This window comes from Extensimonas perlucida, from assembly GCF_007655255.1.
Lineage (GTDB): Bacteria > Pseudomonadota > Gammaproteobacteria > Burkholderiales > Burkholderiaceae_C > Extensimonas > Extensimonas perlucida.
In genome coordinates this window covers 163,145-218,981 of sequence record NZ_VMYE01000001.1, presented here as the reverse complement: position 1 = coordinate 218,981, position 55,837 = coordinate 163,145, and the positions used below count along the sequence as shown (strand labels likewise).

Genomic DNA, 55,837 nt, shown 5'->3' with positions numbered 1-55,837 from the left:
CGGCAACGATTTGCTGCCGCGCATCGAGCAGGCCCTGCAAGGCCATGCGCCCGGCGCCCAGCTTTCGCTGCACCTCGAGCCCGAGGACGCATTTGGCGACTTTGACGAAAAACGATTGTTTCTCGAACCCCGCGCGTGCTTTCCCGCAGAAATCGAAGAAGGCATGTGCTTCGAGGGCAGCGCTTTGCCGCAGGCTTGCAGCAAAGACATTCCGCGCGACGGGCTTTACACCGTGGCGCAGCTCTATCCGGATCACGTGGTGCTGGACGGCAACCACCCTTTGGCTGGGATCGCCTTGCGTCTGCAACTCACGGTGCATGCCGTGCGCGAGGCCACGGAAGAAGAGGTGGGGAGAGGAACGGCTGGCGCCGGCTTCTTTCGCGTCCAAACATAAGCCCGGATACAGCGCGAAGATGGCAGCAAGCCCAGCCACCCCGAGGTCAAGCCCTCACTGCTGCCCTGTCGTCGCCGCAGGTGCCAGAACCCTGCGCGCACCGTCGAAGCGGCGCTGCCAATAAGCCATCTGCATGTCTTCCACGCGCACCTCGGCGCCGCTGCGTGGTGCGTGGATGAACTTGCCGTCACCCACGTAAATCCCGACATGGCTGAATGCGCGACGCATGGTGTTGAAAAACACCAGGTCGCCCGGCTGCAGCTCTTTCTTATCGATGACCTGGGTATTGGCCGCCTGCTGGTTGGCACTGCGCGGCAAGACCAGGCCGACAGTCTGCTGGTAGATGGCGCGCACGAAACCGCTGCAATCAAAGCCCGTTTCAGCGCTGCTGCCGCCGCGGCGATAGGGCACACCCAGAAAGCCCATGGCGTTGACCACCAGGTCGGATGCCCGGTCTGCCACGGAATGCGCCTTTTCGGCGACGGAACTACGCATCTCGTTCCATTGCCCGAGCAGGCCATTGTCCGTCGGGAATTTATCCATTTCGTCTGCAGAGCCTGTCGCAGGAGCCGCGTGCGCCCCCACGGCGCAGGCGAAAAGCAAAAGACAGAGGGATTTGCGCATGGGGGCGGAGGTTAACACAGCACGCCAGCCTGCCGGGAGTTCCTTTCGCACACGCGCTCCGCCCAGTTTGGTCTGCTAGTCCTCCCCGGGCGCCACGCAAAAGCGCCTACACAGCACTCCCAAAAAACGAGCTACCTAGGGCAAACCCCGAAGAAACTAACAAGCGTTCGGCACTAACATTGCGCCTTCTTTTTTACGGTGGCCCGCCCATACGGTTCGCACGTCGGCGTTCGATGTCGCGGCGGAAGTTGGCGCGGCATCGGTCGTTTTTCAACTTCTACAACAAGCGGATACCACTACATGCATGCTGAACAGCAGAAAGCGGTTCCTGTCCTCGAATGTCGGGGCGTGGAGCGCCGCTTCGGTGGACTGGTTGCCCTCACAGGGGTGAACATGCACATCGAGCGCGGCGAAATTTTTGGCCTGGTCGGGCCCAATGGCAGCGGCAAGACGACGATGACCAACGCCATCACGGGATTTTTCCCGCCCCAGGTCGGCAGCATCTGGCTCAATGGACGCGAGATCACCGGCATGGCACCCCACAAAGTGGCCGCGCTGGGTGTGGCGCGCACGTTTCAGAACCTTGCGCTTTTCAACGGCATGAGCGTGCTCGACAACATCCTGCTCGGGCGTCACATCCACATGAAACCCGGCGTGCTCAAGACCGCTCTGTATTGGTGGCTGAGCCGCGACGAGGAGATCGCCCACCGCCGCAAGGTTGAAGAAGTGATCGACTTCATGCAGTTGCAAAGCGTGCGCGACGAACTCGTGGACAGCATTCCCATCGGACTCAAAAAACGCGTCGAACTGGCGCGTGCACTGGTCGCGGAGCCCAGCTTTCTCGTGCTCGACGAACCCATGGCCGGCATGAACCAGGAGGAAAAAGAATACATGGCCCGCTTCATTCTCGACGCGCGCGACGAACGCGGTGTCACCGTGCTGCTGATCGAGCACCACATGGACGTGATCACCGGCATTTGCGACCGCATGATGGTGCTGAGCTACGGCGAAACGATAGGCACCGGCATTCCCAGCGAAGTCATCAAAGACGAGCGCGTGATCAAAGCCTATCTGGGGGGTGCGCATGCAACGCGCTGAAAACCGCTCCGCTACCTGGGACCTCGGGGCCGACACCACCCTGGTGCGCCTTCTGGCGCGCAACGCCGAAGTGCTTGGCGACCACGTTGCCATGCGCGAAAAGCACCTGGGCATCTGGCAAGAAACCACCTGGGCGCAAATGCTCGACGCCACCCTGGCCTTTGCAGCAAGCCTGCAAAGTATGGGCTTTGGCAAGGAAGACGCCTTGCTCGTGCTGGGCGACAACCGCCCCAATCTCTACATGGGCATGCTCGCTGCGGGCGCGCTCGGCGGCTATGCCATGCCCGCGTACCCTGACGCCACGCCCGACGAAATCCGCCATTTCATGCATGAGGCGAACGCGCGCTTCGTCCTCGCAGAAGACCAGGAGCAGGTGGACAAGGCGCTGGACCTGGGCGAAGTCAGTTCCTCCATCGAGCACATCATCTACGACGAGCCTCGCGGTCTTGCAAGTTACCAGCACCCCGGGCTCGTCTCCTGGGACAAGCTGCAAACGCGGGGCATCGAACGCCTGCGCGCCGAACCCTCCCTGCGCAAGACCTTGATCGAAAGTGCCAAGCCCGAGGGCCCGGCCGTATTCGTCCACTCCTCGGGCACTACGGGCAAACCCAAAGGCGTGGTGCTGAGCCACAAGAACATTCTCACCGGCGTGGGCAACGCCTTTCGTGGCGGTGCTTTCGACTTTGGCGAAAGCGTGCTGGCCTACCTGCCCATGGCCTGGGTGGGCGACTTTGCCATCACCATGGGCGCGGGCGTGGCCTTGCACTTCGTCATCAACATCCCCGAACGCCAGGAAACCGTCTTGCACGACCTGCGTGAAGTGGCGCCCTCTTTCTATCTGGCAGCGCCGCGCAGCTGGGACAACATGCTGACCACCATCCAGGTGCGCATGGAGGATTCCACGCCACTGAAAAAGTGGCTCTACGACGTGTTCATGAATTCGGCCCTGACCGCAGAACGCCAGAAACTCGAGGGCAAACCCGTTTCCCTCAAGAATCGCCTGCTGCGCCCCCTGGGCGAATTGCTGATTTTTGGCCCCATCAAAGATCAATTCGGCCTGACCCGTCTGAGGCACGCCTTCACTGGCGGCGAAGCCATCGGGGAAGACACCTTTGTCTTTTACCGTGCGCTGGGCGTCAAGCTGCGCCAGTTTTACGGCCAGACCGAAAGCAGCGCCTTCAATGCCCTGCAAGACCCCCAGGAAGTACGCCTGCATACGGTGGGCAAGCCCCTGCCCGGCGTGGAAGTCAAAATTGCCGACAACGGCGAAATCATGCTGCGCTCGGGCAGCGTGTTTTCCGGTTACTACAAGCTCGAAAAAGCCACGCAGGAAGCCCTGGAAAACGGCTGGCTGCACACGGGCGACGCGGGCTACCTGGAGCCGGACGGCCACATCGTGGTGCTCGGGCGCCTGTCCGAAGTGGTTTACACCGCCAAGGGCGAACGCTTCATCCCGAACTACATCGAAAACCGCCTCAAGTTCAGCCCCTACATCAAGGATGCCGCGGTGCTTGGCAAGGACAGGGACAGCCTTGCCGTCATGGTCTGCATCGACAAGGAAACCGTGGGGCACTGGGCCGAAGTGCGCGGGATTTCTTATATGTCCTACGCCGACTTGTCGCAAAACCCCGAGGTCATCAAGCTCATCACGGAAGCGGTGCAGCGCGTCAACGGCATCCTGCCCGACGCACTCAAGCTGCGCCACTTCGTCTCGCTGCACAAGGAGTTCGATCCGGACGACGGCGAGGTCACGCGCACGCGCAAGCTGCGCCGCAACGTGATTGAGCAGCGTTACGCACCCATCATCGACGCCATTTACAGCGGCAAGAAGTCCGTCACGATGAAGGCGCAGATCACATACGAGACCGGAGAAGTCGGCTCCATTGAGCGCGAACTCACGGTACAGGAGGTTTGAGGCATGGATTTTTCATTGTTTGCGGAACTGGCCATCAACGGCGCACTTTCCGGGCTCATGTATGCGCTGGTCGCGCTGGGCATCGTGCTTATTTACAAGTCTTCCTCCGTGCCCAACCTGGCGCAAGGGGCCATGACCATGCTGGGCGCCTATGTGGTGCTGGCCATTGCGCGTGGCCTCGGCGTTTCGCTGTGGCTGGCCATTCCATTGGCCATGGTGGTGATGTTTTTCGTGGGCATGGGGATAGAGCGCGTAGCCCTGCGGCGCCTTGCCGGGCGGCCCGTCATCATGATTCTGATGATGACGCTGGGCATAGACATCTTCACGCGCGCGGCCGCCATGTCGATCTGGGGCAGCACGGGCGCACCCATGAACATCGGCATCAGTGACGAGCCGCTGTTTCTCGGCCCGCTGCTGATCAATCGCGCCTACGTCGTAGGGGCCGTGGTGGCTGTGGCGCTGTTCCTTGTCTTTCTGTTTTTCTTCCACACCCGCCGCGGCATCGTGCTGCGCGCCATCTCGGACGACTACATCGCGTCCTGGTCGGTCGGCATCTCGGTGGAACGAGGCATCGCCACGTCCTGGGCCATGGCCTCGGTGCTGGCCACCACGGCGGGCGTGCTCTGGGGCTCGGTGCAGGGCGTGAACCAGGGGCTGGCCTTGCTGCTGCTCAAGGGCCTGACCGTTGCCGTGCTGGGCGGGCTGGACAGCATTGGCGGCGCCATTCTCGCCAGCCTGCTGCTGGGTCTGCTCGAAGGCGTGGCCGCCGGCTACCTCGATCCGCTCGTGGGCGGCGGAAGCCGCGAACTGGTGGTTGCTGCCACCCTGATTTTGACCATCATGATTCGGCCCCATGGTTTGTTTGGCCGTCATGACATCGAAAGGATTTAAGCGCCATGATTTTTCGCCAAGCAGGTATTTTTCATACGAGTTACGCGCATGCACGGGCGGTATTTCCGCTGCCCGCAGACCGCTGGATGGTGGGATTTTTGCTCCTAGTGGCACTGCTCGCGCCCTTTACGCTGAGCTCTCTGACCCTCAACACCCACATGCTGCCCTGGCTGGTGTGGACCTCCGCAGTGCTGGGGCTCAATCTCATCCTGGGATGGGCGGGGCAATTCCACTTCGGCTACGCCGCCATCATGGGGATCGGCGCCTACACCGCCATCCATGCGGCGCGCAACAGCGTTCCGTGGGAGATCGCCATGATCCTGGGCGGGCTGATGGCCGCCGCCATTGGCATCGTGTTCGCCTTCGCGGCCTTGCGGGTCAAAGGGCTATACCTGGCACTCAGCACGCTGGCGCTGCAGTTCGTGATGGACTGGGTCATCTCGCACGTACCTGCAATCAGCGGGGGCACGCAGGCGACGTTGCAGGCACCTGCGCTCAAACTGCTGGGCCAGGCCATCACCTCTGAAGCGGGCTTGTATTACGTGGCGCTGGGGTGGTGTTTGCTGGTCACCCTTTTCATGCTCAACCTGCGTCGCACCGGCCTCGGCCGCGCCCTGGTCGCCGTGCGTGAAAAAGACTATGCCGCGGCGGTGATCGGGGTGCACAGCCTTTATTACAAGCTGGTCGCCTTCGCCACCTCTTCGTTCATCGGTGGCGTCAGCGGAGCCTTGCTCGTCTTCACCTTCTACCGTGCAGCGACTCCCGAACAGTTCGCCTTCAATATCTCCATCGAACTGCTTGCCATGGTCATCGTGGGCGGCTTGGGGAGCATCATCGGCAGCTTTTTCGGCACGGCGTTCATCCTGTTGATGCCCGGCTTCATGAACAGCCTGATCAACGGCGCGGCCAAGCTGGCCGGCGTGTCTCTCAGCGTCGAAAGCCTGGCGCATATCCCCAACGCTGTCTATGGCGCCCTGATCATCATCTTCCTGCTCGTTGAACCCATGGGATTGGGTAAGTTGTACGGCAACGTGCGCAATTACCTGCTGGTTTGGCCCTTTGGCTATGTGCGCAAATAAACAGAAAGAAAACCCATGCAAGTGACTTCCAGCCCCACTGCTGCAGGCCAGGCTGCCCCCGGAAACACCTCCGCCCCGCTGCTTTCGCTGAACAACGTCGAGGTCATCTACGACAGCGTATCGCTCGCGATCAAAGGGGTTTCGCTCGAAGTGCCGCAAGGCGGCATGGTCGCCCTGCTCGGCGCCAACGGCGCCGGTAAGAGCACGACGCTCAAGTCCATCAGCGGCCTGCTGCGCCCGGAGCGCGGCCAGGTGTCGCGCGGCGAGGTGCGCTTCCAGGGACAGAACATCGACGCCCTGGCACCCCAGGAGCGCGTCAAGCTCGGCATCGTGCACGTGCTCGAAGGGCGGCGCGTTTTCGAGCACATGACGCCTGACGAGAATCTGATCGCCGCCTCGGCCGTGCGCGGCAACCGCCAGGACATGCTGCGCAACAAAGACATGGTGTATTCCTACTTCAAGCGCCTCCACCAGCGTCGCAACGCGCAATCTGGCTACCTCTCGGGCGGCGAGCAGCAAATGTTGGCCATTGGCAGAGCCCTGATGACCCAGCCCAAACTGCTGATGCTCGACGAACCCAGCCTCGGGCTGGCGCCTTTTCTCGTGGCCGAGATTTTCGAGATCGTGCAAAACATCAACAAGAAAGAGGGCCTGTCGGTGCTTCTGGTCGAGCAAAACGCCATTGCCGCGCTCGAAGTGGTTTCCCATGGCTACCTGATAGAAAACGGCCGCATCGTGATGCACGACAGCGCCGAAGCCATGAAGAAAAACCCCGACATTCAAGAGTTTTATCTCGGCGGCGCCGAAGGCCGGAATTTCCACGAAATCAAGCACTACCGCCGTCGCAAGCGCTGGCTCACATAAAGCTGGAGAGTGCGCGCAATTTCCCGCTCATTTCAACCACCCCAAGGAGCATTGCCATGAAGTCCAGGTTTCTCACACTCGCTGCCGGTTTGGGCATGGCTATTGCAGCCATGCATTCGGCGCAGGCCGCCCCGGAAACGATCAAGTTTGCCGGCTGCTATGACCTGACCAAGTCCTATGGCTTCGTTTCTCCGCAAATTGCGCAGGCTGCGCGTGATTACGTGAAGCTCTTCAATTTGCAGGGTGGCATTGAAGGGCATCCGGTCGAAATGCTGATCCAGGACCATGGCAATGAGCCACAGCGCGGCATCGAATGCTATGAAAAAATGAAACGCGAAGGCGCCATCACGTTCGAGTTCCTGTCCACCCCGGTCTCGCGCGCCATGGTGCCGCGGGCCATGGCTGACGGCAACGTGATGATCCAGCCCTACGCCGGCCGTGGCGACGCCGTGGACGGCGAGGTTTTCAGCTGGATTTTCCCCATGGGGCCTACTTACTGGGCGCAAGTGGCCAACGACATCCAATACATCAAAAACCAATCCAAGGGCAGCCTCAAGGGGGTAAAAGTCGCCTTCATTTACCCTGACTATCCTTTCGGTCAGGAACCCATCGGCGTGCTGAAAACCCTGGCGGAGCGTGAAGGCTACGAATTGATGCTGGCGCCCCACCCCATGCCCGGAAACGACCAGGCAGCCGCGTGGACGCAAATTCGCCGCTTCAATCCCGACTGGATCATCGGCTGGAATCTGTCGAACATGCACGTGGTGGCATCGCGCGAAATGAAGCGCAATGGTATCCCTATCAGCAAATATATCGCCGTAAATTGGTTCAATGAAGTCGACATCAACAACCTCGGGCCTGAAAATGCCAAAGGCATCAAACGTGCGACCAATGTCGTGGGCGGTCAGGATCACCCACTGATTCAAAAAATCATCAAGGAACTGTACGACAAGGGCCAGGGTAGCGGCGACCGGAAAACCATGAACGACGTCTACTACAACTCGGGCCTGGCAAGCTATGTGATCGTCGTCGAAGGCGCGCGTTTGGCCATCAAACAATATGGCTGGCCGCTCACGCCCGAAAAAATGAAAAAAGGCCTCGAAAGTATCAAAAATTTCGATGCCGGCGGCTTCATTGCCCCCATCACCATCACGGCCAAAGACCACGGTGGCGGCGGCAAGACCCGTGTCGATATGTGGGACGGCAGCAAGTGGGTTCCGCAAACCGACTGGCTCTCCGCCTACAGTGATGTCGTGCAATCCATCGTCAAAAAGGAATCCGCAGAATTCGCCAAAACAAAATGACTTTTTTCATTCCAAAAAGCACCACACTCTCTTAAGTTCAATCTATATTTTTTGTTTTTATGAAACCAAAACTTCTCTCGATCGTCGCCGGCATTGGCCTCGCATTTTCCAGCATGCAATCTGCACATGCCCAATCCGCGCCCATCAAATTTGCCGGCTGCTATGACTTGACAAAGGCATATGGCTTCGTCACGCCCCAAATCGCCCAAGCAGCAAAAGATTACGCCAAAATTCTGAACCAGAAAGGAGGCATTGAAGGCCATCCTGTGGAATTTTTGGTGCAAGACCACGGCAATGAGCCGCAGCGCGGCATAGAGTGCTACGAAAAAATGAAGCGTGAAGGCGCCATTACTTTCGACTTCCTCTCTACCCCGGTTTCTCGTGCGGTACTGCCACGCGCCATGGCAGACGGGCAGGTGATGCTGCAATCCCTCGTCGGTCGTGGCGATGCGATCAATGGCGATGTGTTCAAGTGGGTGTTCCCGATCGGCCCGACTTACTGGGGCCAGGTGGCAAACGATATTCAATACGCCAAAAACCAGGCGGGTGGAAATCTGAAGGGCAAAAAGATTGCTTTCATTTACCCGGACTACCCCTTCGGCCAGGAGCCGATAGGCACGCTCAAAACCTTGGCCGAGAAGGAAGGCTTTGAATTGCTGCTGGCCCCGCACCCTATGCCCGGCAATGACCAGGCCGCGGCGTGGACGCAAATTCGGCGCTTCAACCCGGATTGGGTGATCAGTTGGAACCTCTCCAACATGCACGTCGTGGCTTCACGCGAAATGAAGCGCAACGGCATTCCCATGGACAAATACATTGCTGTCAACTGGTTCAATGAGGTCGATATCAACAACATCGGCCCAGAGAACGCAAAAGGCATCAAACGTGGGACCAACGTCGTAGGTGGTCAAGACCACCCCTTGATCCAGCAGATCATCAAAGACCTGTATGACAAAGGGCAAGGCAGCGGTGACCGCAAACACCTGAACGATGTTTACTACAACACCGGCCTGGCCATTTACGCGTCAGTGTTCGAGGGCGCACGCCTGGCCATCAAGCAATACGGCTGGCCTCTGACCCCTGAGAAAATGAAGAAGGGTCTTGAAAGTATCAAGAACTTCGACGCCGGCGGTCTGATTGCTCCGGTTACGGTGACCGCTAAAGACCACGGCGGCGGTGGCAAAACCCGCATCGATATGTGGGATGGAAAAAAATGGGTCTCTCAAACAGACTGGATATCTTCTTACCCGGACGTGATCAAGCAGATTGTGGATAAAGAATCTGCCGAATTCGCAAAAGGCAGCAAATAAGAAATGCCACGCCGGTGTGTCAGCGCCGGCGCAAAAACAAGGGGCCCGTGCGGCCCCTTATTTTTATCTTGCCTCCACAAAACCATCAAGAGGAATGATGGTGCAGCAAAATACCGTCAAACACGACCGCCGTGATCTGCTGCGCAAAATCATGGAATGAACCGCGCTTGGGGTTGTACCATTCGACCGTCCAGTTCAATGCGCCAATGACGAAAAGGCGAATGATGGTCGTCGAAGCATCGGCACGCAGCTCGCCCGCCGCCAGCGCAGACTGAAGGAGCTGATCCCAATAATCGGCGTATTCGCGACGTACCACGCGGTGTTTGGCTTTTGCACTTTCGGGAATTTGGCCATAAATGCGCATGTTCGCCGAGGTGAAATCTCCGTGGTGCAGCATGCCCCACAAGTGGCCTTCGATACCTGCGGCGATGCGGTCGCGCCAGGGCGCGTCCTTGGGCAAGGCATCGATGCGCGCGCGCACCGTCTCATAGACGATTTTGATGCCCTTGTCGAGCACCTCGCCCAGGATTTGCTCTTTCGACTCGAAGTGGTAGTAAATGCTGCCGGCCTTCACGCCTGCGGCGTCGGCCACTTCACGCAAGGTGGTGGCGGCGTAGCCATGCTGGCGAAACAAGCGCGCCGCTTCGAGCAGGATGCGCTCGCGCGTGGCATTGCCGTCCAGATCATGGCCGGCGGATTTCGAGGCGGATTTGTCGTTCATGAAAATGTCCATCGCGTGGAAAACGGATCGCGTGTTCAGACCCACCTCAAAATCATAGCGCCTATGGCAGACCCCACGCGGGAATCTGCCACATTTTCTCAGTAGTCTCTGAGGGCGCTCACTGGACCCACTTGCGGAAGTCGGGCTTGCGCTTTTCAAGGAACGCGCGCACGCCTTCTTTCGACTCGTCGGTGTTGTAGTAAAGGCTCAGCGCCTGCATGCCCAGGCTGCCGATGCCGCGAATATGCTCGGTGGAGGCATTGAACGAACGCTTGGCGATCGCGATCGCCGTGGGGCTCTTTTCGACCAGCTCGCGCCCCCACTTGGCCACTTCGGCGTCAAGTTGGTCGTGCGGCACGACGACGTTGCACAGGCCCATCGCGAGCGCTTCCTGCGCGTTGTAGCGGCGGCACATGTACCAGATTTCGCGCGCCTTTTTCTCGCCCACGACGTGCGCGAGGTAGGCCGTGCCCCAGCCCGGATCGACCGAGCCGACCTTGGGGCCGACCTGGCCGAACACGGCTTTTTCGGAGGCGATGGTCATGTCGCACAAGGTGGCGATCACGTTGCCGCCGCCGATGGCGTAGCCCTGCACGCGCGCGATCACGGGCTTGGGCACGTCGCGGATGGCGCTGTGCAGCTCTTCGATGGGCAGGCCCGCGGTGCCGCGGCCGTCGTACTGGCCCGAGTGCGCCGACTGGTCGCCGCCCGTGCAGAACGCACGGTCGCCCGTGCCCGTGAGCACGATCGCGGCGATTTTCTTGTCCCAGCCGGCCTTCATCATGGCCTGGATCATCTCTTCCACGGTCTGGCCGCGAAAGGCGTTCATGACTTCAGGGCGGTTGATGGCGATGTAGGCGATTTGCTCGCGCTCTTCGTAAACGATATCGGTATAGCTCATGTCTGTGCTTTCCAAAAATCAATACCTCAACCGATCATGCTGTAGCCGCCCGATACCGACAGCACCTGGCCGGTGACGTGGCCTGCTGCCTTGTTCGACGCCATGAAGACGACGGCGTTGGCGATGTCCTGCGGGCGCCCCACTTTGCGCAAGGGCAGAGCCTTGGCGACTTTTTCGAGCTGTTCGGGCGTGAACATGCTCTCGGCATGCGTCCACATGCTGCTACCGCCCACTTCCTCGGCCGTCGCCGGGATGGTCACACCGGGACAGACCACGTTGCAGCGGATGCCGTAACGACCGTTTTCTTTCGCGATGGTCTTCATGAAGCTGTTGATCGCGGCCTTCACGCCGCCATACACGGCTTCGCGCGGCTCGCCCTGGCGGCTGGCATCGGAGCTGATCGAGACGATGGCACCGCTGTTTTGCTTGATCATGATGTCGAGTGCATGCTTGGTGCAGTTGAGCACGCCGACGTAGTTGATGTCGATCACCTTACGCCAGAATTCAGGCGTGGTCTGGGTGAAGAACATCAGGTTGTCCCAGCCCACGTTGTTGACCAGCACATCAACGCGGCCATGCTTGTCCATCGCGGCCTTGAACAGCGCGCCGACCTGGTCGAACTGCGTCACGTCGGTTTTGACCACCTGTGCCGAAGCTGCGCCCAGCGTGCGCGCAAACTCTGCCGTCTTTTCTGCCTGGGCGGTGTCGATATCGCCAATGGTGATGTGCGCGCCTTCGCCCGCGAAAGCGAGCACGATGGCGCGGCCGATGTTGGAGCCGCCGCCGGTGACGATGACTGATTTTCCTTTGAGCTCGAGATCCATAATTGACTCCTGGCGCACGCGGCGCATGGTTGATGAAAGGCTCGGGCATTATATAGAGCTGCCAAACGATAGTTAGGTATGTTGTTAGGCCACCACCTGGTCAAGGTTTGGGCTCGCACACCGATTTATTTTTCACATTTAAGGAGACGACACACATGGAGACGACCATCGACTGGGCTGCGCTCGCGGCTGAACTCGAGCGGCTTTTGAAGCTGCGCGCCGCGCCTTTCGGCATGAAGCTGTTTCGCGAGCGCGCGCAGATGGAGGCGATTCCGAAAATCCGCCGCCCCCAGGCCATCCACACCATGGACCAGATCGTCGCGCAGGCCGCGCGTCTGGGCTGGACGGTGGGTGTGTGCGCCGAAGACCTCGTGGGCGCGCAGTGCCGCGCCGTGGTGGGCCTGGGGCGCGCCAAGGATGCGCAATGGCAGTCGGGCGAGCAAATGGTGGGCGTCTGGTACAAGACCCTCGAAGACGCCACACGCCACCAGCAGGCCATGCACTGCGTGCCCGACGGCCTCTACGAGGCGCTCGCCGTGTCGCCGCTGGCTTCGGGCAGGCTGGGAACGCCCGACATCGCGCTGTTTTACGCCACGCCGGGTGCGATGATGTATTTCATCAACGGCCTGCAGTGGTCGGGCTACCAAAAGTTCGACTGGAGCGTGGTGGGTGAATCGGCCTGCGCCGACTCCTGGGGCCGGGCGCTCGCACAGCGCACGCCAAGCCTGTCCATCCCCTGCTTTGCCGAGCGGCGCTACGGCGGCGTGCTCGATGATGAAATGCTCATGGCCCTGCCGCCAGAATATCTGCCGCGCGCGATCGCGGGCATGCACGCGCTCGCAAAAAACGGCCTGCGCTACCCCTTCCCGCAGTATTCGATCCAGCAGGACGCACGCGCGGGCCTGGCGGTGAGCTACCCCGGCGCATCTGGGGCCTAAGCATGCGCCTGCAACCGCTACTTTTTGAGTAGCTTTTAGCGCTCGCCCATAAAGCACCAGAGGCCTTTTTGACCCTAAATCTCAGCGCACTGATCGACTTTGCCGACCCGCACGACGCGGCGGCACCGCGCCTGCGCCATGCCTTTGCCGCGCCGCGCGCGCTGTGGGTGGCCCGCACCCCCGACGAGGTGCGCCCGGTGCTTACAGCCGTTGAGGCGGCGGCGCAGCAGGGCGCCTGGTGCGTGGGCTTCGTTCGCTACGAGGCGGCGCCCGCCTTCGATGCCGCGCTGGCCACGCACGCCGCCGACGGCCCGCTGGCCTGGTTTGCCGTGCACGACGCACCGCTGCCCTGGCCGGCGCAGGTGGGGTCTCCCGCAACAGTGCCGCTTCCATCCGCGCTGCACTGGCAGAGCCTGCCCGAGCGTGCCGCCTTCGAGCGCGCTTTTGCCGCCATCGCGCAGGCCATCGCGCGCGGTGAAAGCTACCAGGTCAACCTCACGGCGCAATTGCGCGGCCGCTGGCATGGGGCGGCGGGTCCGGGCACATCGTCCACGGCGTCGTCCACGGCACCATCCACCGCCACGCGCCGCGCCGCACGCGCGCTGTTTGCCACGCTGCAGCGCGCCCAGCCCGGTGGCTACGCGGCCTGGCTGGACGCGGGCGAGGAACAAGTCCTTTCTGTCTCACCCGAGCTGTTTTTCGACTGGCAGGGCGCGCACATCCTGACCCGCCCCATGAAGGGCACGGCCGCGCGCGGCGCCACGCTAACGGAAGATGCCGCACGGGCCGCGGCGCTGCGCGCATCGCCCAAGGAGCGCGCCGAGAACGTGATGATCGTGGACTTGCTGCGCAACGACCTCTCGCGCATCGCCGCGCCGCACAGCGTGCAGGTGCCGGCGCTGTTTCGCACCGAGGCGCTGCCCAGCGTGTGGCAAATGACCTCGGACGTGCAAGCGCGCGTCCGGCCCGGCACCCGCCTGGCCGACGTGTTTGCCGCGCTGTTTCCGTGCGGCTCGGTCACCGGGGCGCCCAAGGTGCGCGCGATGCAGATCATCCGCGCGCTCGAGCCCGGCCCGCGCGGCATCTACTGCGGCGCGATCGGCGTGGTGCGTCCCTCAATCATGGCGGGTGGCGGCATCCATGCCACCTTCAACGTCGCCATCCGCACCGTGGTGCTGCGCGCCGGCGAGGCCCGCTGCGGCATAGGCAGCGGCATCACGGCCGACGCCACCGCAGAGGGCGAATGGCAGGAATGGCAGCACAAACGCGGCTTTCTGGCTGGCTGCAGCCTGGCCGCCGACGGGCTTACTGCCGACAGCCCTGCCGGCGTGCATCCCGTGCCCGAACCCGAAAACGCCCGATGACCGTGAACCCCACGCCAGAAATCACCCCCCAAAAGGGCCACCCCACCGGCCCGGCTTCCAGCACCGGCCCGCAGGAGCCCTTGGCCCTGCTCGAAACCCTGGCCTTGCACGCGGGCACGCTGCGCCACGCAGAGCAGCACCTCGCGCGCATGGCCGAAGCGGCGGCGCATTTCGGCTACCCCTGGCGCGCCGCAGAGGTCGAGCGATGCCTGCAGGCGCTCGCGCAGCGCCACCCGCAGGGCCTGTGGCGCGTGCGCCTGCTGCTGGACGCCGCGGGCCAGCCGAGCGCGCTGGCGTACCCGCTCGCGCCCACCGCGCAGCCCGTGCGCCTGCAACTGGCCGCGCAGCCCTTGGTCGAGGCGCTCAGCCCCACGCAAGGCGCCTTCGTGCGCTACAAGACCACGCGCCGCGCCCATTACGAGGCGCACGCCCCCACACAGCCGGACGTTTTCGACACCGTGCTGTGGAACACGGCGGATGAGCTCACCGAGTGCACGCGCGGCAACGTCGCCGTGCGCATCGCGGGGCGCTGGCTCACACCCGCAGCCGACTGCGGGCTGTTGCCCGGCGTTGCGCGCGCGCTCGCCCTGCAGTCGGGCCAGCTGCAGGAAGCCGTGCTGCGCCGGCAAGACCTGGCACGCGTCGAGGCCTGGGCGTTCTTGAACAGCCTGCGCGGCTGGCTCGACGCCACGCTGGTGCCGGCTCGCCCCGCGTGAGGTCCCTGCGCCGCCGCTCTCGTCGCCGCATCAATACCGCCGCCGGCTCAGCTCGGCAAACAGGTCTTTATAGATTTTGTAGCGGCTTGCGCTGATTCCATCCTGTCCAGGCTGCCCTACGGCTTGTAAAACGCCGCAACCAGGCTCGTGCAAATGGGTGCAGTTGTAGAACTTGCAGGCACCGGCGTGCGCGGCGATGTCGGGCATGCAGGCCGCGAGCTGCATGGGCGCGATGTGCTGCAGGCCGAATTCCTGAAAACCCGGCGAATCGATCAAGGCCGTGCGCCGCTCACCATCACCGCAGCCATCCCCATCGACCCAGTACCAGGTGGTGCTCGTGGTGGTGTGCTTGCCTGAATTCAACGCCTGCGAAATCTCACCCGTGAGCGCGCGCGCGCCGGGCACGAGCAGGTTCACAAGCGTGCTCTTGCCCGCGCCCGAGGGGCCGAGCACGAGCGTGGTGCGGCCCTGCAGATACGGCATCAGCAAGGCGCGCACAACCTCGGGCGATTGCGTGGCGAGCGACAGCGGCAGCACGGGGTAGCGCGGCGCGTTCCCCTGCGGCGCATCCGGGTCTTTCATCGTGCGATACGGCAGCAACCGCTCCCAGGCGCGCGCAAAAGGCTCGGCCAGGTCGCTCTTGTTGAGCACGATCAGGGGCCGGATCTGCGCCGCCTCGGCGGCGATCAGCGCGCGCGCGAGCTGGCTCTCGGAAAACACCGGCTCGGCGGCGATCAGGATCAGCACCTGGTCGAGGTTGGCAGCGAACGACTTGCTGCGCAATTCGTCCTGCCGGTACAGCAGGTTGCGCCGCGGCAGCACCTCTTCGATGCTGCCCTCCTGCCCCTGGCCCGGCGCGGGCTGCCAGAGCACGCGGTCGCCCACCACCGCGAGGTTTTTCTTGCCGCGCGGGTGGCACAGGCGGCGCACGCCGTGCGCGTCCTCGACCCAGCAATGCCTGCCGTGGCCCGCGACGACCAGCCCCTGCTGCAAGGCCCGGGATTCAGCCATGGCAGGCCCACCCCGGCGCATCCAATTCAATAGCTGCTAGCGCTTGATACATCTGCGTAAAGTGGCATTTTTGCTTATAAATTAGCAGCCGGCGCCGGCAGCCGCGCGAGGCGCTCCAGCGCCGGCGGGTGCGAGTAGTTAAAACGCACATAGAGCGGGTCGGGCGTGAGCGTGGAGGCGTTGTCCTCGTGCAGCTTGAGCAGCGCCGAAGCCAGCGCCGCACCGCTGGCCTGGGCTGCGGCGTAGGCGTCGGCCTGAAACTCGTGCCGGCGCGAAAGCGCGGCCCACAGCGGCGCGAAAAAGTAGCCGAACACCGGCACCACCAAGGCAAACAGAAGCAGCGCCAGCGCGTCGTTGGGCACCTGGCTACCCGGCGCGAGCAGGAAGTTCGGGCGCACGCCCAGCCCCGTGTAAAACCACGGCTGCGTCGCCAGCCAGCCGAGCAGCGCAAAGCCCGCCAGGCTCATGGCAAACAGGGCCGCCATGCGCTTGCCGATATGGTGGTGCTTGAAGTGCCCGAGCTCGTGCGCGAGCACGGCCTCGATCTCGTCGGGCGTGAGCCGCTGCAGCAAGGTGTCGAAAAACACCACGCGCTTGGCTGCGCCCAGGCCGGTGAAGTAGGCGTTCGCGTGCGCGCTGCGGCGGCTGCCGTCCATCACGAACAAGCCCTTGGCGGCAAAACCGCAGCGCGCAAGCAAGGCCGTGATGCGCTGCCTGAGCGCCTCGTCCGCGAGCGGCGTGAACTTGTTGAAAAGCGGCGCGATCACCGTCGGGTACAGCACCATGAGCAGCAGATTGAAACCCATCCACAGCGCCCAGGCCCAAAGCCACCACAGCGTGCCCGCAGCGCCCATGAGCCACAGCACCGCTGCCGCGAGCGGCAGGCCCAGCAGCACGCCCACGAGCGTGGACTTGAGCATATCGGCCAGCCACAGGGAGAGCGTCATGCGGTTGAAGCCGAAGCGCTGCTCGACCACGAAAGTCTGGTACAGCGTGAGCGGCAAGTCGATCACGCCGTTGATGAGCGCAAACGCCGCGAGCAAAGCCAACTGCTGCAGCAGCCCGCCGCCGCGCTCGCCCACGAGCGCGAGCAGCGCCTGGTTGAGCGCATCCAGCCCGCCCAGCAGCGTCCAGCCCAGCACCACGGCCGCGCCCAGTGCAATCTCGAGCAGGCCCAGCCGCCCCTTGGCCAGCGTGTAGCCGGCCGCCTTCTGGTGCGCGGCCAATGGAATGCGCCCCGCGAAGGGCGGCGGCACCTCTGCGCTGTGGCGCGCCACATGGCGCATCTGGCGTGTGGCCAGCCAGAACTTGAGCAAAAGCTGCGCACACAGCGCCAGTGCAAACACCAGCGTGAACGCGAGCGAAGGGGAAAATGTATCGTGGTCTGCCATGCGCTGGGAGTTTACGGGCAGTTTGCAGGGAAAATCGGCTCCATGTCCCAAGCCCCCGATGTTGCCCACCCCGCGCCCGACGCTGCGGCGCATGCCACGGCCTCGCCTGCCGCCCCTGCCGCGCTGCCCAAGTCCGACCAGAACCTGATTTGGCTCGACTGCGAAATGACCGGGCTCGAGCCCGACACCGACCGTCTGATCGAGATCGCCGTGGTCGTCACCGGCCCCAGCCTTACGCCACGTGTCGAAGGCCCTGTGTTCGCAATCCACCAGGAAGACGCCGTGCTCGAGCGCATGGACAAGTGGAACAAGGGCACGCACGGCAAAAGCGGCCTGATCGCGCGCGTGCGCGCCTCCACGATCACCGAGGCCGAGGCCGAACGCCAGCTGCTGGCCTTTTTGAGCCACTACGCGCCCAAGGGCAAGGTACCCCTATGCGGCAACAGCATCGGCCAGGACAGACGCTTTCTGGTGCGCTACATGCCCAAGCTCGAGCGCTTTTTCCACTACCGCAACGTGGACGTGAGCACCCTCAAGGAACTCGCCAAACGCTGGAAGCCCGAAGCTTACGAGAGCTTCAAAAAGGCGCAAAAACACACCGCGCTCGCCGACGTGCACGAATCGATCGACGAGCTCGCGCACTACCGCGCGCATTTCTTGCGGCTGTGAATCCGCGCACGGCCTTGGGGGCGTGCAAAATTTTTCTGCAGCAAAAAACCAGTCGTGCCATAATCGCGCCCCTGCCAAGGTACAGCACCTGGGCAGTTTTGTTGCATCTCCCCTCACACTCCCGGGCCGGTACGTGCCGTGCTGCTGCCAAGGCGCCCACTGCATTCATTGCACTGCAAGGCGACACGCAGCCCCACCGCACTTGCGAATGTGCCCACCCGCGCGCCACCTAGCCGGCGCTAACCCGGCTTCCCGATTGCGCGCAGGCTTCGTTTGAAGGTGGATGTTTTTAACCACCCGTGAAGCCGTAGCAAGCCACGCTTGCTATTGTTTTTTATAAAAATCCGTCCATGACCGACACTTCGCAAGTGCGGGGCGAACGCGCCCCCGTTTCCGCCATTTCTTCCATTTCCAGCCCCGTTGCGCCCGCAGCCACAGCCTTGGCAAGCGAGTCCGCGCCCGAAAACGGCTTTGCCGCGCTGGGCCTCGCGCCCGAACTGCTGCAAGCCGTGGCCGAGCTCGGCTACACCGCGCCCACCGCCGTGCAGCAAAAAACCGTTCCGCTCGCCATGGGCAATGGCGCTGCCGCCTCGGGTTTCATCGACCTGATGGTGTCGAGCCAGACGGGCAGCGGCAAGACCGCCGCCTTCCTGCTGCCCGTGCTGCACACGCTGCTGCGCCAGCAGGCCGAAGCCCGCGCTGCACAAAACCGCGAGGCCACCGACACCGCCACACCCGGTGAAGCCGCCCCGCGGCGCGCCAAGCGCAAGAACCCCACCGACCCGCGCAACTTCAAGGCCGCCACGCCCGGTGCGCTCGTGCTGTGCCCCACGCGCGAGCTGGCCCAGCAGGTCGCCAATGACGCCATAGACCTCGTCAAGCACTGCCGCGGCCTGCGCGTGGCCAGCGTGGTGGGCGGCATGCCCTACCAGCTGCAGATCGCCAAGCTGCAAAACGCCAACCTCGTGGTCGCCACGCCCGGGCGCCTGCTCGACTTGCAGCGCTCGCAACAGCTCAAGCTCGATCAGGTGCAGTTCCTCGTCGTCGATGAGGCCGACCGCATGCTCGACCTCGGCTTCGCCGACGACCTCGCCGAAATCCACCAGCTCACCGCGCAGCGCCGGCAAACCATGATGTTCAGCGCCACCTTTGCGCCGCGCATCCAGCACCTCGCCCTGCGCGTGATGCACGACGGCGGCGCCTCGATGCAAAAGGTACAGATCGACACGCCGCAGGAAAAGCACGCCAACATCGAGCAAAAGCTCTACTGGGCCGACAACGCCCAGCACAAACGCCAGCTGCTCGACCACTGGCTGCGCAACCCGGCGATCGAGCAGGCCATCGTGTTCGCGAGCACCCAGATCGAGTGCGACGGCCTTGCCAGCGATCTGCAGCAAGAGGGCTTTTCTGCCGTGGCCTTGCACGGCGCGCTGAGCCAGGGCCTGCGCAACCGTCGCCTGATGGCGCTGCGCAAAGGCCAGGTGCAGATCCTCGTGGCCACCGACGTGGCCGCGCGCGGCATCGACGTGCCCAGCATCACGCACGTGTTCAACTTTGGCCTGCCCATGAAAGCCGAGGACTACACGCACCGCATCGGCCGCACGGGCCGCGCCGGGCGTGACGGCCTGGCCGTGACCTTTGCCGAATTCCGCGACCGGCGCAAGATTTTCGACATCGAAAACTACAGCCGCCAGCCCATCCAGGCCGCCGTGATCCCCGGCCTGGAGCCCACGCAGCGCGCCCCGCAACCGAGCCGACCCTACGGCAGTGGACGCGATGGGCGCGACGGACGCCATGGCCGCGACGGCCAGGAGCGCAACGGTTTCGCGGGCCGCGGCCAACGCGGCGGCCCCGCGCGCGGCCAGGCGGCGCGCAATGACTTCGAGCCACGCTCCCACGGCCCACGCCGCGACGGCGAAGGCTACGGCCACAAGTCCGGCTTCGGCGATTTCAGCGGTCACGGCCGGGGCGATTTTGCGGGCCGTGGTGCCGGCAAAGGCCCTGCGCGCGCCGATTTTTCGGGCCGCAAGTCGGCTGCCCCCACCGCCAGCCGTGGCAAAAGCTTCGTACCCCACATGGCCCAAGAAGCCCGCAAGCGCCCCGCACGCTGAGCGTTTGCGGCGCCGGCGCCACCCCGACCCGCCGCGCCCGTCGCGCCGGGCCTCTGGCGGGTGCGACCATGCCCCCTGCGAAGTCAGGGACGTCGGTCTCACCCCGCCTCACCCCGCCCATTCGGCCGGATAGCCGCAAGCGCCGTGCCGCCCACAGAAAATCTGCCACTACCGCGCATTGCAGCGGAAAATACCCTCATCGCTCCACGCTGCCCGCACCTGTTCCGCTATGCGCCGCCATTACGCCGTTACTTTGCAGCAAGCCAGCGAAGAAGCTCCCAAGTTGGCCCAATTGATGGAACTTGCGCGCGATTCGAGCGCACGGCTCGGCGCCATCAGGACATTGGTCCCTGCAGCATTGCACGGCAGCCTGCAGGCCGGCCCCATCGACGGCGCCAACTGGTGCCTGATCGTGCCCAACAATGCCGCTGCAGCGAAACTGCGCCAGCTCATTCCGGCCTTGCTTGCGCACTTGCGCAGCCAGGGCTGGGACGTGAACACGATCCGCATCAGGATCAAAGAGCGTTGATGCACCAAAGGAAAAGGCCGCTAAGAACAAACACTTAGCGGCCTTTTTTGCTTGGATGGTGCCGATTGTCGGATTCGAACTGACGACCTACCGCTTACAAGGCGGGTGCTCTACCAGCTGAGCTAAATCGGCGAAGGCATGATTTTACTTGCAAATAGCGCCCCAACTGGTCAAAAAAGGGGCGCGTTGGCTCTCACTTGATGCGCTTGAGCGCAGGACGCGCCGCACCGCCCGGCGGACGGGGTGGATCGGGGGAATCGTCACCGTCTTCTGCATCATCGCCTGTCGAAGCTTGCAGCGGCACGAGTTGCACCACGCGCTCCTGCGTGTTTCCATCGGTGCCCAGGGGTGCAGCGCTTGCGCTGCGCGCGGGCTTGGGCGCAGGCGCTGCTTGCGTCGCCTCGGCGGGGCTTTGCATGGGCGGCGGAAATGCCATGCCCTGCCCGTTTTCGCGCGCATAAATAGCGACGACGCGCTCCACGGGCACCATGATGTCGCGCGGGCGGCCACCGAAACGGGCTTTGAACGTGATCAGGTCGTTGCCGAGCTGCAAACTCCCTGTCGCGTCATAGCTGACGTTGAGCACGATTTCGCCGTCTTTGACGTATTCACGCGGCACATCGACCGTGGCATCGACACTCACCGCAAGGTAGGGCGTGAAACCGCTGTCCGTGCACCATTCATGGATGGCACGGATCAGGTACGGGCGCGTGGAGTGGGATTCCTGGGAAATCATGCAGAGCACCTGTCGAAAGGACGGGTTCGATGGAGTGGCCGGGTTTTACTTGCGCATCACCTTCTCGGACGGAGTCAGTGCCTCGATATAGGCCGGACGCGAAAAGATGCGTTCGGCATACTTGAGCAAAGGAGCAGCATTTTTGCTCAGCTCTATGCCGTAATAGTCCAGGCGCCACAGCAGCGGCGCAATGGCGACGTCGAGCATGGAAAAATGCTCTCCCAGCATGTATTTGTTCTTGAGGAACACCGGCGCAAGTTGCGTCAGACGGTCGCGGATATGCGCGCGCGCTTTTTCCAGGTTTTTCTCATTGCCCTTGGTGGCGCGCGACTCGAGCGCGTGTACGTGCACGAAGAGCTCTTTTTCGAAATTCAGCAAAAACAAGCGCACGCGCGCACGATCGACCGGATCGCCAGGCATCAGCTGCGGATGCGGAAAGCGCTCGTCGATGTATTCGTTGATGATGTTCGACTCGTACAAAATCAGGTCGCGCTCGACCAGGATGGGCACCTGGCCATACGGATTCATGACGCTGATGTCTTCGGGCTTGTTATAGAGATCCACATCGCGGATCTCGAAATCCATGCCTTTTTCGAACAATACGAAACGGCAGCGATGCGAAAAGGGGCAGGTCGTACCTGAATAAAGCACCATCATGATGTAGCGGCTCCTGAAAATCAAAAGAGTGGGACACCCGCAAAGCGCCCACTCTGTAAAAACTGGTACACCCCGCGCGGGGTGCAGCCACTGTATTTGAGGCTTACTTCACGTTTTTCCAATAGGCGGCATTGAGCCTCCAGGCCAAGACCGTGAAAAACGCCAGGTACAGCAGCACCCAAACGCCCACGCGCGTGCGGGTTTTTTGCGCAGGCTCGCCCATCCATTGCAGGTAGTTCACAAGGTCGGCCACGGTCTGGTCGAATTGTGCTTCGGTCATCGTTCCAGGAGTTAATTGTTCCCAACCCTTGAAGACTTCCGTGGTGTGGCCATGGCTTTCGACCTCTTCGTAGATCGGCTTGCGCTGACCCTGCAATTGCCACAAAGCGTGGGGCATGCCGACGTTCGGGAAGGCCAGATTGTTCCAGCCCGTGGCCTTGGTGTCGTCGCGGTAGAAGGTGCGCAGGAAAGTGTAGAGGTAATCGGCCCCGCTGCCGCCGGCGCCAGCGCGTGAACGGGCGATCAGGGTCAAGTCGGGCGGATTGGCGCCGAACCATTCCTTGGCCTGGCGCGGGTCGATCGCGGCCTTCATGGTCTCGCCCACCTTGTCGGTGGTGAACATGAGGTTGTCCTTGATCTGCTGCTCGGTCAGACCGATGCCGCGCAAGCGGTTGTAGCGCATGAACGCGGCGGAGTGGCAGCCTACGCAGTAGTTGGCGAAAATCTTGGCGCCGTTTTGCAACGCACCGAGGTCGGTGGTTTTGTCAGGAGCCTTATCCCAGGCCATGGCGTTTTCACTCGCCTGGGCGGTACCTGCCGCCAAGCCAAGGGCGGCGATGAGCGTGAGAAGGATTTTTTTCATGGTGTTCGTCTCCGGCTCAGTGGGCGGCGAAGGTCACGCGCTCGGGCACGGGCTTGGGTTCGCCCAAGCGGCTCCACCAGGGCATGAGCAGGAAGAAACCGAAATAAAACAACGTACCGACTTGCGACACGCGCTCGCCAATCGGCGAAGGCGGCTGCACACCGAGGTAGCCGAGGATCAGGAAGTTGATCACGAACAGGCCGTAGAGGTATTTGTGCCAGCTCGGACGGTAGCGGATCGACTTGACCGGGCTGTTGTCGAGCCAGGGCAGGAAGAACAGGATGATCACGGCGCCGCCCATGGCCACCACGCCCCAGAACTTGGCGTCGATCGAGAGCATCATCGCGACCACGGCAATCGACGCCACGGCGATGATGCCCTTGAGAAAGCCCGCGAGCTTTGTTTTCACGATACCGAACAGGGCACCAAGCACCACGCAAGCGATGAGCGCATACACCATTTCGCTGGTGATGGCGCGCAGCATCGAGTAAAACGGCGTGAAGTACCACACCGGAGCGATGTGCAAGGGCGTCTGGAGCGGGTCGGCCGGAATGAAGTTGTTGTATTCGAGGAAATAACCGCCGGCTTCGGGCGCAAAGAAAATCACGGCCGCAAACACCATCAGGAACACGCCCACGCCGAACACGTCGTGCACGGTGTAGTACGGATGGAAGGGCACGCCGTCGAGCGGATGGCCTTTATCGTCCTTGGGCGCCTTAGGGCCTTTGATCTCGATGCCGTCGGGGTTGTTCGAGCCCACGTCGTGCAATGCAAGCAAGTGCGCCACGACCAGACCCAGCAGCACCAGCGGCACGGCGATCACATGAAAGCTGAAGAAGCGGTTCAGCGTGGCGTCGCTCACCACGTAGTCGCCGCGGATCAGCAGCGAAAGGTCGGGGCCTATGAAGGGAATCGCGGAAAACAGGTTCACGATCACCTGCGCACCCCAGTACGACATCTGGCCCCAGGGCAGCAGGTAGCCCATGAAGGCCTCGGCCATCAGGCACAGGAAGATCAGGCAGCCGAAGACCCACACGAGTTCGCGCGGCTTTTGGTAGCTGCCGTAGATCAGGCCGCGGTACATGTGCAGATACACCACGATGAAGAAGGCCGAGGCGCCCGTGGAGTGCATGTAGCGGATCAGCCAGCCCCAGGGCACGTCGCGCATGATGTATTCGACCGAGGCGAAGGCAAGGTTCGCATCGGGCTTGTAGTGCATCACGAGAAAGATACCCGTGACGATCTGGATCACCAGCACCAGCAGCGCGAGCGAGCCGAAGATGTACCAGAAGTTGAAGTTCTTGGGCGCGTAGTACTCCGACATGTGCACGCGGTAAGCGTCGAACAAGGTCGGAAAGCGGTTTTGCATCCAGTTGCCAAACTTGGCCCCCGCGGAAGCGTTGGGAGAGATTTCCTTGAATTCAGCCATGGGGTGCTCCTTCAGGCCTTCTTGTCTTCACCGACCAGCAGGCGCGTATCGGAGAGGTACATGTGCGGCGGGATTTCGAGGTTGTCGGGCGCGGGCTTGTTCTTGAAAACGCGCCCGGCCAAGTCGAAAGTGGAGCCATGACAGGGGCAGAGCCAGCCGCCGAGCCAATCATTGGGCAGCGAGGGTTGCGGCCCCGGCGTGAACTTGTCCGAAGGCGAGCAGCCCAGGTGCGTGCAAATGCCGATGGCGACGAAGACCTCGGGCTTGATCGAGCGCCACTCGTTGCGCGCGTAGGGCGGCGTGAATTGGTCTGGATTGCGCTCGGACTTGGGGTCTGCGAGTTCGGGGTCAAGCTTGGGCAGCGCCGCCAGTTGCTCGGGCGTGCGACGCACGATCCACACGGGCTTGCCGCGCCATTCCACGGTGATCTTTTCGCCCGGCTTGAGCGTGGAGATGTCCACCTCGACGGCGGCGCCGGCGGCCTTGGCGCGCTCCGAAGGCTGAAAGGTGCTCACAAAAGGTACGGCGGTTGCCACGCCGCCCACCACGCCGGCGCAGCTGGTCGCGATCAGCCACGTCCGTTTTTCGGAGTCGATGGGAGTGTCACTCATGGGATCCTCGATGAACATCGCTAGTTGGGGTCAGCCGGCAATTGTAGCGGAGCGCCTGGGGGTATTTGTCCGCATCCCCGGACGCACGATTTCGGTGATACTGGCGCCGCTTGGCACTATCGCAAAAGGAGTTCCCATGGGCATGATGCAAGAATTCAAGGAGTTTGCTGTTAAGGGCAACGTGATCGACCTCGCGGTGGGGGTGATCATCGGCGCAGCATTCGGCAAGATCGTCGATTCGGTGGTGGCCGACCTGATCATGCCCGTCGTCGGGATGGTGTTTGGCAAGCTCGACTTTTCCAACCTGTTCGTCGTGCTCGGCGAAGCGCCCGCGGGCACGGCGCACACGCTCGATGCGCTGCGCAAGGCGGGCGTGCCCGTGTTTGCGTATGGCAACTTCGTCACGGTGGCGGTGAATTTCATCATCCTCGCGTTCATCATTTTCATGATGGTCAAGCAGATCAACCGCTTCAAGCGCGAGACCCCGGCTGCAGCCCCGGCGTCTGCCGAGCCGCCGCCCACGCCCGAGGAAGTCGTGCTGCTGCGCGAGATCCGCGACAGCCTGCGTGGCGCTTCTAAATAAGTAGCTGGTAGCGCTCGTCCATAAAGCGCTACCGCCATTTTCAGCCTGATAACTGGCGCGCCATGCGCACCGCCGCGATCAGGCTCGCGGCGTTTGCCACGCCTTGGCCGGCGATATCGAAGGCCGTGCCATGGTCGGGGCTGGTGCGCACGAGCGGCAGGCCCAACGTCACGTTGACGCCCTGCTCCACGCCCAAGTATTTGACGGGGATCAGGCCCTGGTCGTGGTACATGGCGACGACCACGTCGAACTCGCCCACATGCGCGGGCGGCGCATGGCGCGCGCGCATGAACACCGTGTCCGGCGCAAACGGGCCCATCGCGTCGATTCCCTGCGCGCGCGCCTGCGCGATCGCCGGCGCGATGGCCTCGATCTCCTCGCGCCCGAACAGGCCCCCCTCGCCCGCATGCGGATTGAGCCCCGCCACCGCGATGCGCGCCGGGCGCCCCAAGCTGCGCTGCAAGGCGGCATGCGTGATCTGCAAGGTCTGCAGCACGTTTGCGGCCGTGACCGCGTCTATGGCCGCGCGCAGCGGCACGTGGATGCTCACGAGCACCGTGCGCAGCTCCTCATTGGCGAGCATCATGCGCACGGGCAGCTCCTGCGGCGCCACGCCTAGCAGCCTGTCGGACTTTGGAATCGTCGGCTGCGAATGCGCCGCAGCGGTCCATTTTTTACCGTCTTCTTGCCCCATAGCACCACTATGGGGCGGCGAATCCGGCAAAAACTGGCCTCGCTGGGGCCCATTCTCGCTATCGACGCCCAAAGTCCGACAGGCTGCTAGGTGCGCCGCGGCCTCGGCCTGCAGCAACTCGGTGTGGCCCGGGTAGGGGATGCCTGCGGCGGCCAGCGCCTCTTTGTGCAGCGGTGCGGTCACGAGGGCGGCGACTTCGCCGCGCAAGGCGGCGCGCGCGGCCCACAGCACGCAATCGGCCGCCGCGCGCCCGGCCGCGGCGCTCACCTGCCCCCAAGGCTGCGGCCCCGGCAAGCTCGGCAGCTGCAGCACGGGCAGGCAGCGCGGCGGCATCTGCAGCGCCTCGCCCGGTGTTTGCAGCAGGGCCACGGGCAACTCGGGCTGCCCTGGGCGCAAGAGGCACTGGGCGGCGCGGCGCAAGGTGGCCAGATCGCCGACGACGAAGCAGCCCTGCAGCACCTCGGGCGCGTCGCGGAAGGCTTTGGCGACGATTTCCGGGCCTATGCCTGCGGAGTCGCCCTGGGTGATGGCGATGGGTTTCATCGTGGTTTCGAAAGAAATATGGCCTTGGCGCAGATGCAGCAAGCGCAATCAGCTACTCTTTATGAAGCACCTGTCAGGCCGGATTGTCGATATCGATGAAGCGGTGCGCGAGCCCCCACTGCCGGGCGACATGCGCGGCCACGGCCGGCGCGCCGTAGCGCTCGGTCGCGTGGTGGCCCGCGGCGAGGTAGGCCACGCCGAGTTCGCGCGCCAGGTGCGCCTGCGGCTCGGAGATTTCGCCCGTCACGAAAGCCTGCGCGCCGGCGGCGACGGCGGCCTCGAAATAGCTCTGCGCGCCGCCCGTGCACCAGGCCACGCGCGTGATCGGCTGCGCTGCCGCTGCGCCAATCTCGGGCTGCACCAGCGTCACGAGGTGGCGCAGCACCTGCGCGACATGGTCGGCCAGCGCCCGCGCATCGGCATAGTGCACGGCGGCGACGCAGCCGAGGTCTTGCTCGCCAAAGCGCGCCAGGGGCCTCCAGCCGAGCTCGCACCCCAGGCGCACGTTGTTGCCCAGCTCGGCGTGCGCGTCCAGCGGCAGGTGGTAGGCGAACAGGTTGATGTCGTGCGCGAGCAGCAATTGCAGGCGCTGCTTCATCCAGCCCGTGACGCGCCCGTCCTGCCCGCGCCAGAACAGGCCGTGGTGCACGAAGAGCGCATCGGCGCGCGCGGCGATCGCGGCCTCGATCAGCGCCCGGCTCGCGGTGACACCGCTCACGATGCGGCAAATCTGCGCCTTGCCTTCGACCTGCAAGCCGTTCGGGCCGTAGTCCTTGAATCGCTCGGGCTGCAGCAGGCCGTCGAAGGCTTGCAACAGCTGCGTGCGGGAGATGCCGTGTATGCGGGTGTCCATGGCGGGCATTGTCTCGCAGTGTGCTTTGGCCCGCGGCCGACGCCGGAATGCTCAGCCGCGCCAGCCGCGCAGCAGCAGCCACTGGCTGCTCGCGCAGGCCAGCACCAGTGCGCCGTAGGTGAGCATCTTGCCGTCGCGCCCGAGCAGCACCAGCCCGGCCACGAGCACGGCCGCGCCTACTGCGAAAAAAATAGCTGCCTGAGCACGCCACGAGAGCGCTGGTGGCCTTTTTCGCATCAAAACCCGCGTGCCCGCGACGAGCAGCAGCGCCACGCCCGCGGCGGGCGCAAGGAAGTTCAGCAAATGGTCGAGGGCGGCGAGCAGGGGCATAGAGCCCAGATTGTCCATTAGGCGGTGCTTCGCACCTACGCGGGCGTTGGCGGACGTCTGACGGTCATTTTGGCCGCTGCAAAGAAACCCGTCATTGCGAGCCCCGCAGGGGCGCGGCAATCCAGTCCTGTCCATTGCGGTGTGCGCAGGCGCTGTTGCGAAGGCCCCATGGATTGCCGCCGGCCTTCGGCCCTCGCAATGACGGGAACGATCAGCCCGCGTCTTCATGAACAATCTGGGTTGAAAATTGATCGACATCAAGCCTTGTGCACATAGCGGGCCTTGCGTGCGCGCAGGCAAGGCATGGCGGGGTGCGGGCAAGGGGGGCGCAAATTTTATAATCCGCCTCCATGGCAGTCTGGGCCCTGGGCATCAACCACACCACTGCGCCGCTCGATCTGCGCGGCCGCTTTGCCTTTGCGCTCGACCAGATCGCGCCCACGTTGCAAAGCCTGCGCCAGACGCTCGCGGGCAAGGGGCCCCATCCGCAGGTCGAAACCGCGCTGCTCTCCACCTGCAACCGCACCGAGATTTACTGCGCGGGCGAGCAGCCCGCGCTCGAGCACACGCTGGACTGGCTTGCGCACAGCGGCGGCGTGCGCCCCGAGTTGCTGCGCGCGCACATCTACACCTTCAAGGACGCCTTGGCCGCGCGCCACGCCTTTCGCGTCGCAAGCGGGCTCGACTCCATGGTGCTGGGCGAGGCGCAGATCCTCGGCCAGATGAAGGACGCCGTGCGCGCCGCCGAGGCTGCGGGCGCGCTGGGCAGCACGCTGAACCAACTCTTTCAGCGCAGCTTTGCCGTCGCCAAGGAAGTGCGCAGTTCCACCGAAATCGGCGCGCACAGCATCAGCATGGCCGCGGCGGCGGTGCGCCTGGCGGGGCAATTGTTCGAAGACCTGGAAAAAATCCGCGTGCTGTTCGTCGGCGCGGGCGAGATGATCACGCTCGCGGCGACGCACTTTGCCGCGAAAAACCCGCGCGCCATCGCCATCGCGAATCGCACGCTCGAGCGCGGCGAGCAGCTTGCCACGCGCTTTGGCGGCGAGGCGCTGCGCCTGGCCGACCTGCCCGAGCGCCTGCACGAGTTCGACGCCATCGTGAGCTGCACCGCGAGCAGCCTGCCCATCATCGGCCTGGGCGCGGTCGAGCGCGCGCTCAAAAAACGCCGCCACCGTCCCATGTTCATGGTCGATCTGGCCGTGCCGCGCGACATCGAGCCCGAGGTCAAACAGCTCGGTGACGTGTACCTCTACACCGTCGATGACCTCGCTGGCGTGGTGCAGACCGGCCAGGCGCAGCGCCAAGCCGCGGTCGCACAGGCCGAGGCCATCATCGATGCGGGCGTGCAGAGCTTTCAGCGCTGGCTCGAGCAGCGCAACCCCACACGCGGCGTGGTGCCGCTGATCCAGCAGCTCAACACCCAGGCCGAAGAGTGGCGCGCCGTCGAACTTGCGCGCGCCAAAAAGCGTCTGGCCAAGGGCGAAGACCTGGACGCCGTGCTCGAGGGCCTGGCGCGCGGCCTCACGCAAAAAATGCTGCACGGCGCGCTCGCCGAGCTGCACGCGGGCGACGCCGCCACGCGCGCGCAGACGGCGCAGACCGTGGCGCGCCTGTTCTTGCGCTCGCAAAGCAAGAACAGCCTGTAGCGGCCCTGCCCGCTGCGGCGGCCCCGCGCCCGCCCTCTTTCCCTGTTTTCAAGCCAAAATGACACAAAACGCTTGTGTAGAAAGCGCAAGCAGCTATCACAAAAATAGCAAAAGAATGTTCCCTGCATGAAACCCTTTCTCCGCCACCAGCTCGAACGCTACGCCCAGCGCCTGGCCGAGCTCGACTTTCTGCTCTCGCGCGAAGACATCATGGCCGACATGGCGCAGTACCGCCTGCTCTCGCGCGAGCATGCCGAAGTCACGCAGATCGCGGGCCGCTACGCACGCTTGCGCCAGCGTGAGGCCGACCTGGCCGAGGCGCGCGCGCTGCTCGCCGACCCCGCGCAAGCCGAGCTGGCCGAGATGGCGCAAGAGGAAATCGCCGCCGCCGAGGCCGACATCGCGCAACTCGAAGCCGAGCTGCAACGCCTGCTGCTGCCCAAAGACCCCGATGACGCGCGCAACGCCTTCGTCGAAATCCGCGCGGGCACCGGCGGCGACGAGTCTGCCCTGTTCGCCGGCGACCTGGCGCGCATGTACACGCGCTACGCGGCCAGCAAAGGCTGGCGGGTCGAGGTCATGAGCGCCAACGAAAGCGAGCTCGGCGGCTACAAGGAAGTCGTGCTGCGCATCGAGGGCGATCACGTGTACGGCGCGCTGCGCTTCGAGTCGGGCGGCCACCGCGTGCAGCGCGTGCCCCAAACCGAGACGCAAGGGCGCATCCACACCAGCGCCTGCACCGTGGCCGTGCTGCCCGAGCCCGACGAGGCGCAGGCCGTGCAGATCAACCCGGCCGACTTGCGCATAGACACCTTCCGCGCGAGCGGCGCCGGCGGCCAGCACATCAACAAGACCGACTCCGCCGTGCGCATCACGCACCTGCCCACGGGCATCGTCGCCGAATGCCAGGACGACCGCAGCCAGCACCGCAACAAGGCCAAGGCCCTGCAAGTGCTGCAGGCGCGCATCCAGGAAAAGGAGCGCAGCGAGCGCGCCGCCAAGGACGCCGCCACGCGCAAGGGCCTGATCGGCAGCGGCGACCGCAGCGACCGCATCCGCACCTACAACTTCCCGCAGGGGCGCGTGACCGACCACCGCATCAACCTCACGCTCTACAAGCTCGACCGCGTCATGGAAGGCGACCTCGACGAACTGCTGCAAGCGCTCGCGCATGCGCGCGAGGCCGAGCAACTGGCCGAACTCGAAGCCGTGGGCGCGGCCTGAGCCGCGCGGTGCTGTCATGCAGGAATCCAAGCAAAATTGGCCGCAATCCAAGGCGCATCAAGCGCAAGCAGCTATTTATTCAGAAGCAATCACGCCGCCCACGCCCGCCGCTGCGCTCGCCTGGGCGCAGGCGCGCGGGCTCACGCGGCTGGACGCGCAGGTGCTGCTGCTGCACGCGCTGGGCCGCTCCAGTGCCGACCGCGCCTGGCTGCTCGCGCACGACCGCGACCCGCTGCCCGCGGCCTGCCTTGCGCAATTCGCCGCACTGTGCCAGCGCCGCGCCGCGGGCGAACCCGTGGCCTACCTCACCGGCGTGAAGGAGTTTTACGGCCTGCCGCTCGCCATAGACGCGCGCGTGCTCGACCCGCGCCCCGACACCGAGGTGCTCGTCGACTGGGCGCTCGAAGTGCTCGCGGGCCGCGCTGCGCCGCGCGTGCTCGATTTGGGCACGGGCAGCGGCGCGATCGCCCTCGCGCTGCAGCACCAGCGCCCCGACGCGCAGGTGCTCGCCGTCGATGCGAGCGCCGACGCGCTCGCCGTAGCCCAGGCCAACGCGCGGCGCCTCGCGCTGCCCGTGCAATTCATGCAAAGCGATTGGCTCGAAGGCGTGCGCGGCAGCTTCGACCTCATCGTCGCCAACCCGCCCTACATCGCCGCAGACGACCCGCACCTGCCCACGCTGCGCCACGAGCCCTCGCAGGCGCTGGTCAGCGGCGCGCAAGGGCTGGATGACCTGCGCCGCATCGTCGCCGACGCGCCACGGCACCTGGCGCCCGGTGGCTGGCTGCTGCTCGAACACGGCTGGGACCAGGCCGCCGCCGTGCGCGAGTTGCTGCATGCGCAGGGTTTGGTGCAGGTGCAATCACGCCGCGACCTCGGCAGTCATGAGCGCTGCAGCGGCGCGCAGAAAGCGGCGCGCGCCCAGGGCTCGCAGGCAGGGCCTCCCTGCGCTTAAGCAGGCACGGCGGCTTCCTGCTCCGCGAGCACTTCCTCGATCGGCCGCGGCTTGGCCACCGCGTAGCCTTGCGCGTAGTCCACGCCCAGCGCGCGCAGCGCCTGCACATGGCCCGGCGTCTCGACGAATTCGGCGATGGTGCGCTGGCCCAGCACATGGCCTATGCGATGGATGGCGTCCACCATGGCTGCACTCGCCCGGTCCTCGAGCATGTCACGCACGAAGCTGCCATCGATCTTGAGAAAGTCCACCTCCAGCTGTTTGAGGTAGCCGAACGAGGACATGCCCGAGCCAAAATCGTCGAGCGAGAACCGGCAACCCAGCTGCCGCAGCCGCTTGATGAGGCGCACGGCCGTGGGCAAGTGGGCGATGGCGCTGGTTTCGGTGATCTCGAAACACAACTGGCGCGGGTCCACGCCAAAATGGCTGAACTGATCGAGCAGAAAATCCAGCAAGTCCTCACCCCCGAGGCTGGCACCTGAAAGATTGATCGAACAAGTGTGCACCGGCTGCATCTTCGCCTGCCTTGCATGCTGCGCCAGGCGCGCAAACACATGCTGCACCACCCAGCGGTCTATATCCGGCATCAGGCCGTAAGTTTCTGCCGCGGGGATGAAGCTCCCCGGCGGTACCAGCTGTCCATCCTCGTCGTGCAGACGCAGCAGCACCTCGAAATGCAAACCCCGCCGCTCGGAATGCAAGGGCGCGATGGCCTGCGCATAAAGACAAAACCGGTCTTGCGCGAACGCCTTGCGCAGTCGCTGCACCCAATGCATGTGGCCCACGCGCTGCAGCACTTGCGCGTCGTCGGGCTGGTACAGATACACCATGTTGCGCCCCAGCTCCTTGGCGCGATAGCAGGCCACGTCCACCACACGCAGCACCTCTTGCACGCTGTCGAGTTCGGGTGTGAGTTCGACCAGACCAATGCTCAGGGTGGTGGTGAACTCCTGTCCATCCCATTGCAGCTTGCACGCCTGCACCGCCAGCCGCATTTGATCGGCCAATCGCGCCGCCATCAGGGGCGGGCACCCAGGCAGCAAGATGCCGAATTCGTCTCCACCGAGCCGCGCCAGAACGTCATCGGCGCGCAGATTTGCCTGAAGCTCGCCGCTGATCTTGCGCAGCATGGCATCGCCCGCCTGGTGCCCGCAGGTGTCATTGATCACCTTGAATTGGTCGAGATCGACATACAGCACCGCCCCTGCCGGCTGCGCCTGCTTCGATGAGGCCAGCAAGGCTTCCAGGCGCCGCTCGAACTCGCGCCGGTTGACCAGCCCCGTCAGGTCATCATGGGTGGCCTTCCAGGTGATTTGCTCCAGATAGTCTTGCTCCCGCGTGACATCGCGCAGCACCAAGCCCACCCCGGAAGGCCTACCACGCACTTGCAAAAGTGCAACGGTGAGTTGCACGACCCGCCTCTTCCCGTCGGGACGCATCAGATGCCAGGAATGCTTGTCCTCTTGCGCCAGCTCCCCTTGCTGCACATGTTCGAGCAGGCGTGCCACTTCAGCAGCCGGATGAACACTGCTGTCAAACCGCAGCCACTGCGCGAGGCTGCGCTGACGCACCTTGCGGAACCTTATCCCGAGCATGCGCTTCGCAGCCGGGTTCATGTAGAGCGCTAGACCTTGTGTATCCAAAGCAATCACACCGTCTGCAATCGCTCCCAGGGTCAATTGGGCCCCTTGCCTTTCGATGGTCAAATCGTGTTCCATCTTGCGCTGGCGCTGCAGCAAAATGTCCACCCGCAGCAATGCAAAGCCGACGACCGCCATCGCCGCCAATCCGTTGAAGACCAGCAGGATCACGACGATCCTGCGCGCACTTTCCCCCAGCGACCGATTGAATGCCAGAATCCCGGGCAGCATGAGCCGATGGAGCGTATCAATCTGCTCACGCCACTGCTGCACCATCGCCTTGCCAGCCAGCGGGTCGGCTTGGCGCGCCGCCCGAATTTCATCGGCCAAGGCTTGTACCTGATCGAGGTACTTTTCGCCTATCACCCATTGCCTGACCGGCTCGCGCACGAGCTCGAAATTCCAGAAGGTACTCAGCAGCCAGATCACGCCGTCGAGATCGTCGGGATGGTTGCCCGCCTCGATGAAGCCCCTGCGCATCACCTCGTAGCTGGGCGCAGGAGACTCCAAGGAGAGCCGTGCATCGCGTTCCGCCAAAGGAATCGCCAGATTGTTTTGGTACGCCCGAAAGTCATCTTCGCGCCCATATGCGGCATAACGGTCGAGGTAATACAGAGCGTCTTTCTGCCCCAACACCCACAGGACCTCTCCGCCGGTCAAGGCGCGCACCGCCGACAAGGCGTAAATACTGGCGCCAGCCAACACCGCCTGCAGCAGCGCCAACAGCAAAAATGGCCAGACTACCCGCAGCGACTCGCGCAGACGTGTGGTGGTTTCGGAGAGAAAAATGGGCACGGTCGAGATTTTGTAGCAAAAATATGCTGTTTTGAGGGAGCAATTCGGCCCCGCAGCCGCCTCTCATGCCTTTAGGCTGCATGTCAAAGCCGTCGATGAAATAATCCTGCACCTCTATCTCTGATTCCTGATTCTTAAAGGACACCCACCCCATGACCGACACCCAGCAACGCATCAACGACCTCGTCCAGTCCAAGGACATCGTGCTCTTCATGAAGGGCACGGCGAGCTTTCCCATGTGCGGCTTTTCGGGCCGCGCGATCCAGATCCTCAAGGCCTGCGGGGTCGATCCGCAGCACCTGACCACCGTCAACGTGCTCGAGGACGAAGCCATCCGCCAGGGCATCAAGGAATACAGCCACTGGCCCACCATTCCGCAGCTCTACGTCAAAGGCGAGTTCATCGGCGGCTCAGACATCATGATGGAAATGTACGAGTCGGGCGAACTGCAGCGCCTGATCGAACAAGCCCACTGAAGATCCGCTCCTTGCCAAAAAGCCGCCGGCAGGCGGTTTTTGTTTTGGAGGGCGGTCCGGCACTGTTTTCCGCCTGACGCCGCCTTTCGCTTTCAGGGTTTTCCTGGCCTGCAAAACGGGCATGTTTTGTGCTTGAATAACCGCATCGTTTGCCAGAGGAGCACATGATGCAAGAACAAAGCCTTGTTCCCCCATCCTCCGTTTTGCGCCTGCCGGTGGCGCAGATGCGCCACGTGTTTTCCCCCGCCGAGGTCGAGCGCAAGCTCGCGCGGCTGCAGGAGTCGGGCAGCCAGCGCGAATACGACAACCTGCGCAGCGTCTATGAACGCATGCTAGAGCGCGGCCCAGAGCGCTTCCAGGTCAAACCCGCCGGCGTGCCCGACATGGCCGCGCTGTATGAGGCGCTACCCAACTTCAGCGCCGTGCTCGACGACGTGAAGCGCCACGTCGCGCTCGCGCAGGACAGCAGCGACGGCCTCGAAGTCACGCCCATGCTGCTGCTGGGCCCGCCCGGTATAGGCAAGACCCATTTCGCGCGCCAGTTGGCCGAATTGCTCGGCACGGGTATGAACCTGCTGCCCATGAGCTCGATGACGGCGGGCTGGCTGCTCTCGGGCGCCTCGTCGCAGTGGCGCGGCGCGCGCCCGGGCAAGGTGTTCGAGGCGCTGGTCGAGGGGGAGTACGCGAACCCCGTGATCGTCGTCGATGAAATCGACAAAGCGAGCGGCGACGCGCAGTACGACCCCCTGGGCGCGCTCTACAGCCTGCTCGAGCACGACACGGCGCAGAGCTTTACCGACGAATTTGCCGAGGTTGCCATAGACGCGAGCCAGGTCATCTGGATCACCACGGCCAACGACAGCCGCAGCATTCCCGACCCCATTCTGAACCGCATGAACGTGTTCGAAGTCGATGCGCCCACGCTCGACCAGGCCCGCACGATCGCGCGCAAGCTCTACCAGGGCATCCGCGCGGGGCACGACTGGGGCCGCCTGCTCGACCCCGAGCCGCTTGATGACGTGCTCGATGTGCTCGCACAGATGCCGCCGCGCGAAATGCGCCGCGCGCTCATGACGGGCTTTGGCAACGCTCGGCTCGACCAGCGCGCGAGCGTGCTCGTGGCCGACCTGCCTAAGGCCGCCGCAGGGCGCAGCCGCATAGGCTTCATGCAGTGAACATTGCCGCGCCGCGGGCTGCAAACGCTCAAAGGTCGTGCCCCGGCGCCGTAGGCAACGGTGGTCTTTTGCGCTTTCAGGCCGCCGCGTACATGCGGTCTTCGAACAACCACTTGCGCTGCGCGCCCAGCACCGCCGTCGGGTACGGCGCCTGGCCGCGGCTGCCGTTGTAGCGGCCCAGCGCGAGAAAAAGGTTGCCGCGCTCGCGCTCCAGGTAGTGGCGCAGGATCACGCAACCAAAGCGCAGATTGGTCTGCATGTGAAACAGCTTGCCCGCGTCACCGTCGCCGATCAGGCGCGCCCAAAATGGCATAACCTGCATGTAACCGCGCGCCCCCACGCTAGAGACGGCGTACTTGCGAAAGCCGCTCTCGACCTGGATCAAACCAAGTACCAAGGACACGTCCAGCCCCGCGCGCCTGGACTCGTACCACACGGTCTGCAAAAAGTCGCGCCGCTGCTCCCATTGCGGCTTGCGGCTGCGCAGGCGGTCGCTCATGGTGCCCAGCCAGCGCAGGTAACGGATGCGCGCATCGGTGCTCGCAAATTCGGGCTCCGGCGGTGCCGAGTTGCTCACGGCCAGGTGCAGCGCGGTGCGCACCGAGTCCGCAAGCGGCTCCTCGATCTGTCCGCCCGCGTGCGCCGCCTGCGGCGCGGCCAGCCAGGCTGCAGGCGCGCCCAGGGCCGCCAGGCAGGCACGCCGCGACACGCCTGCGCTCAAAGCCCTGTTTGCGCTGCGCAGGGTGCCCATGCCGTCATGCCCGCATGCGGCCCTCAAGGTGGGCCAGAATGTCCGCGAGCGCCACCTTGGTAGCCACCGTGTCGCGGCGATGCTGGTATTCGACCTGCGCCTCCTTCAGACCACGCTCGGACAGCACGATGCGATGCGGCACGCCGATCAGCTCCCAGTCGGCAAACATCGCACCCGGGCGCTCGCCGCGGTCGTCGAGCAGCACATCGATGCCAGCGGCGCACAAGTCGGCATAGAGCTTTTCTGCCGCGGCGCGCACGGTCTCGCTGCGCTCCATGCCGATGGGGCAGATCACGGCCGTGAACGGCGCAATGGCGTCGGGCCAGATGATGCCGCGCTCGTCGTGGTTTTGTTCGATGGCCGCGGCCGGCAAGCGCGTGATGCCTATACCGTAGCAGCCCATCTCGAAGTGCCGCGGCTTGCCGTTTTCATCCAAAAACGTAGCGTTCATCGCGCGACTGTATTTGGTCCCGAGGTAAAACACATGGCCGACTTCAATGCCGCGCTCGATCGCGAGCTCGCCTTTGCCGTCGGGCGAGCGGTCGCCCGCGACCACGTTGCGCAGGTCGGCCACGGCGTCGGGCTCTGGCAGGTCGCGCACCCAGTTCACGCCGCGCAGGTGGTGGTTCTCTGCGTTCGCGCCGCAGATCCAGTCGGCCATCAGCGCCACCTCACGGTCCGCCACCACTTTGACCGGCTTTTGCAAGCCGATCGGGCCCAAATAGCCGGGTTTGCAGCCGAAGTGCGCCTCGATCTCGGCCTGCGTGGCAAAGCGAAAACCCTGATCCAGCCCCGCCACCTTGCCGACCTTGACCTCGTTCATGTCGTGGTCGCCGCGCAGCAGCAGCAGCCAGATCTGCGTGCCGACGATGTCGCCCGCCTCGTTCGTGCGGTCGGTCGCGAGCACCAGGGACTTCACCGTGCTCGCAAGCGGCACGCCGAGCAGTTGGGCCACTTCGGCGCAGGTGCTCTTGCCGGGCGTCGGCACTTTTTGCAGCGGCTGCGTGGCGGCCGGGCGCGGGCCCTGCGGCGCGAGCGCCTCGGCCTTTTCCATGTTGGCGGCGTAGTCGCTCTGCGGGCAATAGACGATCGCGTCCTCGCCCGTCGCGGCGATCACCTGGAATTCCTCGCTCAAGTCCCCGCCGATGGCACCGCTGTCCGCCGCCACGGCACGGTAGCGCAGGCCGAAACGGTCGAAAATGCGCCGGTACGCCTGCGCCATGGCCTGGTAGCTGGTCTGCGCGCCCGCCGGGTCGCGGTCGAAGCTGTAGGCGTCCTTCATGACGAACTCGCGCCCGCGCATGAGGCCGAAACGCGGCCTGCGCTCGTCGCGGAACTTGGTCTGGATCTGGTAGAAGTTCTTGGGCAGCTGCTTGTAGCTGTGCAATTCCTGGCGTGCAATGTCGGTCACCACCTCTTCGCTCGTGGGCTGCACGACGTAGTCGCGCCCATGGCGGTCCTTGATGCGCAGCAACTCGGGGCCCATGGCGTCGAAGCGCCCCGTCTCCTGCCACAGCTCGGCCGGCTGCACCACGGGCATGCACAGCTCCACCGCGCCTGCGCGGTTCATTTCTTCGCGCACGATGGCCTCGACCTTGCGGATCACGCGCAGCCCCAAGGGCATGTAGTTGTAGATGCCGGCGCTCAATTTCTTGATGAGGCCGGCGCGCAGCATGAGCTTGTGGCTCACCACTTCGGCGTCGGCCGGGGCTTCTTTGAGGGTGGAAATGAAGAATTGGGAGGCTTTCATCGAGCGGGATTTCAGTCTGTTCAGACCCGTCCTCTTGCCGCGCACGGGGCGCTGTGCATAATGGACACAGTTCAAAAATTTTGGGGTTTGATTATGCTTGACCGGGACGGCTTTCGGCCGAACGTCGGCATCATCCTGCTCAACCAGAAAAACCAGGTGTTCTGGGGCAAACGCATACGCACCCACAGCTGGCAATTCCCGCAGGGCGGCATAGACCGGGGCGAAAGCCCCGAGCAGGCCATGTACCGCGAATTGCACGAAGAGGTGGGTCTGCACCCCCAGCATGTACGCCTTGTGGCCCGCACGCGGGACTGGTTGCGCTACGAGGTGCCAGACCGGTACATCCGCCGCGAATCGCGCGGACACTACAGGGGCCAGAAACAGATCTGGTATCTGCTGCAACTGCTCGGCTACGACTGGGACTTGAACCTGCGCGCCACCGACCATCCAGAGTTCGACGCCTGGCGTTGGAACGACTATTGGGTGCCGCTCGACGTGGTGGTGGAGTTCAAGCGCGGCGTCTATGAAATGGCGCTGACGGAGCTCGCGCGCTACCTGCCGCGCAACGAGCAACAGCGCAACCGCTATCTGCGCAGCAGCATGCGCGGCCCCCGCGACATGGCTGAACGCCGTGAGATCGGCGACGCACCGCGCACCGACGCCCTGCAGCGCATGGGCTCTTTGCTGGTCGGCCCCGGCGTGGAGTTGCCGCCGGGCGCGAGCTTCGACCCTGATCCGCAAAAGAGTATTACAGCCCCCGCCGCGCCACGTGCGGCGGCTGGCCCGCACGTGGCCAAGACTGCCGGTTGACAAACCCTGCCTCGCGCCAGCCAGCTGGGCGGGGCCGTCGCATCCAGCTCAAGCGGCTGTAAGCACCAGGTTGTCGCGGTGCACCATTTCGGGCTCGGCCTGGTAGCCGAGCAGCTTTTCGAATTCGGACGAGGGCTTGCGGCACAACAAGCGCGCCTCGGCGCTCGCGTAGTTTGCAAGGCCGCGCGCAATCTCGCGCCCCTCAGGGTCGCGCACGGCGATCACGTCACCGCGCGAAAAATCACCCTCCACCGCCGTCATGCCAATCGGCAGCAGGCTCTTGCCCTCGGCGCGCAGCTTGGCCGCAGCACCCGCGTCCACGGTCACCGCGCCGCGCAGCTGCAGGTGGTCGGCCATCCACTGCTTGCGCGCCTGCAGTTTCGGCGTCTGCGCCAGGAGCAAGCTGCCTATGGATTCGCCCTGCGCCAAGCGCAATAGCACGTCGGGCTCGCGCCCCCAGGCAATCACGGTGGAGGCGCCCGAGCCTGCCGCGCGCTTGGCCGCGAGGATTTTCGTGATCATGCCGCCCTTGCCTATGCTCGAGCCTGCACCGCCAGCCATGGCCTCGAGCGCGGGGTCGCCCGCCTGCGCCTCGTGCACGAACTGCGCGGCAGGGTCGCGGCGCGGGTCGGCCGTGTAAAGCCCTTTCTGGTCGGTGAGGATCACGAGCACGTCGGCTTCGATCAGGTTCGCCACGAGCGCGCCCAGCGTATCGTTGTCGCCAAACTTGATCTCGTCGTTGACGACGGTGTCGTTTTCGTTGATGACCGGCACCACGCCAAGACGCAGCAGCGTCAGCAGGGTGGAGCGCGCGTTCAGGTAGCGCTCGCGGTCGGCCAGGTCGGCGTGCGTGAGCAAGACCTGTGCGCTGCCCATGCCCTGCTCGCGCAACTTGGTTTCGTACATTTGCGCCAGGCCCATCTGCCCCACGGCGGCCGCGGCCTGCAGTTCGTGCACCAGTTTCGGGCGCGTGCTCCAGCCCAGCCGCTTCATGCCTTCGGCGATGGCGCCACTCGACACCAGCACCACCTCGCGGCGCACGCCATCGGCACCACGTACCAGCGCCGCGAGCTGGCGGCTCCATTCGCCCATGGCGGCCTCGTCGAGACCGCGGCCTTCGTTGGTGACTAGGCTCGAGCCCACCTTGACCACCCAGCGCCGGGCGTCGCGCAATACATTCACAGCCATTTTTACTGTTTTTGGGCTTTAACGCTCTATATATTGGCGCAAGCAGCTATCAATTTAGGATTCATCGGAATGCGTTGCCGCCTCCGCCTCGAAGCGCGGATCACGCTCTGGCTGCGCATTTTCGGCTTTTTGCTCGGCCTGCACGTGCTGGTAGATGGCCTGCATCAAGGGCGCGCAACCTTCGCGCGTGAGCGCCGAAATCTCGAACACCGGCCCTTTCCAGCGCATGCGCTTGACGAAGTCCTTGACGCGCGCCGCACGCTCTTCGGCCGGCACCATGTCGAGCTTGTTGAGCACCAGCCAGCGCGGCTTGGCGTACAGCTTGGGATCGTATTTTTTCAGCTCGCCCGCGATCGCCTTGGCCTGCGCCACCGGATCGACGCCAGGGTCGAACGGCGCCAGATCGACGATGTGCAGCAGCAAGCGCGTGCGCTGCAGGTGGCGCAGAAACTGGTGCCCCAGCCCCGCACCTTCGGACGCGCCTTCGATCAATCCCGGAATGTCGGCGATCACAAAGCTCTGCTCCGGCCCCACGCGCACCACGCCGAGGTTCGGGTGCAGGGTCGTGAACGGATAGTCGGCGATCTTGGGGCGCGCGTTCGAAACTGCGGCGATCAGGGTCGACTTGCCCGCGTTGGGCATACCCAGCAGCCCCACGTCGGCCAGCACCTTGAGCTCGAGCTTGAGGCTCTTCCGCTCGCCCGGCCAGCCCGGCGTTTTCTGCCGCGGTGCGCGGTTCACGGCGCTTTTGAAGCGCAGGTTGCCAAAGCCGCCATCGCCACCCTTGGCAAGCAGCACCTTTTCGCCCGGCGTGAGCAGCTCGTGCAGCACTTCGCCCGTCTCGGCATCGCTGATGATGGTGCCCACGGGCATCTTCAACGTAATGTCGTCTCCGGCCGCGCCGAACATGTCCGAGCCCATGCCGTGCTCGCCGCGCTTGGCTTCGAAGCGGCGCGTGTAGCGGAAGTCGACCAGTGTGTTCAGATTGGGATCGGCAAGCGCATAGACATGCCCGCCGCGCCCGCCATCGCCACCGTTGGGGCCACCGAACTCCTTGAATTTCTCGTGCCGAAACGACACGCAGCCGTTACCGCCGTCGCCGGCGGCAACGTCAATAGAGGCTTCATCGACGAACTTCATGAGAATCCAGTGTACGCAAGTGCAAAAACCACGCCGCAGGCAAATGCCTTGCCTCGGCAAGAACCGTCAAGCTGCTGTCCAAACTGCAAATTGCAAGCCGCACCCAGCAGCAAAGAGTCGCGCCGAAAATGCGAAAGCCCCGACCAAGCGGGGCTTTGCCGATTGCAGCGCAAGAAAGCCCGTGCTCAGGCTACCGATGCTGCAGGGACCACGCTGACCGTATGCTTGGACAAGGCACCCTTGGTGCCGAACGACACCTGGCCATCGACCAGTGCATACAAGGTATGGTCGCGCCCCACAGCCACGTTGGTGCCGGGGTGGAAGCGTGTGCCGCGCTGGCGCACGATGATGGAGCCTGCGCTGATCGCCTGGCCGCCGAAGGCCTTCACACCCAGCATCTTGGGCTTGGAGTCACGCCCGTTGCGCGTAGAGCCGCCGCCTTTTTTCTGTGCCATGACTTTCGCTCCTCAGACGGAAATTGCACCGATTTGCAGCTCCGTGAACTGCTGGCGGTGGCCTTGACGTTTTTGGTAGTGCTTGCGACGACGCATCTTGAAAATGCGCACCTTGTCGTGCTTGCCATGTGCCACCACAGTGGCCACGACCGTCGCACCGGACACCAGGGGTGTGCCCACCTTCAGCTCGGCGCCGTTTCCGACAGCCAAAACCTGGTCGATCACAATTTCCTGGCCTACGTCCGCAGCAATCTGTTCTACTTTGATCTTCTCGCCGGAAGCAACGCGATACTGCTTGCCACCGGTTTTTATGACCGCGTACATATGGACCTCTTCTGAATTTTTCGACAACAAACTCTGCATCTTTTTGCAGAACCAGAAATTTTACCACGCAGATTCCTACAGCGCCAAAATATGCCTTGCTCGAGGGCGGACATCGTGCCAAAGCGTGGCAGACCGTGCGGCTGCTCGATATTCCCGTGGATCGCCAGCAAGGGGCATAGGATGCACTGCACGACTACGCCACTGACCGCGCGTTTTCCGATGCGCTCAAAACTGCTGCTGCCGAGCACTATGGCACCGCAGGCCGCGCCTTCCTCGAGCGCCTGGCACGCCATGGCCGCAGCAGGGCGGTTTTCCCCGCAACGCTGGAAGCATCCCAAGCCAGCGCCAAATAGCAATGAAATGGCAACCAGAACCCGGATTTTCCGCAAAAAATACAAAGGGCTTACGCAATCTCTCACGTAAGCCCTTGATTTTATTGGTCGGCGTGGCGGGATTCGAACTCGCGACCCCTTGCACCCCATGCAAGTGCGCTACCAGGCTGCGCTACACGCCGATGAGCTTTTGATTATATGCGAAACGGAGCACCTTCTCACACGACAACAGGCTAAGCCTATTTGCTGTAGTGCGGCAATGGCATGCCCTGCGCCTGCACCGCACTTGCATGCAGGCAGATTGCCGCAGCCGCTGCGACGTTGAGCGACTCTTCCCCGCCCGGCTGCGCAATGCGGATGCGCTGCGCGGCGCGCGCTTCGAGCGCGGGGGTAACGCCCTGCCCTTCGTGCCCCAGCACCCAGGCGCAGGGCCAGGGCAGCTTGGCCTCGTGCAGAAAATCGCCCGCGTGCGAGCTCGTGACGAGCAGCGGCAACGCCAGCGCCTGCACATCTTGCAGCGTCAGACCTTCGACCAGCCGCAGCGCAAAGTGTGCACCCATGCCGGCGCGCAGCACCTTGGGCGACCACAGCGCGGCGCTGCCCTTGAGCGCGAGCACCTGGCCAAAGCCAAAGGCCGCGGCACTGCGCAAAATGGAGCCCACGTTGCCCGCGTCCTGCACACGGTCGAGCACCACGGCGGCGACGTCGGACTGCAAGCCCGCGGCAGGCGGAAGATCGAGCACGTAGCCCATGCGAGCCGGCGACTCGAGCATGCTCACGGCGGCAAAGAGCGTATCCGAAAGCACTACCACTTTGTGAGTTGCCTGCGCCCATTCCACGGGCGCCAGAGGCCAAAAAGACTCTGAAAAAACGGCCACGCTTGGCTGCCAGCCGCGCGCGAGCGCCGCACGGCACAGGTGGTCGCCCTCGACCCAGACCTGGCCCTGGCTGCGGTAGGCCGTGCTGTCCTGCGCGAGGCGGCGCAGCCCCTTGACGAAGGCGTTGTCGCGCGAATGGATATGCGTGACGGCGGCCTCTTGCTTGGCGGACGCTGGCTCGGCTCCGGGTGCCCGCGGGCCACCAGCCGGACGCGGCTGGCGTTTGTCGCCGCTCATGCCGCGCGCTCCAGCAGCTGCGCGACGGGCGCAAAGCTGCGCCGGTGGTGCGCGCAGGGGCCGTGCGTGCGCAGCGCCGCGAGGTGCGCCGCGGTGCCGTAGCCCTTGTGTGCGGCAAAGCCGTATTGCGGATAGTCGGCGGCGATGCGCTCGCACCACTGGTCGCGCTGCACCTTGGCCAGAATCGACGCGGCCGAGATCGCCGGCACCAGCGCGTCGCCGGAAACGATGGCCTGCGCGGGCATGTCGAGCGCGGGCAGGCGGTTGCCATCGACGAGCGTGAGCCGCGGCTTGAGCCGCAGGCCCTGCACCGCGCGCACCATGGCGAGCAGCGTAGCCTGCAGGATGTTGAGGCGGTCGATTTCTTCCACGCTGGCCTCGGCGATGCTGCAGCACAGCGCCTTGGCACGGATCTCGTCGTAGAGTGCCAGGCGCCGCTTGGGGCTGAGCTTTTTGGAATCGGCCAGACCCGCGATGGGCTGCAGCTCGTCGAGGATCACGGCAGCCGCGACCACGGGGCCCGCGAGCGGGCCGCGCCCGGCCTCATCGACGCCCGCCACCAGCGCAACGCCATGCGCAAGGTGCAAAGAATCGAACAGCGCCGGCTGTTCAGCGGACAAGGATTTTTTCGATGGCATCGGCGGCGAGTTGCGGGGTGTTGCGTTGCAGGCTCTCGTGCAGCGCGTCGAAACGCTGCACGAGCGCGTATAGGGTGTCCGGCGCCTGTGCACGCGCGTCGAACCATTGCAGCGTCGCCGCGGCGAGCGCCTGCGGCGTGGCGGCGTCCTGCAGCAGCTCGGGCACGACGAAGTCGCGGCACAGGATGTTGGGCAGGCCCACCCAGGGCTGCAGCTGCTTGCGCCGCATGAGGCGCCAGCTCAGCGGGTGCATGCGGTAGGCGATCACCATGGGGCGCTTGAACAGCGCCGCCTCCAGCGTGGCCGTGCCGCTTGCGATCAGCGTCACGTCGCAGGCGGCGAGCACCTCGTGCGAGCGCCCTTCGAGCACCTGCACCACAGCGCCCAGGCCGCGCGCCTCGAGCTGCTGCACGATGCGCGCGCGCAATGCGGGCAGCGCAGGAACCATCATTTTGATTGCTGGCTGTGCTTGATGGATCAGCGCTGCAGCGTCAAAAAACGCTGGCGCAAGGTAGTGCACTTCGGCCGCGCGGCTGCCCGGCAACAGCGCCAGCACAGGCGCATCCTGCGGCAAGCCGAGGGCGCGGCGCGCCGCCGCCTGGTCGGGCACGCGCGGAATCACGTTTGCCAGCGGGTGACCTACGTAGGTCGCGGCGATGCCATGCTGCGCGAGCAGCGCGGGCTCGAAGGGAAACAGACACAGCACGTGCTCGGCGCTGCGGCGGATTTTTTCCACGCGCTCGGGCCGCCAGGCCCAGATCGAGGGGCACACGAAGTGCACCGTCTTGACGCCCGCGGCGCGCAGGTCGGCTTCCAGGCCCAGGTTGAAGTCGGGCGCATCGACGCCGATGAAAACGTCCGGGCGCTCCTGCAGCAGGCGCGCACGCAAGGCGCGGCGGATCGCCACGATGCCCGCGAGCCGGCGCAGCACCTCGAAGCTGTAACCGTGCACGGCGAGCCGGTCGCTGGGCCACCAGGCGTCAAAGCCGCGTTCGCGCATGCGCGGCCCGCCGATGCCGTGCGCCGCCACCTGCGGCCAGCGCGCCTGCAACCCCTGCAGAAGCAGGCTCGCGAGCAGATCGCCCGAGGCTTCGCCGGCCACCATGGCCACACTCGGTGCGGTCGCAGGCACGGCCACTCCCTTCAGCGCACGATGCCGCGGCGCGAGCTGTCGAGGAAGGCCAGCATGCAGGCCACGTCCTCGGCGGCGTCGGGAAATTGCGCGGGCAGCGCGGCCAGCGCGGCGCGTGCGGCTTCGAGCGTGAGCCCCTGGCGGTACAGCAGGCGGTGCATTTGCTTGATGGCCGCAAGGCGCGTCGCAGAGAACCCGCGCCGGCGCAGCCCCTCGAGGTTGAAGCCGTGCACTGCGAGCGGGTTGCCACCGACGAGCATGAACGGCGGCACGTCCTGCGAGACATGGCTGCCAAAGCCCACCATGGCGTGCGCGCCGATGTGCACGAACTGGTGCACGCCCGTGAGCCCGCCGACGATGGCCTGCTCGCCAATATGCACATGGCCTGCGAGCGTGGCGTTGTTCGCAAGGATGGTCTGGTTGCCGACCACGCAGTCGTGCGCGATGTGCACGTAGGCCATGATCCAGTTGTCATCGCCCACCGTGGTCACGCCGCGATCCTGCGCCGTGCCGAGGTTGAAGGTACAAAACTCGCGGATGGTGTTGCGGTCGCCGATGACGAGCTCGGTCGGCTCGCCCGCGTATTTTTTGTCCTGCGGCACGGCACCGAGCGAGGCGAACTGGAAGATACGGTTGTCGCGCCCTATGCACGTGCGCCCTTCGATCACACAGTGCGCGCCTATGGTAGTGCCCGCACCTATGCGTACCTGCGCGCCGATGACGGCGTACGGCCCGACCTGCACCGAGGTGTCGAGCTCGGCGGCGGGATCGATCAGCGCAGTGGAGTGAATCAGCGTGCCTGGGGCGGTCATCGCGCAAAGCTGCTGGCGCGTCACTCGACGTTGCGTATGGTGCACATGATGGTGGCCTCGCAGGCCACTTCATCACCCACCATGGACTTGCAGAGGAAGCGGTACATCCCGGCGCGCGCGCGATCCAGGGCCGAGTGCAGCACCAGCTGGTCACCCGGCTCCACCGGGCGCTTGAAGCGCACGCCATCGATGCCCACAAAGTAAAACACCTGGCCGTCGCCCAGGCGGATACCCTCGGTCTCGAACGACAGCAGCGCGCAGGTCTGCGCCATGGCTTCCAGCATGAGCACGCCGGGCATGACCGGGCGCTTGGGAAAATGGCCAGCGAAAAAAGGCTCGTTGATGCTCACATTCTTGATAGCGCGCAGCGTCTTGGCCTGCAGATCGATGTCAAGCACGCGATCCACGAGCAGAAATGGATAGCGATGGGGCAGCAGTTGGAGGATTTGGTGAATGTCCATCATCGGGGGTCGTCTTTGGATTCTTGCAATGCGCGCTCCAGGGCCCTGACGCGCTCACGCAGCTTGTGGAGCTGCTTGAGTGCGGCGGCGTTTTTTTCCCAGCGCGCATTGTCGTCTATGGGGAAGATGCCAGTGTATTGCCCCGGCTTGTGCAAAGAGTGCGTGACCAGGCTCACGGCCGAAATGTGCACGTTCTCGGCCAAGCTCAGGTGCCCGAGCACGTTGGCCGCACCACCTATGGTGCAATGCGCGCCTATGGTCGCGCTGCCAGCGACGGCGGAACAGCCCGCCATCGCCACATGACGGCCTATGTGCACGTTGTGGCCGATCTGGATCAGGTTGTCGAGCTTGACGCCGTCTTCGATCACGGTGTCGCGCAGCGCCCCGCGGTCTATGCAGGTATTGGCGCCGATCTCGACGTCGTCGCCTATGCGCACCGCACCGAGCTGTTCGATCTTGACCCACGCGCCGCCCCCCTCCTGGGCGAAGCCGAAACCGTCCGCGCCTATGACCACGCCGGGGTGCAGCAGGCAGCGTGCGCCGATCTCGCAGCGCGCACCCACCGTGACGCGCGAACTCAGCACCGTGTGCGCGCCTATGCGCGCGCCGCGCTCGACCACGCACAAGGGGCCTACCGTGGCCGTGGGGTGCACCTCAGCCGAAGACGCGACGACGGCGCTCGGGTGAATGCCGGGGGGCTCTGCGGATTCGTGGCGCTGACGCCAGAGCTGCGTGAGGCGCGCAAAATAGACGTAAGGGTCTGGCGTGACGATGCACGCGCCACGCGCGAGCGCCTGCGCACGCAAGGCAGGCGCCACGATGACGCAGGCCGCGCGCGAGGCGGCCAGCTGCGGCTGCAGGCGCGGCTGGTTCAGGAAGCTGATGTCACCCGGCCCCGCGGCATCGAGCGGCGCGATGCCTGCGATGAGCGCATCGCGCTCCCCGCCTTCGAGCACGCCACCGAGCGCATCCACGATCTCCCCGAGACGCAGACTCACGCGTCACCCGTGCGCTTATTTGCCGCCGACAGAGGCGTTCAGCGCCTTGATCACCTTGTCGGTGATGTCGTACTTGGGGTTGATATAGACGGCCTCTTGAATGATGAGGTCGTATTTTTCGGTCTCGGCGACTTGCTTGACCACCTTGTTGGCGCGATCTATCACCTGTGCGAGCTCTTCGTTCTTGCGCGCGTTCAGGTCTTCCTGGAACTCGCGGCGCTTGCGCTGGAAGTCGCGGTCCTGGTCCACGAGCTGGCGCTGGCGTGTTGCCCGCTGGCTCTCGGCCATGGTGGGCGCCTCACGTTCAAACTTCTCGGTCGCTGCCTTGAGGGCGTTGCCCTGGTCGATCAGCTCTTTTTCGCGGCGCGAAAACTCTTGTTCGAGCTTGGTCTGCGCCGCCTTGGCGGTGTTGGCCTCACGGAACACGCGGTCGGTGTTGACGAAACCGACCTTGAAGTCCTGCGCCTGCACCGGCGCAGCAACTGCCAGAGCGCCGATCAAAGCAGCGGCGCCAAGGCAACGGGAAAGGGTGGAGGAGAGGACTTTCATCAGAACGAGGTACCTATCTGGAATTGCAGTTTCTGGATTCTATCGCCGGCGAATTTATGCACCGGCTGGCCGAAGCCCAGGCGCAGCGGCCCGAGCGGGGATATCCAGCTCAAGCCCACGCCCACCGAGGCACGCAGCTGGCTGAATTCGAACTTTTCGTCTTCGCCATAGACGTTGCCAGCATCGACGAAGGTGTAAATGCGCAAAGTGCGGTCATTGCCGGCGCCGGGGAACGGCGAAATCATTTCAGCATTCAGCGTGAGTTTCTTGGTACCGCCGAGCACGGCCCCCGTCACGTCACGAGGCCCGAGCGTGCCCTGCTCGAAGCCACGCACCGAGCCCAGACCGCCCGAATAGAAGTTTTTGAACACCGGGAACGGCCGTCCGTTGAGACCCTTGCCCCATCCAATGTCGCCGTTGAACGCGAGCGTATAGCGCTTGTTCAGCGGTATGTATTGCTGGTATTGGTAGGTGCCCTTGACGTAGCGCGCATCTGACGCCGCCGACCACTCGGACATGAAGCGCTGGTAACGCCCCGCCGTAGGCGCGAGTGCGCTGTCGCGGCTGTCGCGCGACCAGCCTATGGTCAATGGCATGCCAGTGCTCGTGAAACCAAAACGCGTCGCGTAGTAAAGATACGCGGCGGGGATGTTGGTGCCGGACTTGATCTTGGTCTGCTCGAGCCCACCGCCAAAATACACCGTATCGACTTCGCTGAACGGCACGCCAAAGCGCAGAGAGGCGCCCGTGGTGTCGATCTCGTAGTCGCCCCCCTGCTCGGCATAGGGCTTGTCGGAGCGGTAGTACAGGTCTATCGTACGCGAGACGCCGTCCTGGGTGAAATAAGGGTCGGTGGTGCTGAGCACCAATGTGCGATGGTATTTGCTGGTATTGACCTCGACACCGAGGTAATTGCCCGAACCAAAGACATTTTCCTGTTTGATGGCAAACGACAGCGTGACTTTTTCCGCACTCGAAAAGCCCGCCCCCAGCTGCAGCGAGCCGGTGGGCTTTTCGGTCACGTTGACGACCAGATCGACCTGGTCGGGCGCGCCGGGAACCTCATCGGTTTCGACGTTCACTTCGGTGAAATAACCGAGCCGGTCCACCCGGTCGCGCGAGAGGCGGATTTTGTCGCCGTCGTACCACGCGGATTCAAACTGCCGGAATTCGCGGCGGATCACCTCGTCGCGCGTGCGGTTGTTGCCCGTGACGTTGATGCGGCGCACATAGGCGCGGCGCGAAGGATCGGCACGCAACACCAAAGTGACGCGGCCGTTTTCGCGGTCGAGCTCGGGCACGGCCTCCACGCGCGCAAAGGCGTATCCGAAGCGCGCGAAATTCTCCGTGAATGCCTTGGTGGTTTCGGTCACCTGATCGATGTTGTAGGGCTCGCCCGCGCGGATCTTGACCAGGGACTTGAATTCGTCCTCGCGCCCGAGGTAATCACCCTCGAGCTTGACGGCCTGCACCACGTAGCGATCACCTTCGTGCACGTTGATGACGATGGAGATGTCTTTCTTGTCGGGCGAGATCGCCACCTGCGTCGATTCGATGCGGAATTCGAGAAAGCCGCGCTGCAGATAGTACGAGCGTAAGGACTCGAGGTCGGCATTGAATTTGGCGCGCGAATAGCGGTCCGACTTGGTGTACCAGCTGAGCCAGCCGCCCGTGTTGAGGTCAAACAAGTCCTTGAGCGTGGATTCGCTGAACGCCTTGTTGCCGACGATGCGCACCTCCTTGATGCGCGAAGCCTCGCCCTCGATCACGGTGAAGGTCAGATTGACGCGGTTGCGCTCCACGGGCGTCACCGTGGTCACGACTTCGGCGCCGTAGAGGCTGCGGTTGATGTATTGGCGCTTGAGTTCCTGCTCGGCGCGGTCGGCGAGCGCCTTGTCGAACGGCCGCCCCTCGGCGAGACCGACCTCGCGCATGCTTTTCTTGAGGGCATCCTTGTCGAACTCGCGCGTGCCCACGAAGTCGACCTCGGCGATCGTGGGGCGCTCCTCGACCACGACCACGAGCACGTTGCCCACCGCCTCGAGCCGCACATCCTTGAACAGGCCGAGGACATACAGGGCGCGGATGGCCGCAGCGCCTTTGTCGTCGTTGTATTCATCACCGACCCGAAAAGGCAGGGACGCGAACACCGTGCCCGGCTCCACGCGTTGCAGGCCCTCGACGCGAATGTCTTGCACCTTGAAGGGCTCGAGCGCCCACGCCGCATGCGCAGCAAAAAAAAGAGCGGCGAAGGCCGATGCAGTGCGCACGCCAAGGCGATGGAAGTGATGTTTCATGAAAGAAAATGCAAGCCGCAGTATCGAAACCGGGAAAGTTCAGCCAAGAAAGCGGGAAATGTCGTTGAACAGTGCAATCGCCATCATCAGCAGCAGCACTGCCATGCCGCCACGCTGCAATGGCTCGAGCCATGCATCAGGCACTGGCCGCCCCGTCACGCCCTCCCAAAGATAATACATCAGGTGTCCGCCATCGAGGACGGGCACGGGCAGCAGGTTGAGCACGCCCAGGCTCACGCTGATCACGGCCAGAAAGGCAAGGTACGGCGTCAGTCCCAGACTCGCGGAACGGCCGGCGTAGTCAGCAATGGTCAAGGGGCCGCTCAGGTTTTTCAGCGAGGCTTCGCCGATCAGCATGCGCCCCATCATGCGCAGGCTCAGCACTGAAATGTCCCAGGTGCGCGCGAACGCCTTGCCCAGGCCCTCCAGCGGACCGTAGCGCACGCGCACGAATTCGGGCGCCGCGCCCACGTAAGCGCCGATGCGGCCCACGACGCCCGTGGGTTCCTGGTGCGGCTCGGGCTGCACGCGCAACTGCAGCGTCGTGCCCGCACGGGCGATGCGCCAGGTCTGCGCCTTGGCCTCGCCGTCCTGCACGGCCTGGCGTATGAGCTCGCGCAGTTGCTGGCCATCGGCCACAGGGGTCGCGTCGACCTGCAGCACGAGGTCGCCTTCCTGCAGGCCCGCGCGCTGCGCCGGGCTGCCGGGCATGACCTCGCCGAGCACCGGGCGCGTCCACGGGCCCGCGATGCCGATTTTGCGCAGCATCTGCGCGTCGGCCTCGCGCGTGTCGAACTGCGTCAGGTCGAGCAGCACTTCGCGCCGCAGTGCGCCCGGCGCGGGCTCGACTTCCAGGCGCACGACGACGCCTTCGAGCGCCCCTTGCGTCAAAATCCAGCGCAGGTCTTCGAACGAGCGCACGGGCTCGAGCTCGGTCGCGCCCAGCGCTGCACGCTGCACCAGCTCGCCGCCCTGCAGTCCGGCCGCTTGCGCTATCGAGCCCGGCAGCGGACTTGCCAGAGTGGCCTTGGGCTCCTGCACGCCTATCCAGTGCACCAGCGCATACAAAAGCACCGCGAGCAAGAGGTTCGCGAGCGGTCCCGCGGCGACGATGGCCGCGCGCGCGCGCAAGGGCTGGGTGTTGAACGCGAGGTGGCGCTCGTGTGCTGGCACCGGTGCCTCGCGCTCGTCGAGCATGCGCACGTAGCCACCGAGCGGAAAGGCGCCAAGGACAAACTCGGTCGCGCTGCCCTTGGGCTGCCAGCGCAGCAGGGGCTTGCCAAAACCTATGGAAAAGCGCAGCACCTTGACGCCGCAGGCCACGGCCACGCGGTAGTGACCGTATTCGTGCACGGCAATCAACAAACCCAGCGCGACGAGAAAGGCAGGCAAAGTCAGCATGGCGCGATTCTCGCCGTTCTTTGTGGCATCAGGCGCCCAGGCGCGCGATGGCCTGCGCGGCCGCGCGGCGTGCCTGCGCGTCGAGCGCCAGCAGAGCCGCCAGCGTGTCGGCCTGCGCGGGCGCCACGGCTGCGAGCGTATCGTGGTTGACGGCGTAGATCTGGTCGAAGCGTATGCGCCGCGCTAGAAAGGCCGCCACGGCCTCCTCGTTCGCGGCGTTGAGCACGGCCGTGGTGCCGCGCGGAGCGGCGAGCGCCTCCCAGGCCAGGCGCAGGCCCGGAAAGCGCTGCGCATGGCCGTGCTCGGCCACGTCCTCGAAGGTCATGGCCGAGAGCGTGCGAAAGTCCAGCGCCGCCGCGCCCGATTCGACACGCTCGGGCCACGACAGGCCGTAGGCGATGGGCACGCGCATGTCGGGCGTGCCCAGCTGCGCCACTACTGAAGTGTCGCGGTATTGCACCATCGAGTGGATGATGCTCTGCGGGTGGATCACCACCTCGAGCTGCGCGGGAGCCAGCCCGAACAGGTAGCGCGCCTCTATCACCTCGAGCGCCTTGTTCATCATGGTGGCCGAATCGACCGAAATCTTGCGCCCCATGCTCCAGTTCGGATGCGCGCAGGCCTGCTCGGGCGTCACGTCGCGCAGCGTGGCCGGCGCGCGCGTGCGAAACGGCCCACCCGAGGCGGTGAGGATGATCTTTTCCACGCGCTGCGCCCAGGTCGATGGGTCTTCGGGCAGCGACTGGAAAATCGCCGAGTGCTCGCTGTCTATGGGCAGCAGCGTCGCCCCGCCGGCGCGCACGGCACTCAAGAACACCTCGCCGCCCACGACCAGCGCTTCTTTGTTGGCGAGCAGCAGGCGCTTGCCCGCACGTGCCGCGGCCAGGCAGGGCGCGAGGCCCGCAGCACCCACAATGGCCGCCATGACGGTATCGACCTGTTCGTGTGATGCTATTATTTCAAGAGCTTCTTGCGCTTGCAGCACCTTGGTTGAAAGGCTATTTTGCTCTAATTTTTCGGCAAGCAAGCGCGCATGCGGGGCGCTCGCCATCGCAGCCAGCCGCGGGCGAAAACGCGCGCACTGCTCCAGCAGCAGATCGACCTGCGTCGCCGCGCTCAGGGCTACCACCTCGAAACGCTCGGGGTGACGCGCCACCACATCGAGCGTGTTGGTGCCAATCGAGCCCGTCGAGCCCAGAACTGCGATGCGCTGCTTCATAGCCAACGGGTGAGCATCATCGCCAGCGGCAGCGTGGGCAGCAGTGCATCGACACGGTCGAGCACACCGCCGTGCCCTGGCAACAAACCGCTGCTGTCCTTGACGCCGGCGCTGCGCTTGACGAGCGACTCCACGAGGTCGCCGACCACGCTCATGGCGCCAAGAAACAGCGCCACGAGCACGAGCAAGCCCGCGCCGCCCTCGGACATCACCCAGCCATAAAAGCTCGGCCCTTGTCCCGGCCAGTGCGTGTCCGCTGCAGCCCAGCCGAAGGCGAGTAATTGCACGCCGATGAGGCCGCCCCAGACGCCCTCCCAGGTCTTCCCTGGGCTGATCGTGGGCGCGAGCTTGTTGCGCGTCCAGCGCAGGCCAAAGGCGCGGCCGCAAAAGTAGGCAGAAATATCTGCGACCCACACCAGCACCAGCACGGAAAGCAAAAAGTTGACGCCTAGGCGGCGCGCCTGCGCCAGCGCAAGCCAGGCGAGCCACAGCGCCAGCAGGCCGCCCAGCAGCCGCAGCGCCCGCGGAATGTGCGGCCAGCCCGCCACGCCGGCGCGCAGCAGCCAGGCGCCGCCCAGCACCCAGGCCAGACCCGCAACCAGCCACAGCGTGCGCAAAGGCTGCTCCACCCAGCCGAGGCGCCAGGTGAGCGCGCACAGCAGCAGACACACCGCACCCAAGGCCAGCGCCGCCACCTGCCCCAGTCCGTTGAGCCGCCCCCACTCCCAGGCACCCGCCGCCACGAGCGCCAGCACCACGCCCATCAATGGCAAGGGCGTGGGATAGAACAGCGCGGGCAGCAAAATGGCCAGCAAGACAATGGCGGTGATGATGCGTTGGCGCAGCATGAAAGTCTCCTTGCCTTCGCCCGGTTAGCTCAGGAAGCCACCGCGCGCACCTGCTCGGACGTCTTGCCGAAGCGACGCTCGCGCGCGGCGTAGGCGGCGATGGCCTGGTCCAGCGCCGCTTCGTCGAAGTCGGGCCAGAGCTTGTCGCTGAAAAACAGCTCGGAATACGCAGCCTGCCAGAGCAAAAAATTGCTCAGGCGCATCTCGCCGCCCGTGCGGATCAGCAAATCCGGGTCCGGCACATGGGCCAGGGCCAGCGCGCCAGGCAGGCTTTGCTCGGTGATGGCTTCGCCACGTGCAGCGAGCGCGGCCGCCGCCTGCGCGATGTCCCAGCGACCGCCGTAGTTGAAGCATACGTTGAGCACGAGCCGCGCCGGCTCTGCCAGACTGGCCGTATTTGCCTCAGCCTGCGCGAGCCCCTCGCGCACCCGCGCCGAGAGGCCGGCGCGCTCACCCACGCAGTAAAGCCGCACGCCGTCTTTTCGCAGCAAAGGCACTTCACGCGCAAGCGCCAGTGCCAGCAGTTCCATGAGGCCGGAGACTTCTTCGGCGGGACGGCTCCAGTTCTCGGAAGAAAAAGCAAAAACCGTGAGCACCTTCACGCCGCGATCGAGGCAGGCGCGCACACAGCGACGCAGGGATTCGACGCCCTGCCGGTGTCCGGCCAGGCGCGGCAGAAAGCGGCGCGTCGCCCAACGACCGTTGCCATCCATGACGATGGCGATGTGGTGCGGCACCACGGGGAAAGAGGACATGGAGGAATGCCGTGTGCGCAAAAACTTCACCTGAAAAAGCCAAACCGATCAGCGGATGCCGCTCACACCGCCATGATCTCTTGCTCCTTGGTCGCAACCAGGGCATCGATCTCGGCGATGTGCTTGTCGGTGGCCTTTTGCACCTCGGCTTCGGCGCGCTTTTGCTCGTCCTCGGAGATGAGCTTGTCTTTCACGAGGCGCTTGAGCGCGTCGTTGGCCTCGCGGCGCAGGTTGCGCACGGCCACTTTGGCGTTTTCGCCTTCGTGGCGCGCGAGCTTGGCCATCTCCTTGCGCCGCTCCTCGCTCATGGGCGGCATGGGCACTCGGATCAGGTCCCCCATGGAAGCCGGGTTCAGCCCCAGGTCGCTCTCGCGGATGGCCTTTTCGATCTTCGCGCCCATGCCCTTTTCCCAGGGTTGCACGCTGATGGTGCGCGCGTCGAGCAGCGCCACGTTCGCCACCTGGCTCAGCGGCATCATGGAGCCGTAATACTCCACGTGCACGGTATCGAGCAGCGCAGGGTTCGCGCGGCCTGTGCGGATTTTCTGCAGGTTGTTCTTGAACGCCGCGATCGACTGATCCATCTTGCTCGCAGCGGTGTTTTTGATTTCGGCAATCGTCGTCATGGGTTCTCCTCGAGGCCGCGGCACGCCTGCTTGCGCACCTCCAGCCTGCCCGTCAAGCGTAAACCAGCGTACCTTCGTCTTCCCCGAGTACCACACGCAGCAAGGCGCCAGGCTTGACGATGGAAAACACGCGCACAGGGAGTTTTTGGTCGCGGCACAGCGCAAAAGCCGTCGCGTCCATGATGCCCAGGTTGCGCGCCATGGCCTCGTCGAAGCTCAGGCGCGTGTAGCGCTTGGCCTCGGGGTCTTTTTGCGGGTCGGCAGTATAAACACCGTCCACCTTCGTGGCCTTGAGCACCACTTCGGCGCCGACCTCGGCGCCGCGCAGCGCCGCCGCAGTGTCGGTGGTGAAAAACGGGTTGCCCGTGCC

54 protein-coding genes, 2 tRNA genes and 1 pseudogene (2 of these 57 cut by a window edge) are annotated in these 55,837 nt (G+C 64.3%); 20 read left to right on the top strand and 37 right to left on the bottom strand.

Annotated features, from left to right (window positions below; all coding sequences use genetic code 11):
- Positions 1 to 394 carry the 3' portion of an FKBP-type peptidyl-prolyl cis-trans isomerase gene (locus FK527_RS01230; protein ID WP_144728865.1) on the top strand. The gene continues 104 nt to the left of window position 1, outside the view, so the window shows 394 of its 498 coding nt (coding positions 105-498); its start codon lies off the left edge, out of view; its stop codon occupies positions 392 to 394.
- 54 nt (positions 395 to 448) lie between these two features.
- Here the strand turns inward: FK527_RS01230 and FK527_RS01225 are convergent, their stop codons facing one another.
- Positions 449 to 1,018, bottom strand: coding sequence for a C40 family peptidase (locus FK527_RS01225; RefSeq protein ID WP_144728863.1), 570 nt, complete (start codon positions 1,016 to 1,018; stop codon positions 449 to 451).
- A 300-nt stretch (positions 1,019 to 1,318) separates the two neighbouring features.
- On the opposite strand from FK527_RS01225, the gene FK527_RS01220 reads away from it, so the two are divergent.
- From FK527_RS01220 to FK527_RS01190, 7 genes are all read left to right on the top strand, one after another.
- Entirely contained in the window at positions 1,319 to 2,116 is a 798-nt protein-coding gene (locus FK527_RS01220; RefSeq protein ID WP_144728861.1) for an ABC transporter ATP-binding protein, read from the top strand.
- Positions 2,103 to 4,031: an AMP-dependent synthetase/ligase gene (locus FK527_RS01215; protein ID WP_144728859.1), complete on the top strand. Its 1,929-nt coding sequence runs from the start codon at positions 2,103 to 2,105 to the stop codon at positions 4,029 to 4,031. Before FK527_RS01220 ends, FK527_RS01215 begins: the two co-directional genes overlap by 14 nt.
- Before the next feature lie 3 nt (positions 4,032 to 4,034).
- On the top strand, positions 4,035 to 4,922 hold the full coding sequence (locus FK527_RS01210) for a branched-chain amino acid ABC transporter permease (RefSeq protein WP_144728857.1): 888 nt from the start codon (positions 4,035 to 4,037) through the stop codon (positions 4,920 to 4,922).
- A gap of 158 nt (positions 4,923 to 5,080) precedes the next feature.
- Complete coding sequence (locus tag FK527_RS01205) at positions 5,081 to 6,001, top strand: branched-chain amino acid ABC transporter permease (protein ID WP_246072614.1); 921 nt, start codon at positions 5,081 to 5,083, stop codon at positions 5,999 to 6,001.
- A gap of 15 nt (positions 6,002 to 6,016) precedes the next feature.
- Positions 6,017 to 6,865, top strand: coding sequence for an ABC transporter ATP-binding protein (locus tag FK527_RS01200; protein ID WP_144728853.1), 849 nt, complete (start codon positions 6,017 to 6,019; stop codon positions 6,863 to 6,865).
- A 56-nt stretch (positions 6,866 to 6,921) separates the two neighbouring features.
- The gene (locus FK527_RS01195) at positions 6,922 to 8,169 is read left to right on the top strand and encodes an ABC transporter substrate-binding protein (RefSeq protein WP_144728851.1); all 1,248 of its coding nucleotides are present in this window, start codon (positions 6,922 to 6,924) and stop codon (positions 8,167 to 8,169) included.
- 59 nt (positions 8,170 to 8,228) lie between these two features.
- Positions 8,229 to 9,479 carry an ABC transporter substrate-binding protein gene (locus FK527_RS01190; protein ID WP_144728849.1) on the top strand — a complete coding sequence of 417 codons (1,251 nt, stop codon included), beginning with the start codon at positions 8,229 to 8,231 and terminating at the stop codon, positions 9,477 to 9,479.
- An 85-nt stretch (positions 9,480 to 9,564) separates the two neighbouring features.
- Here the strand turns inward: FK527_RS01190 and FK527_RS01185 are convergent, their stop codons facing one another.
- The 3 genes from FK527_RS01185 to FK527_RS01175 all read right to left on the bottom strand — a co-directional run bounded on the left by FK527_RS01185 (position 9,565) and on the right by FK527_RS01175 (position 11,925).
- On the bottom strand, positions 9,565 to 10,200 hold the full coding sequence (locus tag FK527_RS01185; RefSeq protein WP_144728847.1) for a TetR/AcrR family transcriptional regulator: 636 nt from the start codon (positions 10,198 to 10,200) through the stop codon (positions 9,565 to 9,567).
- 118 nt (positions 10,201 to 10,318) lie between these two features.
- The gene (gene badI / locus FK527_RS01180) at positions 10,319 to 11,101 is read right to left on the bottom strand and encodes a 2-ketocyclohexanecarboxyl-CoA hydrolase (RefSeq protein WP_144728845.1); all 783 of its coding nucleotides are present in this window, start codon (positions 11,099 to 11,101) and stop codon (positions 10,319 to 10,321) included.
- Between the two features lie 26 nt (positions 11,102 to 11,127).
- The gene (locus FK527_RS01175) at positions 11,128 to 11,925 is read right to left on the bottom strand and encodes an SDR family NAD(P)-dependent oxidoreductase (protein WP_144728843.1); all 798 of its coding nucleotides are present in this window, start codon (positions 11,923 to 11,925) and stop codon (positions 11,128 to 11,130) included.
- Between the two features lie 155 nt (positions 11,926 to 12,080).
- On the opposite strand from FK527_RS01175, the gene FK527_RS01170 reads away from it, so the two are divergent.
- Together FK527_RS01170 and FK527_RS17760 are read left to right on the top strand one after the other, a co-directional pair.
- The gene (locus FK527_RS01170; RefSeq protein ID WP_144728842.1) at positions 12,081 to 12,863 is read left to right on the top strand and encodes a DUF169 domain-containing protein; all 783 of its coding nucleotides are present in this window, start codon (positions 12,081 to 12,083) and stop codon (positions 12,861 to 12,863) included.
- A 68-nt stretch (positions 12,864 to 12,931) separates the two neighbouring features.
- Positions 12,932 to 14,943 (top strand): annotated as a pseudogene (locus FK527_RS17760) (chorismate-binding protein).
- Between the two features lie 30 nt (positions 14,944 to 14,973).
- On the opposite strand, the gene rsgA reads toward FK527_RS17760, so the two are convergent.
- Complete coding sequence (gene rsgA / locus FK527_RS01155; protein WP_144728836.1) at positions 14,974 to 15,954, bottom strand: ribosome small subunit-dependent GTPase A; 981 nt, start codon at positions 15,952 to 15,954, stop codon at positions 14,974 to 14,976.
- A gap of 74 nt (positions 15,955 to 16,028) precedes the next feature.
- Positions 16,029 to 17,345 (bottom strand): M48 family metallopeptidase, encoded by a 1,317-nt coding sequence (locus FK527_RS01150; protein ID WP_144728834.1) that lies wholly within the window; start codon positions 17,343 to 17,345, stop codon positions 16,029 to 16,031.
- A 42-nt stretch (positions 17,346 to 17,387) separates the two neighbouring features.
- Between FK527_RS01150 and orn the strand changes: the two genes are divergently transcribed.
- From orn to FK527_RS01135, 3 genes are all read left to right on the top strand, one after another.
- A complete protein-coding gene (orn, locus tag FK527_RS01145) occupies positions 17,388 to 18,014 on the top strand; it encodes an oligoribonuclease (RefSeq protein ID WP_144728832.1) in 627 nt (208 codons plus the stop codon).
- A 350-nt stretch (positions 18,015 to 18,364) separates the two neighbouring features.
- Positions 18,365 to 20,125 (top strand): DEAD/DEAH box helicase, encoded by a 1,761-nt coding sequence (locus FK527_RS01140; RefSeq protein WP_144728830.1) that lies wholly within the window; start codon positions 18,365 to 18,367, stop codon positions 20,123 to 20,125.
- Between the two features lie 229 nt (positions 20,126 to 20,354).
- The gene (locus FK527_RS01135) at positions 20,355 to 20,654 is read left to right on the top strand and encodes a DciA family protein (protein ID WP_144728828.1); all 300 of its coding nucleotides are present in this window, start codon (positions 20,355 to 20,357) and stop codon (positions 20,652 to 20,654) included.
- Positions 20,655 to 20,710: 56 nt separating this feature from the next.
- Here the strand turns inward: FK527_RS01135 and FK527_RS01130 are convergent.
- The 6 genes from FK527_RS01130 to petA form a co-directional block, all read right to left on the bottom strand.
- Positions 20,711 to 20,786 (bottom strand) — tRNA-Thr (locus FK527_RS01130).
- Between the two features lie 61 nt (positions 20,787 to 20,847).
- Entirely contained in the window at positions 20,848 to 21,390 is a 543-nt protein-coding gene (locus FK527_RS01125) for a ClpXP protease specificity-enhancing factor (RefSeq protein ID WP_144728826.1), read from the bottom strand.
- A gap of 45 nt (positions 21,391 to 21,435) precedes the next feature.
- Positions 21,436 to 22,047, bottom strand: coding sequence for a glutathione S-transferase N-terminal domain-containing protein (locus tag FK527_RS01120; RefSeq protein ID WP_144728823.1), 612 nt, complete (start codon positions 22,045 to 22,047; stop codon positions 21,436 to 21,438).
- 103 nt (positions 22,048 to 22,150) lie between these two features.
- Positions 22,151 to 22,909: a cytochrome c1 gene (locus FK527_RS01115; RefSeq protein ID WP_144728821.1), complete on the bottom strand. Its 759-nt coding sequence runs from the start codon at positions 22,907 to 22,909 to the stop codon at positions 22,151 to 22,153.
- Between the two features lie 16 nt (positions 22,910 to 22,925).
- The gene (locus FK527_RS01110) at positions 22,926 to 24,338 is read right to left on the bottom strand and encodes a cytochrome b (protein WP_144728819.1); all 1,413 of its coding nucleotides are present in this window, start codon (positions 24,336 to 24,338) and stop codon (positions 22,926 to 22,928) included.
- An 11-nt stretch (positions 24,339 to 24,349) separates the two neighbouring features.
- The gene (petA, locus tag FK527_RS01105; protein ID WP_144728817.1) at positions 24,350 to 24,949 is read right to left on the bottom strand and encodes a ubiquinol-cytochrome c reductase iron-sulfur subunit; all 600 of its coding nucleotides are present in this window, start codon (positions 24,947 to 24,949) and stop codon (positions 24,350 to 24,352) included.
- Positions 24,950 to 25,085: 136 nt separating this feature from the next.
- Between petA and mscL the strand changes: the two genes are divergently transcribed.
- Positions 25,086 to 25,532 (top strand): large conductance mechanosensitive channel protein MscL, encoded by a 447-nt coding sequence (gene mscL, locus FK527_RS01100; RefSeq protein WP_144728815.1) that lies wholly within the window; start codon positions 25,086 to 25,088, stop codon positions 25,530 to 25,532.
- 40 nt (positions 25,533 to 25,572) lie between these two features.
- On the opposite strand, the gene FK527_RS01095 is transcribed toward mscL, so the two are convergent.
- From FK527_RS01095 to FK527_RS01085, 3 genes are all read right to left on the bottom strand, one after another.
- Entirely contained in the window at positions 25,573 to 26,769 is a 1,197-nt protein-coding gene (locus FK527_RS01095; protein WP_144728813.1) for a PdxA family dehydrogenase, read from the bottom strand.
- Between the two features lie 73 nt (positions 26,770 to 26,842).
- A complete protein-coding gene (locus FK527_RS01090) occupies positions 26,843 to 27,631 on the bottom strand; it encodes a Nif3-like dinuclear metal center hexameric protein (RefSeq protein WP_425460388.1) in 789 nt (262 codons plus the stop codon).
- 42 nt (positions 27,632 to 27,673) lie between these two features.
- Entirely contained in the window at positions 27,674 to 27,952 is a 279-nt protein-coding gene (locus FK527_RS01085; protein ID WP_144728809.1) for a hypothetical protein, read from the bottom strand.
- A 350-nt stretch (positions 27,953 to 28,302) separates the two neighbouring features.
- Here FK527_RS01085 and hemA point away from each other — a divergent pair, with 350 nt between their 5' ends.
- From hemA to prmC, 3 genes are all read left to right on the top strand, one after another.
- Positions 28,303 to 29,601, top strand: a complete 1,299-nt coding sequence (gene hemA, locus FK527_RS01080) for a glutamyl-tRNA reductase (protein WP_144728807.1) — start codon at positions 28,303 to 28,305, stop codon at positions 29,599 to 29,601.
- 126 nt (positions 29,602 to 29,727) lie between these two features.
- Positions 29,728 to 30,825 carry a peptide chain release factor 1 gene (gene prfA, locus FK527_RS01075; protein ID WP_144728805.1) on the top strand — a complete coding sequence of 366 codons (1,098 nt, stop codon included), beginning with the start codon at positions 29,728 to 29,730 and terminating at the stop codon, positions 30,823 to 30,825.
- A 16-nt stretch (positions 30,826 to 30,841) separates the two neighbouring features.
- Positions 30,842 to 31,780, top strand: a complete 939-nt coding sequence (prmC, locus tag FK527_RS01070; RefSeq protein WP_186298350.1) for a peptide chain release factor N(5)-glutamine methyltransferase — start codon at positions 30,842 to 30,844, stop codon at positions 31,778 to 31,780.
- Here the strand turns inward: prmC and FK527_RS01065 are convergent.
- Entirely contained in the window at positions 31,777 to 34,215 is a 2,439-nt protein-coding gene (locus FK527_RS01065) for a putative bifunctional diguanylate cyclase/phosphodiesterase (RefSeq protein ID WP_246072613.1), read from the bottom strand. The genes prmC and FK527_RS01065 overlap by 4 nt on opposite strands.
- Positions 34,216 to 34,367: 152 nt before the next feature.
- Here FK527_RS01065 and grxD point away from each other — a divergent pair, with 152 nt between their 5' ends.
- Both grxD and FK527_RS01055 read left to right on the top strand, forming a co-directional pair.
- A complete protein-coding gene (gene grxD, locus FK527_RS01060; RefSeq protein ID WP_144728803.1) occupies positions 34,368 to 34,691 on the top strand; it encodes a Grx4 family monothiol glutaredoxin in 324 nt (107 codons plus the stop codon).
- Between the two features lie 167 nt (positions 34,692 to 34,858).
- Positions 34,859 to 35,866, top strand: a complete 1,008-nt coding sequence (locus FK527_RS01055) for an AAA family ATPase (protein ID WP_144729398.1) — start codon at positions 34,859 to 34,861, stop codon at positions 35,864 to 35,866.
- A gap of 76 nt (positions 35,867 to 35,942) precedes the next feature.
- Here the strand turns inward: FK527_RS01055 and FK527_RS01050 are convergent, their stop codons facing one another.
- Positions 35,943 to 36,617 carry a lytic transglycosylase domain-containing protein gene (locus FK527_RS01050; RefSeq protein WP_186298349.1) on the bottom strand — a complete coding sequence of 225 codons (675 nt, stop codon included), beginning with the start codon at positions 36,615 to 36,617 and terminating at the stop codon, positions 35,943 to 35,945.
- A 4-nt stretch (positions 36,618 to 36,621) separates the two neighbouring features.
- Positions 36,622 to 38,367 carry a proline--tRNA ligase gene (locus FK527_RS01045; protein ID WP_144728801.1) on the bottom strand — a complete coding sequence of 582 codons (1,746 nt, stop codon included), beginning with the start codon at positions 38,365 to 38,367 and terminating at the stop codon, positions 36,622 to 36,624.
- Positions 38,368 to 38,460: 93 nt separating this feature from the next.
- Between FK527_RS01045 and FK527_RS01040 the strand changes: the two genes are divergently transcribed.
- Positions 38,461 to 39,177: an RNA pyrophosphohydrolase gene (locus FK527_RS01040; RefSeq protein WP_144728799.1), complete on the top strand. Its 717-nt coding sequence runs from the start codon at positions 38,461 to 38,463 to the stop codon at positions 39,175 to 39,177.
- A gap of 48 nt (positions 39,178 to 39,225) precedes the next feature.
- On the opposite strand, the gene proB is transcribed toward FK527_RS01040, so the two are convergent.
- The 19 genes from proB to pyrH form a co-directional block, all read right to left on the bottom strand.
- Positions 39,226 to 40,365 carry a glutamate 5-kinase gene (gene proB / locus FK527_RS01035; protein ID WP_144728797.1) on the bottom strand — a complete coding sequence of 380 codons (1,140 nt, stop codon included), beginning with the start codon at positions 40,363 to 40,365 and terminating at the stop codon, positions 39,226 to 39,228.
- Between the two features lie 54 nt (positions 40,366 to 40,419).
- Positions 40,420 to 41,505 (bottom strand): Obg family GTPase CgtA, encoded by a 1,086-nt coding sequence (gene cgtA / locus FK527_RS01030; RefSeq protein WP_144728795.1) that lies wholly within the window; start codon positions 41,503 to 41,505, stop codon positions 40,420 to 40,422.
- Between the two features lie 185 nt (positions 41,506 to 41,690).
- On the bottom strand, positions 41,691 to 41,960 hold the full coding sequence (rpmA, locus tag FK527_RS01025) for a 50S ribosomal protein L27 (protein ID WP_144728794.1): 270 nt from the start codon (positions 41,958 to 41,960) through the stop codon (positions 41,691 to 41,693).
- Between the two features lie 12 nt (positions 41,961 to 41,972).
- Positions 41,973 to 42,284 carry a 50S ribosomal protein L21 gene (rplU, locus tag FK527_RS01020; protein ID WP_144728791.1) on the bottom strand — a complete coding sequence of 104 codons (312 nt, stop codon included), beginning with the start codon at positions 42,282 to 42,284 and terminating at the stop codon, positions 41,973 to 41,975.
- 437 nt (positions 42,285 to 42,721) lie between these two features.
- Positions 42,722 to 42,798 (bottom strand) — tRNA-Pro (locus FK527_RS01015).
- A gap of 57 nt (positions 42,799 to 42,855) precedes the next feature.
- Positions 42,856 to 43,731: a TrmH family RNA methyltransferase gene (locus tag FK527_RS01010; protein ID WP_144728789.1), complete on the bottom strand. Its 876-nt coding sequence runs from the start codon at positions 43,729 to 43,731 to the stop codon at positions 42,856 to 42,858.
- A complete protein-coding gene (rnhB, locus tag FK527_RS01005; RefSeq protein WP_144728787.1) occupies positions 43,728 to 44,369 on the bottom strand; it encodes a ribonuclease HII in 642 nt (213 codons plus the stop codon). Before rnhB ends, FK527_RS01010 begins: the two co-directional genes overlap by 4 nt.
- Positions 44,341 to 45,501 (bottom strand): lipid-A-disaccharide synthase, encoded by a 1,161-nt coding sequence (gene lpxB, locus FK527_RS01000; RefSeq protein ID WP_281287808.1) that lies wholly within the window; start codon positions 45,499 to 45,501, stop codon positions 44,341 to 44,343. Before lpxB ends, rnhB begins: the two co-directional genes overlap by 29 nt.
- 11 nt (positions 45,502 to 45,512) lie before the next feature.
- The gene (lpxA, locus tag FK527_RS00995) at positions 45,513 to 46,313 is read right to left on the bottom strand and encodes an acyl-ACP--UDP-N-acetylglucosamine O-acyltransferase (RefSeq protein ID WP_144728785.1); all 801 of its coding nucleotides are present in this window, start codon (positions 46,311 to 46,313) and stop codon (positions 45,513 to 45,515) included.
- A 20-nt stretch (positions 46,314 to 46,333) separates the two neighbouring features.
- Entirely contained in the window at positions 46,334 to 46,777 is a 444-nt protein-coding gene (fabZ, locus tag FK527_RS00990; protein ID WP_144728783.1) for a 3-hydroxyacyl-ACP dehydratase FabZ, read from the bottom strand.
- Positions 46,774 to 47,772 (bottom strand): UDP-3-O-(3-hydroxymyristoyl)glucosamine N-acyltransferase, encoded by a 999-nt coding sequence (gene lpxD / locus FK527_RS00985; protein ID WP_144728781.1) that lies wholly within the window; start codon positions 47,770 to 47,772, stop codon positions 46,774 to 46,776. Before lpxD ends, fabZ begins: the two co-directional genes overlap by 4 nt.
- Before the next feature lie 15 nt (positions 47,773 to 47,787).
- Positions 47,788 to 48,321, bottom strand: coding sequence for an OmpH/Skp family outer membrane protein (locus FK527_RS00980; protein WP_144728779.1), 534 nt, complete (start codon positions 48,319 to 48,321; stop codon positions 47,788 to 47,790).
- Complete coding sequence (gene bamA / locus FK527_RS00975; RefSeq protein WP_144728778.1) at positions 48,321 to 50,618, bottom strand: outer membrane protein assembly factor BamA; 2,298 nt, start codon at positions 50,616 to 50,618, stop codon at positions 48,321 to 48,323. Before bamA ends, FK527_RS00980 begins: the two co-directional genes overlap by 1 nt.
- Positions 50,619 to 50,657: 39 nt before the next feature.
- Positions 50,658 to 52,019 (bottom strand): RIP metalloprotease RseP, encoded by a 1,362-nt coding sequence (gene rseP / locus FK527_RS00970; protein ID WP_144728776.1) that lies wholly within the window; start codon positions 52,017 to 52,019, stop codon positions 50,658 to 50,660.
- 28 nt (positions 52,020 to 52,047) lie between these two features.
- Positions 52,048 to 53,238 (bottom strand): 1-deoxy-D-xylulose-5-phosphate reductoisomerase, encoded by a 1,191-nt coding sequence (ispC, locus tag FK527_RS00965; RefSeq protein WP_144728773.1) that lies wholly within the window; start codon positions 53,236 to 53,238, stop codon positions 52,048 to 52,050.
- Positions 53,235 to 54,086, bottom strand: a complete 852-nt coding sequence (locus FK527_RS00960; RefSeq protein ID WP_144728771.1) for a phosphatidate cytidylyltransferase — start codon at positions 54,084 to 54,086, stop codon at positions 53,235 to 53,237. The genes ispC and FK527_RS00960 overlap by 4 nt, the downstream gene beginning before the upstream one ends.
- A 29-nt stretch (positions 54,087 to 54,115) precedes the next feature.
- Positions 54,116 to 54,841 (bottom strand): polyprenyl diphosphate synthase, encoded by a 726-nt coding sequence (gene uppS, locus FK527_RS00955; RefSeq protein ID WP_144728769.1) that lies wholly within the window; start codon positions 54,839 to 54,841, stop codon positions 54,116 to 54,118.
- 62 nt (positions 54,842 to 54,903) lie between these two features.
- On the bottom strand, positions 54,904 to 55,467 hold the full coding sequence (frr, locus tag FK527_RS00950; RefSeq protein ID WP_144728767.1) for a ribosome recycling factor: 564 nt from the start codon (positions 55,465 to 55,467) through the stop codon (positions 54,904 to 54,906).
- Between the two features lie 52 nt (positions 55,468 to 55,519).
- Positions 55,520 to 55,837, bottom strand: partial view of a UMP kinase gene (gene pyrH / locus FK527_RS00945; protein WP_144728765.1) — the final stretch only. Its footprint extends 405 nt past the window's final position; the window shows 318 of its 723 coding nt (coding positions 406-723); the start codon falls outside the window, past its right edge; the stop codon is at positions 55,520 to 55,522.

Coding starts and splice junctions, on each gene's coding strand:
- prmC (WP_186298350.1), top strand. CDS start 30,842: ATGCAGGAATCCAAGCAAAATTGGCCGCAATCCAAGGCGCATCAAGCG.
- FK527_RS01215 (WP_144728859.1), top strand. CDS start 2,103: ATGCAACGCGCTGAAAACCGCTCCGCTACCTGGGACCTCGGGGCCGAC.
- FK527_RS01175 (WP_144728843.1), bottom strand. CDS start 11,925: ATGGATCTCGAGCTCAAAGGAAAATCAGTCATCGTCACCGGCGGCGGC.
- FK527_RS01170 (WP_144728842.1), top strand. CDS start 12,081: ATGGAGACGACCATCGACTGGGCTGCGCTCGCGGCTGAACTCGAGCGG.
- rnhB (WP_144728787.1), bottom strand. CDS start 44,369: ATGCCATCGAAAAAATCCTTGTCCGCTGAACAGCCGGCGCTGTTCGAT.
- FK527_RS01090 (WP_425460388.1), bottom strand. CDS start 27,631: ATGCCCGCCATGGACACCCGCATACACGGCATCTCCCGCACGCAGCTG.
- FK527_RS01085 (WP_144728809.1), bottom strand. CDS start 27,952: ATGCCCCTGCTCGCCGCCCTCGACCATTTGCTGAACTTCCTTGCGCCC.
- cgtA (WP_144728795.1), bottom strand. CDS start 41,505: ATGAAGTTCGTCGATGAAGCCTCTATTGACGTTGCCGCCGGCGACGGC.
- orn (WP_144728832.1), top strand. CDS start 17,388: ATGTCCCAAGCCCCCGATGTTGCCCACCCCGCGCCCGACGCTGCGGCG.
- FK527_RS00980 (WP_144728779.1), bottom strand. CDS start 48,321: ATGAAAGTCCTCTCCTCCACCCTTTCCCGTTGCCTTGGCGCCGCTGCT.
- FK527_RS01205 (WP_246072614.1), top strand. CDS start 5,081: ATGCTGCCCTGGCTGGTGTGGACCTCCGCAGTGCTGGGGCTCAATCTC.
- FK527_RS01055 (WP_144729398.1), top strand. CDS start 34,859: ATGCAAGAACAAAGCCTTGTTCCCCCATCCTCCGTTTTGCGCCTGCCG.
- FK527_RS01115 (WP_144728821.1), bottom strand. CDS start 22,909: ATGAAAAAAATCCTTCTCACGCTCATCGCCGCCCTTGGCTTGGCGGCA.
- lpxA (WP_144728785.1), bottom strand. CDS start 46,313: ATGACCGCCCCAGGCACGCTGATTCACTCCACTGCGCTGATCGATCCC.
- prfA (WP_144728805.1), top strand. CDS start 29,728: ATGAAACCCTTTCTCCGCCACCAGCTCGAACGCTACGCCCAGCGCCTG.
- FK527_RS01220 (WP_144728861.1), top strand. CDS start 1,319: ATGCATGCTGAACAGCAGAAAGCGGTTCCTGTCCTCGAATGTCGGGGC.
- FK527_RS01095 (WP_144728813.1), bottom strand. CDS start 26,769: ATGAAACCCATCGCCATCACCCAGGGCGACTCCGCAGGCATAGGCCCG.
- FK527_RS01140 (WP_144728830.1), top strand. CDS start 18,365: ATGACCGACACTTCGCAAGTGCGGGGCGAACGCGCCCCCGTTTCCGCC.
- FK527_RS01050 (WP_186298349.1), bottom strand. CDS start 36,617: ATGGGCACCCTGCGCAGCGCAAACAGGGCTTTGAGCGCAGGCGTGTCG.
- FK527_RS01110 (WP_144728819.1), bottom strand. CDS start 24,338: ATGGCTGAATTCAAGGAAATCTCTCCCAACGCTTCCGCGGGGGCCAAG.
- FK527_RS01190 (WP_144728849.1), top strand. CDS start 8,229: ATGAAACCAAAACTTCTCTCGATCGTCGCCGGCATTGGCCTCGCATTT.
- hemA (WP_144728807.1), top strand. CDS start 28,303: ATGGCAGTCTGGGCCCTGGGCATCAACCACACCACTGCGCCGCTCGAT.
- rseP (WP_144728776.1), bottom strand. CDS start 52,019: ATGCTGACTTTGCCTGCCTTTCTCGTCGCGCTGGGTTTGTTGATTGCC.
- ispC (WP_144728773.1), bottom strand. CDS start 53,238: ATGAAGCAGCGCATCGCAGTTCTGGGCTCGACGGGCTCGATTGGCACC.
- FK527_RS01135 (WP_144728828.1), top strand. CDS start 20,355: ATGCGCCGCCATTACGCCGTTACTTTGCAGCAAGCCAGCGAAGAAGCT.
- FK527_RS00960 (WP_144728771.1), bottom strand. CDS start 54,086: ATGCTGCGCCAACGCATCATCACCGCCATTGTCTTGCTGGCCATTTTG.
- FK527_RS01150 (WP_144728834.1), bottom strand. CDS start 17,345: ATGGCAGACCACGATACATTTTCCCCTTCGCTCGCGTTCACGCTGGTG.
- badI (WP_144728845.1), bottom strand. CDS start 11,101: ATGAGCTATACCGATATCGTTTACGAAGAGCGCGAGCAAATCGCCTAC.
- FK527_RS01045 (WP_144728801.1), bottom strand. CDS start 38,367: ATGAAAGCCTCCCAATTCTTCATTTCCACCCTCAAAGAAGCCCCGGCC.
- FK527_RS01200 (WP_144728853.1), top strand. CDS start 6,017: ATGCAAGTGACTTCCAGCCCCACTGCTGCAGGCCAGGCTGCCCCCGGA.
- petA (WP_144728817.1), bottom strand. CDS start 24,949: ATGAGTGACACTCCCATCGACTCCGAAAAACGGACGTGGCTGATCGCG.
- rsgA (WP_144728836.1), bottom strand. CDS start 15,954: ATGGCTGAATCCCGGGCCTTGCAGCAGGGGCTGGTCGTCGCGGGCCAC.
- frr (WP_144728767.1), bottom strand. CDS start 55,467: ATGACGACGATTGCCGAAATCAAAAACACCGCTGCGAGCAAGATGGAT.
- proB (WP_144728797.1), bottom strand. CDS start 40,365: ATGGCTGTGAATGTATTGCGCGACGCCCGGCGCTGGGTGGTCAAGGTG.
- FK527_RS01010 (WP_144728789.1), bottom strand. CDS start 43,731: ATGAGCGGCGACAAACGCCAGCCGCGTCCGGCTGGTGGCCCGCGGGCA.
- FK527_RS01040 (WP_144728799.1), top strand. CDS start 38,461: ATGCTTGACCGGGACGGCTTTCGGCCGAACGTCGGCATCATCCTGCTC.
- mscL (WP_144728815.1), top strand. CDS start 25,086: ATGGGCATGATGCAAGAATTCAAGGAGTTTGCTGTTAAGGGCAACGTG.
- fabZ (WP_144728783.1), bottom strand. CDS start 46,777: ATGATGGACATTCACCAAATCCTCCAACTGCTGCCCCATCGCTATCCA.
- FK527_RS01225 (WP_144728863.1), bottom strand. CDS start 1,018: ATGCGCAAATCCCTCTGTCTTTTGCTTTTCGCCTGCGCCGTGGGGGCG.
- rplU (WP_144728791.1), bottom strand. CDS start 42,284: ATGTACGCGGTCATAAAAACCGGTGGCAAGCAGTATCGCGTTGCTTCC.
- FK527_RS01120 (WP_144728823.1), bottom strand. CDS start 22,047: ATGATGGTGCTTTATTCAGGTACGACCTGCCCCTTTTCGCATCGCTGC.
- FK527_RS01195 (WP_144728851.1), top strand. CDS start 6,922: ATGAAGTCCAGGTTTCTCACACTCGCTGCCGGTTTGGGCATGGCTATT.
- FK527_RS01210 (WP_144728857.1), top strand. CDS start 4,035: ATGGATTTTTCATTGTTTGCGGAACTGGCCATCAACGGCGCACTTTCC.
- FK527_RS01185 (WP_144728847.1), bottom strand. CDS start 10,200: ATGAACGACAAATCCGCCTCGAAATCCGCCGGCCATGATCTGGACGGC.
- FK527_RS01125 (WP_144728826.1), bottom strand. CDS start 21,390: ATGATTTCCCAGGAATCCCACTCCACGCGCCCGTACCTGATCCGTGCC.
- grxD (WP_144728803.1), top strand. CDS start 34,368: ATGACCGACACCCAGCAACGCATCAACGACCTCGTCCAGTCCAAGGAC.
- rpmA (WP_144728794.1), bottom strand. CDS start 41,960: ATGGCACAGAAAAAAGGCGGCGGCTCTACGCGCAACGGGCGTGACTCC.
- uppS (WP_144728769.1), bottom strand. CDS start 54,841: ATGTCCTCTTTCCCCGTGGTGCCGCACCACATCGCCATCGTCATGGAT.
- bamA (WP_144728778.1), bottom strand. CDS start 50,618: ATGAAACATCACTTCCATCGCCTTGGCGTGCGCACTGCATCGGCCTTC.